Origin of the sequence: Clostridium sp. UBA4548, from assembly GCF_002387895.1 — a bacterium.
Taxonomy (GTDB): Bacteria; Bacillota; Clostridia; order Clostridiales; family Clostridiaceae; genus Clostridium_J.
Map to the genome: position 1 here is coordinate 1 of NZ_DGLI01000001.1, position 57671 is coordinate 57671.

Below are 57671 nucleotides of genomic sequence, written 5' to 3' on the forward strand. Positions count from 1 at the left end.
TTCGCCAAGGAACCCTATATATAGACGAAAGTACACACAAATACCAAGGGCTTATATCAATGAATTATAGTGCTGGTAATAGTGTTTATTATCAGGATAATACTATTGATATATTTACTAAAGGTACAGATAAGTTCAATTCCTTACTTAAAGATATAGAAAATGCTAAGGACACCATACATATGCTCTATTATATTATTAATAATGATGGTATTGGCTGTGAGGTTGTAAGCCTATTAACCAAAAAGGCTAAAGAAGGTGTGGAAGTTCGTCTTCTCTATGATTATGTTGGTAGTATTCTTACTCCTCAAAAAATGTTTAGTGATTTAATAAAGGCTGGAGGAAGTGTTTGCAGATTTTTCCCTCTTAGTCTTGGAACTTATACCCGTGTAAATTATAGAAACCATCGTAAAATTGTTATTATTGATGGAATGATTGGATATATAGGTGGCATGAACATTGGAGATGAATATTTAGGTCTTCATAAGCAGCTTACCCCTTGGAGAGATACTCACTTAAGAATTACAGGTACTTCTGTGTATGCTCTTCAAGAGAGATTTCTAATGGATTGGTATTATGCTTCAAAAATTAAAGAAGATACCGATGCAGCTACTTTGAGTAAATTCTTCCCTCCAATGCAACCACAAGGGAAGATTGGATTGCAAGTACTCTCTAGCGGACCTGATGTTAGCGGAGAACAAATTAAACGGGGATACATAAAAATGATTAATTCTGCTAAGAAAAAATTATTTATCCAAACCCCTTACTTCATTCCAGATGAACCCTTCCTTGAGGCGTTACAAATTGCTGCCCTATCTGGAGTTGATGTTAGGATAATGCTGCCTTCAATTGCAGACCATACCATAGTACACCATGCAACCAACTCGTATCTAAATGATATTTTATCCTATGGGATAAAGGTGTATTTATATCAAGGGTTTATTCATTCAAAAATGATTGTGATAGATGGAGAGGTTACTTCCATAGGTACTGCAAATATGGATGTTAGAAGTTTTTCTTCTAACTTTGAGATTAACACCTTTATTTATAATACTGAATTCTCAAATAAGTGTAATGATATTTTTGAGAAGGATATAGATTCAAGCAAATTACTTACAAAAGAAGCTTATGACTTAAGAGGACGTAGAGCTAAAATTAAAGAAGGCTTATGTAGGCTTTTATCTCCATTATTATAAAATTTAAACTTTAAAGTAGGATCATAAGAGTTGAAAACTTAATGAAATTATAATAAATAAATAGTCTAATCCTATAGGGTTATAATTAAAAGCAAGTGGCTATCTCATAATTCATGAAAATGTACAGTGAGTATCCCCTTTATTTTTCTAAGCTTAGAGGGACATTGAAAACAACTTCATAAAAATTTGTTTTCAACGTCCCTTTAATTACTATTTCAATATTTTTATTCTAGAGTTTCTATTAATTTTGTCACTGCCTCTACTGCTGCCACTTCGTCTTCACCTTCAGCCTCAATAGCTATCACATCACCACACATAGCCCCAATGCTAAGAACCCCTAGAAGACTTTTCATATTAACTTCTTTATCGCCCTTTTTTATTCTCATATCACTTTTAAACTTATTGCCTTCTGCTACAACCTTTGCTGCTGGCCTAGCATGAAGTCCAATCTTATTTTTAACTATAACCTCTTGTTTAAACATAATATCCCCCCGTATTCTTATATTAAATTATAGGTAACCTAGATAATCTCTTACCTTATATCTGACCTTAACTTGTTTCCCTTAAATACTCCTCAATTTCCTCTGAGGTAGCCATTAGTACAACCTGTTCAGCTACATTTTTGCAACCTTCATAACTTACTTTCCTAATTAGTTCCTTAGCTTTAAGGATAGATGGGGCATTCATGCTAAATTCATCAAGTCCCATACCAATTAATATTGGTATAGCTTTTAAATCTCCAGCCATCTCTCCACACATTCCTACCCATTTTCCTGCTTTATGAGCATTATCGATTACTAGTTTAATTAGTCTCAAAACTGCTGGATGAAGAGGATTATAAAGATAAGAAACCTCCTCATTCATTCTATCTACAGCTATGGTATACTGTATTAAATCATTGGTCCCTATGCTGAAAAAATCCACTTCCTCAATAAGTAAATCTGAAATCATTGCAGCTGAAGGAATTTCAATCATTATTCCTATTTCTATAGATTCTTTATAACCTAACCCCTCTTTTTTTAGTTCCTTTTTAACTTCTTCTAAAACACTCTTAACCTGCCTTATCTCCTCAACACAAGAAACCATTGGAAACATTATTTTTAAGTTTCCAAAAACAGAAGCTCTTAAAAGTGCTCTTAACTGGGTTTTAAATATATCCTTCTCCTTAAGACACAATCTTAAAGCTCTATAGCCTAAGAAAGGATTTAACTCTTCTTTTAAGGGTAAGTAGGGTAATTTTTTATCACCACCAATATCCAGTGTTCTTATGATAACCCCTTTTCCCCCCATATTTTCTAAGGCTTCCTTATAAGCCTTAAATTGTTGTTCTTCAGTTGGGAGACTATTATTATCCATGTAAAGAAACTCTGTTCTGAAAAGTCCTACTCCCTGTCCACCAAGAGCTAAAACTTGTTTTGCATCTTCAGGATTTCCAATGTTTCCAGCTAATTCTACTTTTCTTCCATCTAAAGTTATGGTTTCTAAAGCTTTTAAAGTCATAAGATAAGTTTTTTCCTGTAAAATTTCCTCTTGTAGCTTCTTAACCTCTACTAAAACTTCTTCCTCTGGATTTATAATTACTTCTCCCTTATCTCCATGGACTACTAAAAGGTCTCCTTCTTTAATTTCCTCTATAGCTAAACCTACCCCCACTACAGCTGGGATGCCTAAAGTTCTTGCCATAATTGCAGAGTGAGAGGTTCTGCCTCCAACTCCTGTAACAAACCCTAAGACTTTTTCCTTATTCATTTGCGCAGTATCCGAAGGGGTCAAATCTTTTTTTACAATTATACACTGCTCCTTTATATCTCCTAGAGCTATGGTTTTAACTCCCAAAAGTAGATTCATTATTCTGCCGCCCACATCTTTTACATCTGCTGCTCTTTCTATCATATATTCATTGCCCATATCTTCAAAAATAGAAACAAACATATTAATGGTTTCTTCAAGTGCAAATTCTGCATTGACACCCTCAGAACTTATCTTCAACTCAACTGCTCCAAGGAACTCTGGGTCTTGAAGTATTAAAAGGTGAGCTTCAAAAATTTCAGCTTCTTCCTCTCCAAGGGTTTTATTTGTAAGCTCCACTATAGCTTTTATTTCCTCCTCAGCTGTAATTATTGCTGATTTAAATCTATCTATTTCTGAAGTTGTATTTTCAATTTTTCTTTTCTCAACTTTAGGTTTATCTTCCTTTATTATAAAGGCCTTTCCTATGGATACTCCACTTGATGCCCCAATCCCCTTAATCAAAACTGTTCCCCCTTACTTTACTCTCTTATTAACTCCCCAGCTTCCTTATCCACAATTAAAGTTACATCAGGATGAAGTTGTAAAATTGAAGCAGGTAAATCTGGAGTTATTGGTCCATTAAGCATTCTCTCAATAACCTTAGCTTTTTCACTTCCCGATGCAAGAAGAATAATTTTTTTTGCATGCATTATGGTTTTTATTCCCATACTAATAGCACTTCTAGGAACTTCTTCTATAGAAGTAAAAAATCTTGAGTTTGCTTCTATAGTCTCCTCATCAAGGTTTACTAAATGAGTTATAGCTTCAAATTTTATGTCTGGCTCATTAAAACCTATATGTCCATTTATGCCTATGCCAAGTAATTGCATATCAATTCCACCAGCATTTTTTATCTTAGCTTCATAACTTTTACACTCTGCTTCAATATCTTTCGCTGTTCCATCAGGAATATTTATATTATTTAAATCTATGTCAATGTGCTTAAATAAATTTTCCACCATATAGTAATGATAGCTTTGCAGGTTGTTTTTATCTAAACCATAATACTCATCTAAATTAAAGGTTTTTACCTGTTTAAAACTAAACTTTCCCTGGTTGTGCAAACTAACTAGCTCCTTATAAAAACCTATGGGTGTTCCACCTGTAGCCAATCCAATGACACTTTCTGGCTTTAATATAATTTGACTTGCCATCATGTCTGCAGCTACTCTACTCATATCCCTATAATTTTCCCCTATTATAATTCTCACTTTTCATATCACCTACCTCTAAATGGCCTTTTGGAAGGATTATTCTTTCCTCCCCTTTAGATAGAATCTTAAGTTTTGCATGGCAAAGGCAACTTCTTTATGTTAAATTCTCTTCTAAAATGCCTGAAGAAAATCAGATGTTCCCTATTGAACCCTTCACAGTTTTAACTCTCTACCATTAATTATAGTTTTTGAAACCTCAAAAGCATTATCAAAAATTATAATATCGCTATGTTTTCCAATGGTTAAACTACCCTTATCCTTGTGAATACCAATAACTTTAGCTGGGTTTAAAGAAGCCATATTAACTGCTTCGTATAGTTCTATGTTGCTGTGCTCATAGAAATTTTTCACTGCCTTATTTAAGGTAAGAACGCTCCCTGCTAAGGTTCCATCTTTTAACCTAGCTGAATTATCTTTAACGGTTACTTCCTGTCCTCCCAAATCATAAATCCCCTCTTTCATGCACCCTGCTCTCATGGAATCCGTTATAAGCACCAGTTTATCTGTTCCTTTTACTGCTTTTAACATAGGAAAAACCCCTGGATGTACATGAATTGTATCTGCTATAATCTCACAGGTTATATTACTGCCTAATACCGCTCCAACAACCCCTGGTTCCCTGTGATTTAAAGGAGTCATTGCGTTAAAAAGATGGGTAGCATGACCTATTCCACTTTCAATGCTTTTCATAGCTTCCTCATAAGTTGCATTTGTATGACCTATGGAAAGCACAATCTCCTTATACTTACTAACCTTATTAAGAAAATTATGATTTTCATCTTTTTCTGGAGCAAGGGTTATAATTTTTATAATGTCTAAGTAATCCTTAATAAAATTAAAGTCTGGTCTCATTATATGGTTAGGATTCTGAGCCCCTTTATACTTTTTATTGATAAAAGGCCCTTCCACATGACAACCTAACACAGTTGCTCCATCCATCTCACTGTTCATGGCAGTTCTAATAACCTCAAAAGCTTTATAAATATGTTCTTTATCCATCGTCATAGTGGTAGGTAAAAATCCTGTTATTCCATTTTTAGCTATGGTTTTACTAATTACCTTAAGGGCTTCTATTTCTCCATCCATAGTATCTCGTCCTCCAGAACCATGGATGTGAATGTCAATAAGTCCTGGACCAACATATTGTCCCTTTGCATCAATAATCTCTAGTTTCTTGTACTTATGTTCTTCATAGTTATTATTAAAAGAAGTCACCATAAAGTAATTCCCATTGGAATCCATAGTTATTTTATCCTCATCAAGGATATCTATGATTTTTTCTTCATAAATAAGAGCTTTATTTTTAAGCACAGCATTTTCTGTTATGATGTTTCCATTTATTATTGCTTTCATATACTCACCTTCCCTAAAGCTCTTTTATACTCTCAGTAAACCCAAACTTTTGCCAAGGCTCTATAAAATCTAAGAGAAATAGCTCATCCTTATTTATTCTTCCCACCACATTAGTTTTTCCTGAATTCTTCATATCCTTAAGTGCAACTTGAAGTTCCCCAGAATAATGTCCATATAAGGATGTATCAATAAGTAAATCCCCTCTTTTTATATCTGCACAATTAAAGGGAATAAATTCGTGACCTTTATACTTCACTCTACTTTGGGTTGATCTAATCATATACTCTGAAACATCTCCCCTATTAAAATGAAACTCTTCCAAAACTATTTTTCTCTCAATGGATGGAATATTATCCACCAATTCTACATCAAAAGTTATAATATTGCGATTTAAGGCCCCTAAAGCTTTAAGCTCCTCCTCTGATGCAAAACAATTAGCTACTATCACATCATCTACTAAATTAGTTGCAAATAAATGTTTAGCTTGAGGCGTGATTGGAAGCTTTCTATGTTGCTCTAGGGTGCAAAGTCCCTCATTTACTGGCCAAGGACCAAAACTTGCATTCCTCGAAGACACAAAAGCTGCAGTTCTAATACCAAAATCCTTAAACTGCTTACTGCATTTTATAAAATGGTCATAACTTAAACCTGAATATCTATGTGGGTAAAAATTATGACAACCAATTAAATTTTCAACATTTGGTTTATAGCTCATTATATTCTCTAAATACCTTGTTCCATTACTCATATTTATTTCTATTTTTAATCCATAGGGGTTAAAGGTCATTATGGATTCCTCTATACCACTAAAACCCAAGTCCAGCCTGATACCATAAGCGTTAAGCTCCTTGAAAAAACTTAAGTCCTTATAACTTATTCCAAGCTGTCCAAACACATTTGGACTAACATCTGCAATAACTTCCATGCCTAATTTGTTAGCTTCATTAATTATTTCCTTAAACTCACCAATGATTTTTTCTTTGTCTCCCTGAACCGATAACAAACAAGTAAAAACTCTTGAAAAACCATAGCTATGAGCCAGGTTCAAATAAGCTAAATTCTCCTCCAAAGTTGCTTTTTCTGGGTATATTGAAACACCTAACTTCCTCATGTAAATCCCTCCTAAATTAATGTTTTTAAAGCTAAGTAATAAGCTCCTAAAGTTGGTGATACTTCTTTATCAACTATTGCTACAGATCTTATATTCTCCTTTAAGGCCTTCTCAAACTCACTTTTCACAATTGGTACCTTAGTTAAAATACTTCCTTTTATTCCAACGGTTACAGACTCCTTAAAGCCAAGACTTTTATAAACCCTCAAGGTAGTATCAGCTAGATCCCTTCCGCTTCTTTTAAGTATTTCTATAGCGGACTCTTCTCCATTTTCTGCACATTTAACTATTGCTGGAACTAAGGCTGCAATTTGACCCTTTGTTGATCCATAAACAAAGGATATTACTTCTTTTCTATTTTCTATGCTCATTTCCTTCAATAAAACTCTTGAAAGATTACTTTTTTTCAGTTCCAAGTCCTCCTCTAAGGTCATAAGTTTTAAAGCCTCTATGGCAATGAAATATCCACTACCTTCATCCCCAAGTAAATGTCCCCAGCCTCCAGCCCTCTTGGCTTTTCCCTGATTAACTCCATAACTTATTGAACCGGTTCCAGAAATAGTGAGAATTCCATCTTCACCCTTTAAAAGAGCAGCAAGGGCTATTACTGCATCATTAACCACCTTAACCTTAACCTTATACCTATTTATCAAAGTATCTGTAATAAAAGTACTTGAATCTTCACTTTCAGCTCCAGCCATCCCCAAATATATGGCTTTGCATTCCTTATTCTCCATGGATTTAGGAAGCTTTGAACTGCACTGTTCTATGGAAGTAATAATATTTTCCATTGCCTGCTTTTTATTTATAAGGATATTACTAAAACCTGTGTTTGACCTGCTCAGTTCTTCCCCCTCCAAGGTATATGCCACAGCCTCAGTCTTTGTACCTCCACCATCTATACCTATAATATAATCCAACAAAATCACCTACCCTATATGGTTATTAATATGTAGCTATTAATATATCTATGGTGTTACCCATTACTTTATTAATTAAATAAATTTTAAAACTGTCCTTGTGTTTGTAAAAAACTCTAACAGTTTCCTGTTAGAGTTTTTAGACCTTTTATATTTTACAGATTACTATAGATTCATAGAATTTGAATTACCTTTAAATTCTAATTCCTTAGCATGTTTTTCAGCAACCATAACAAATGGCATATAAACTAAAATACCTATACAAATATTTACTAATTGAAGAATTATCCCCATTACTGATCCTGTTGCTAAGAATCCACTTATGATTGGTGGCATTGTCCAGTGAACTATAGCTATGGTTTTTGGAACAAGGCCTATAGCTATGGCACCATAACTTATAATTGTAAGCAATACAGGTAGGAAAATAAAAGGAATAGCATAAATTGGGTTTAGTACTAAAGGCATACCAAATAATACTGGCTCATTAATATTGAAAGCTGCAGGAGCTATTCCAAGCTTTGCCTTTGCCTTATTCTCTTGTCTTTTTCCTATTATTAATATAGCTATTAGAAGACAAATAGAACTACCTGCACCACCCATGTATACAAAGGTGTCAAAGAATGAGGAAGTTACTATATTCTCTGCTGCTTGACCTGCTTGGAAAGCCTTAACGTTAGCTTCCATTAATGGTAAGAATAAAGCACTTGTAATTGGTAGAAGTATATTTGTTCCATGAAGTCCAAAGAACCAAAGCAAGTGAACTAAGAAAACTACTAACAAGGCTGCTGGTAAACTACTTGCAAGTCCTAGTAGTGGCTCTTGAATTAACTTAAAGATAAACTGATGTATATCTGGAATTCCAACTAAATCTAAAAGTATCTTTAAGGCACCAAAGATTGCTAAAACAATTAAAGATGGAAGTAAAGCTGCAAAGGATCTGCCAACAGCTGGTGGAACCCCATCAGGCATTTTAATAACCAACCTTTTATTCCCCATAAGCTTAACAAAAAGCTCTGTTGCCACAAGTGAAACAAACAAGGCAACAAATAATCCCTGTGCTCCAAGGTATCCATAAGGAAGTGCCCAATCCTTAGCAGATCCTGCATAGAGCATCAATAAAGAACCAAAAGATACAACCCCTGCTGTTAAACCATCTTTTTCATAGGATTTGGCAAGATTGTAACTTATAGTAAATACAACTAATAAGGACATAATTGCAAAGGTTCCATTCCATAAGGTACCTCCAAAAGAGTTCCACTTCTCACCAAAGATTCCCTTCATAAAGTCTCCCCAGCCTGGTATTGGAAAATTGTTAAAAAGTACTGCTAAAGAGCCTACTAAGATTAAAGGCATAATAGCAACGAATCCATCACGTATAGCCACTAGATGTCTTTGTGAACCAATTTTACCTGCAAAAGGTACAAAATACTTTTCCAGAAAATCCATGACTCTTTTCATTAAAATTCCCCCCGTGATTAATATTTATAAATTCCTTAGCCAATGGCTAAATAATTACTGACTTAAAAGAGTTAAGGCATGTTGTAAAACTTTCTCCCCGTTCATTAATCCATAGTCCATGCTGTTTATAACATCAACTTTTATCCCCTTTGGTTCATAAGCACCTTTGTATTTGCTCAGTAAAAATCTTACTTGTGGTCCAAGAAGCAGCACATCTGTATCTTCAATATGATGTTTTAACTCTGCTTCAGCCACAGCTATTATCTTAGCTTCTATATCAAGTTTTTTAGCTGCTTCAACCATCTTAACCACAAGAAGACTTGTAGACATTCCTGCTCCACATACTAGAGTAATCCTTTTCATCTAATCCCTCCCTTTCCTATTTTTTATTGGCTACCAAAATCAAACTATTAACTTTACAGGAGCTTACTTTGTTTTCCTTAAATATCCACAAAGTCAATAAATTAAAATTCACTAAAAAACCTTTAAAGACTTAATAATAAATAAGATTAAATTAATTCCCTAAACTCCTTTATAAATTCATGTATTGAATTCAACTTGGAAACCTTTATCTATAAATATTAAATAGCAATTTCTGTGCCAACACACTAAAGAAGAATAATTTTTCAATTTGTATGCTAGTATCCCTTATTGTTAACTGAATAATCTTGAAATTTTATTTAGTGTTTTAAAATTCACCTAGTGTTTTTCTTTTTATTTAGTGTTTTCGTAAATTCACTAGTGTTTTATTTTATTTTTCTTTAGTGTTTTACTGTTTCGAAAATCTTTCATACATATCTACAAATTCCTGTGCAAGATCCTTTACAGTAATAGCATTCATAAGATGATCCTGTGCATGAACCATAAGAAGAGTAATCTCTATGGTATTTCCTGAAGCCTCATCTTGAATAAGCTTTGTTTGTGCTATATGTGCCTTAGCTAACTCTTCACCAGCTTTTACTAATACCTCTCTTGCTTCTTTTACCTTATCAGCTTTGGCAAGCTGAATTGCCTCCATAGAATAACTTCTAGCATTTCCCCCATTAATAATAATTTGCAGCATTACCTCCTGGTAATTCATGTCCATCATCCTCTCTCAAATTGTTTATTAAATAAACTCAAATTATTTCCTACTTATACTAATAATTATAGCAATATCTATGCCAAAACAGAAAGTGTACTATTAAGTGGGTATAAATATAATTTAAATAAAAAAAATCAGATGCTATAACCTTCATCTGATTTTTTAATATTTCATATATTCTTTGTAACTTATCTCATCTTTACCTAACACTAAAGTATTAATCCTACCTTTTTACTAGGATAACTATATACTTTCACTTGAACCTTCTAAGGGGTAGTATGGTTCAAGGTGAACAATAAGCTGAGTGTTTTCACAGACTTCTCTTCTCACTTCATCCTCAATATTGTGCATGAGGTTATGAGATTGTTCAACTGTATTATTTGAGTCAATCTTGATATGAAGATCTATGAAGATTTCATCATTTCTTCCTCTGCTTCTAATTCGATGAATATCCTTAACCTCAGGAAACTTAAGCACTATTTTTTTAATTGTCTCTGAGTCAACAACAGCCCTATCTACTAAAACTGCACTATTTTCCTTAAATATCTCATAAGCGGCATGAAATATAAATATAGCTACTATTATTGATGCAATAGGATCAATCACTGCTGGCAATCCAAGTCGTATGCTTAAAAGAGTTATCAGTACTCCAATAGAAACATATATATCAGACCTTGTATGCAAGGAATCACATATTAATATTGAGCTATTTAATTTCTTTCCCTCTCTGTATTCAAACACACTTACAAATACATTCACTGCTAAGGTTAAAATTAGAGCTAATATGCTCTCTAAAGTTATATCTGGAGTTCTTGGAGTAAAAAATCTTTGAACTGCACTAATTAAAACACTAATTCCAACAAAAGTAAGCATTCCTCCAATAAAAAGACTTGCTAATGTTTCAAATTTCCTATGACCGTATGGATGGTCCTCATCAATAGGTTTTGCTGCATACCATATACCAATAAGCCCAACTATATTAGAAGAACCATCTGAAAGCGAATGGAAGCCATCGGCTGAAAGGCTTGTGCTTTTTATCATGCTACCAATAAGTATTTTTAATATTGCTACAAAAATATTTGCAAACAGTATAATAATTAGCACTTTTTTAACTCTTTCTAGATTATTATATGACATAATTTAACCCCTCTTTTTTTGATTACTAAAGTATTGTTGTTTTTAACCATATATACTATTAATATGCAACATTCAAAAATATGTTCTCAATTAATAATATATTATAAATATATTATACCTACAATCCTAGTATTGTCAACACATTGGTTTCAATATCTATTCTCAATTGATATTGAATTCCCATGAATATTGACACTCATTACCATGGTTGTTTTGCTCTATTTATTCTATACTTAAGAAATCCCCTAGCTTTCAGTTAAACTTTAGCAGTAAATTCATAATAATAAACTTCTTGGTATTTCACTATTAACACAATAACTTAGGTTGCAACGAAAAATCCTTAAAGGGAACATAGCACTTTAAAGATTAGTGTAATTTTCTAAATAGGCATTAAATATCTTTAATGCTAATTAATCAAATTAAGCTCATCAGGATTACNNGTAATCCTGATGAGCTTAATTAAAATTTTTCAATAAACCTAGAATTAATTAAGCGGTAAACCTATAACCTACACCCCAAATAGTTTCAATATATTCAGGGTTAGAGGGATCAAACTCAATTTTTTCTCTCAATTTTCTTATGTGTACAGTTACTGTGGCAACACCACCAAAGGAGTCTAAGCCCCATATTCTTTCAAATAGCTCTTCCTTAGTAAACACTCTGTTAGGATTACTAACTAGAAGAAGTAGTAGGTCAAATTCCTTTAAAGTAAATTCAGTTTCATCACCATTTACGTATACTTTTCTTGCGATTTTATCTATGGCAATGCCTTTAATCTCCACTAGATTTTTATTTGTTGACTTATTTCTATCCATAAGCCTTTCATACCTAGCAATATGAGCTTTAACCCTTGCCACAAGTTCATTAGGACTAAAGGGCTTTGTTATGTAATCATCTGCTCCCAGCCCAAGACCTCTCATTTTGTCTACATCTTCTTTTTTTGCTGAAACAATAATTATTGGAATTTCAACTTCACTTCTCAACTTTTTGCAGATTTCGAAGCCATTCATATTGGGTAGCATTAAATCCAATAAAATCAAATCATAAGCTCCACTTTTTGCTTTAAGTAACCCAGTGTCTCCACTATTTTCAATATCCACAGAAAAACCATTGATTTCGAGATAATCCATTTCTAATTCTGCTATGCTTATATCATCTTCAACTATTAAAATCTTTTTCATAATTTAATCCACCTTGTCAATTAATACTTTTCAAGGAAAAGAAAATTGAAGTTCCTTCACCTAACTCACTTTCAGCCCAAATCTTCCCCTTATGTTCTTCTATAATTTTCTTAGCTATAGCAAGCCCCAGTCCTGTTCCTCCCACAGTTGTTCCTCTGGATACATCACTTCTATAAAATCTTTCAAAAATATAGGATAGTGATTCCGCTGGTATACCTTTACCATTATCTTTTATTTCAACTGTAATATAATCCTTGCTTTCACTTAGAACTATATCTACCTTTAACTTTTCATCTTTTTTATACTTTATAGAGTTTCCAACAATATTCATTATGGTTCTTTTTATTTGCTGGACATCAATTTCTGCATATATTAATTTTTCAGGCAAAATTGAGGCTAGCTCAACCTCTGATGTATCTATATCAAAGCTAATTTCATCTACACAATCCTTTATATAGCTTACCATATCAACTTTTTGATATTTAAAGTTTTCCTTATTTAAATCCAGCTTTGAGAATAAAAATAAGTCATTAATCAAATTATCCATGTAAATAGCTTTAGTGTATATAGTGGTAACATACTTATCCATCTTCTCTGGTGTATCTGCTACACCATCCTTTATACCTTCCACATACCCTTTAATAGATGTAATAGGGGTTTTTAAATCATGAGATATATTTGAAATTAATTCTCTTCTATTTTCTTCATATTGCTGTTGGAGTTCTAAGGATTCCTTTAGTCTTAATCTCATTTCTTCAAAGGTCTGACTGAGTTGTGCTATCTCATCCTTTGAATTAATCTTAATATTATAATCTAAGTTTCCTTGTTTTATTTCATTTGCTGCCTTTTCTAACTCTTTCAAAGGTTTCACTAAAGTTCTTGAAGTCCAATAACTTAACATCATATTGGTAAGTATTAGTATAATTAAAGAAAAAATTAAAATTATAAGGGAACTTTCTCTATAAATTCTTTTAAAAGTCTCTAAATTAACAATATAAAAAATACTACTTTCGCTACCATCCTTTAAGTAAAAGTCTTGTTGTCCTAAAATGTATAAACCTTCTCCTGGTGGACCTTTTTTCTCTGAATTAAAGGGCGGCAAAGTTTCCACCTTAATATAATCTTTAACAAGTTCTGACTCATAAATTATTTTATTATTTACTACTAGCACAATTCCTGTGTTACTAACTGTTGAGGTTTTTTCTAATTCAAGTAAGTATTCACTTTCAACAATTTTGTCAGGATCCTGTAATATTTGTCTATTTACCTTTTTTTGAAACTTATTGTTTGAGGTTATAACTTCTGTAAAAAGTTTATAAGTATTTTTTTCAAATTTACTAGCGTTACCCTCCTCTACTTTTCCTACCACATGATTAAGAAAAATATTGCTTATTACTGCTATTAGAATAAATGGAATTATTATCATAGCTATATATGTGAGCCTTAACCTTGATTTTATAGTCATGTATAATTATTTCCTTTCTATTTTAACTAAAACCATTTTACTATTCATATCTTAGAGCTTCTATTGGATCTAGATTAGCGGCCTTTCTCGCTGGATAAATCCCAAAGAATATTCCCACTGCTGAGGAGAATAATATAGCTCCCACAATAACTTCAGTAGAAAGCCTTGGAGTTATATTTGCGAAACTTCCTAGTATATAAGCTCCCGAAATACCAATTATCATCCCAATAATTCCCCCAATTAGAGATATTATAACAGATTCAGTTAAAAATTGAAGTAAGATTGCATTAGTTGTTGCACCAATTGACTTTCTAATTCCTATTTCCCTGGTTCTTTCAGTTACAGAAACAAGCATAATATTCATTACTCCAATTCCACCCACTAGTAATGAAATAGCTGCTACAGCACTTATGAAAGCTGTGAAAATTCCTAATATGTTATTAATTTGATCTAATTGATTTAAGGCATTTTGTGCCTTATATACATCCTTACCCCTATTATTATGCCTACTTTCAAGGATATTTATTGCTCCACTGCCTGCATTCTCTGAAGTGGATTTATCTGTAGCCATAACACTTATTTTATCTAAGGAAAACTCACTAGAGTACATATTTTGGAGTAAGGTCGCTGGTACATACATTAGAGCAGGTCTTTGGCTCATATCAACCCCAAAGTCTCCCATAATAGATTTTGTAACTCCAACAACTGTTACTTTAATTGGAGATGCATTTGAACCTATCTTTAAACTTTTCCCTACAGCATCTTCATATCCAAAGAGAAGCTTTGCTGATACTTCATCTAAAATTACTATGTTTTTTCCCTCAAGATACTCCCTTTCATTGAAAGGTCTCCCATATACAAACTCCATATTTTGTATTATTAAGCCATCAGTATTAGTACCTGTGATACTAGCTCTTTTACTAAGAGCCTCAGATACTGCTACCCCTTGTTTTGATATACTAGGTGCAATATATTTAACAGTTTCCACGTTACTCTTAATTTGTTTAATATCTTCAAAAGTAATAGAATCACTTTTAGAAGCTTTGGTTCCATCAACAGAAATATTTATTGTAGATGAACCAATCTTTTCAAACTCACCTGTAATGGTACTTTGTCCTCCTTGCCCCAATGCCACAATAGCAATTACTGAGCTTATACCTATAATTATACCTAACATAGTTAAAAAGGAGCGCATCTTATTTGAAATAATGCTATCTACAGCCATTTTAAAGTTTTCTGACAGGTTACTTAGAAAATTCATAATCCACACTCCTTCTATAATAAAATTCTATCCTTAACTGAGTAATCTTCTACTATTTCCCCATCTTTGAATCTAACCACTCTTTTGGTATGCTGTGCAATATCTGGTTCATGGGTAACCATTATTATAGTAGCTCCTTCATTATTTAAATCCTGAAATATCTTCATTATTTCAACTGATGATTTAGTATCTAAATTTCCTGTAGGTTCATCAGCCATTATTACAGCTGGGTTATTCACTATAGCCCTAGCTATAGCAACCCTTTGTTTTTGTCCCCCTGAAATTTCGTTTGGTCTATGCTTAACTCTATCACTTAATCCCACCCTATCTAGAGCTATTAAAGCCTTTTCTCGTCGCACACCTTTTGGTACTCCAGCATATGCCATTGGCAGCTCTACATTTTCAAGAATTGTCATTCTAGGAAGTAGATTGAAAGCTTGAAATACAAATCCTATTTCCTTATTTCTAATTAAAGCCAGTTCATTATCACTAAGATTAGAAACATTTTTTCCATTTAATATATAGGTTCCATTATCCATTTTGTCAAGACAACCTAAGATATTCATCATTGTAGATTTTCCTGACCCCGAAGGTCCCATTATAGAAGTAAATTCTCCCTTTTCTATTTTTAAATTAATATTTTTCAGAGCAGTAAAATTAATTTCTCCAGTAACATATTTTTTTACTATATTTTTAACTTCTAACATTATTTCTCCTCTCCCCCAGCTTCTTTAACAACCTCCCCAGACTTCATATTAGTACTTGGGTTTAAAATTACTTTCTCTCCTGGGGTTATTCCTTCTACTACCTCTGCTTCCATATCAGACTGAAGCCCTAGCACAACCTTCTTTTCTACAACTTTATTTCCTTCAATTGAGAAAACATAGGCCTTTCCTTCCTTATCACTTCTGATACTTTCTGCTGGAATCCTTAACACACTTTTTACCTCTCCAAGTAATAAATCCACATCTGCATCAAAATCAACCTTTAACCCTTCAGCCTTATCAACAATATCAATTTCTACTGAAAGCGTTGTTTCTGTTCCTGCTGCTGATGGAGCTTTTTTAGCTATTGGATCTATAAAGGATACCGCTCCCTTATACTCCTTGCCATCATATTTAATCACTGCCTCTTGTCCTAATTTAATTTTTGACGCATCATACTTACCAGCAGATAATACGACTTTAAGATTGTCCACATCTTGAACTGTTATAGCTGGCTGAGTTGCTACAGTAGTTGTGGCACCTTCAACAAGGTTTACTGCAGTTACAACTCCATTAAAGTCCGCAACTAAAGTACTCTGACTTTTTGAAAGGTTGCTTTTTGCATTATCTAAATTTAGCTTTTGTAGTGCTATATTATTATCTGATTGTTTAAGCTGCTCACTTGAGAAGGGTTCTTTTAAAGAATCCTTTTTTGTAATAAGAGGAGCCTTTTGACTTTCTAACTGAGCAACCTTTGCTGCTTCAGCTGGATTTTTCTTAGCTTCCTCAATTTGAGCCTCTAAATCTGATATTTGTTTCTTTAAATCTGCAATAGTGCTTTTAACCTCATTATTGCTTTTTACTTGGTTTTGTTTAGTTAGAACAGCATTATCATAGCTAAGCTGGGCTTGCTTCACGGCAATATTAGGATCAGTTACCTCAAATTCAGCTAGCACTTCTCCCTTTTCAACTCTATCTCCAACTTTCACATTTACTTTTTTCACTTTACCCTGAATTGCAAAATAATCTTTGCTATTTTTTGATTTAATTGTAGCAGTAGTTGATAGATACGCCTTCACATCTCCTTGTGTTACCTCTGAAGTTTTTACAGTTGCGCCTACCTCTTTACCTTCTCTCCTAGTCGCTATAAATATTCCACCTGTGATTACAGTTGCAATTAATATAAAAGTTATTACTTTCTTTTTCATAATTTGGGCCTCCATTAATTTTTATTTAATTATCATAATGTAATTGTACAAGGTGACTATAAAGCGTCCTTAAAGTAATTCTTAAATATTTCTAAAGTAACTTTAAAATATTTATAAAGTCATATTACTTCCTGAAGAAATTTTCATATGATAGCTCTCTAATCTTAAAGTAGATTCCTAATAAAAAATACAGATATAACTTTAATACAAGTTCATATCTGCATTTTAATTTTATAAATTTGAAATCTTAACTCTTTTATACTTTCCCCTCTGACTTAAACATTAATTTCCATGTTAAAATCATTTTTTCTTTTCCGAAGAATATAAGTAACAAAAAAACCTCTTTCATCTTGATTTTCATTATACTCAATCAACTCAAAGAACTTTAATATATCTTCAAAATCAGTTGGTTGGATTAAATCTTCCTTTCTAATTTTAGAATCAGCTTTATGCTTATATCCAAAACCAGAAACAAATAGAATACCTTCCTCAGTTATATGATTTTGAATGTCTTTAAGTTGCTGTTTACTTAGTCTATAATGATTAACTAAAATATTATCGAAAATCCCCATATGATTTAAAGCATTTTTTATAGTTAAATCAATTTGTATTGTATTTACTGTATAACTATTTCTTTCAGCAAACATGTTCAAACGTTGAAGTGCTTTATTACTAAAATCTACGCCTGTAACTTTAAAGCCTTTCTCAATTAGGAATAAGGCATTTCTACCGTCACCACATGCTATATCAAGAACAGTGCCTTTCTTAAAATATCCAATACTTTGTATTAAAGTATTTTCTGGACTTAGTGAATTAGCACCTCTATTAACAAACTTTTCATCCCAATATTCTTTGTTTCCCATATACTCCATTTAAAAACCCCCATGCTAGATAGCTTTATAAAACTCTTATATTTTCTCTTAAGCTACCAGGAGCCAATATAAGAATAAAACTAAGAATATTTATTCCAGCTTTTCATTTAATAAAACCATATGTATATGGTCTTCCCATTTACCATTTATTTTTAAATATTTGTAGGCTAACCCTTCATTATAAAACCCTAATTTTTCAACTACTCTCATAGAGCGGTTATTTTTCGGCATAATGTTTGCTTCAATTCTATGCAATCCAAATTCGTTAAACATAACTTCAATTCCCTTTTGAATTGCTTCGGTTATATAACCTTTATTAATTTCATCCTTATCTAATTTATAACCAAGTGTACAGGATAGAAATACACCCCTAACAATGTTACTAAAGCCAACAGTTCCTATTATTCTGTTTTCATCTTCCTTTTTGAAAATCCATAATCTTAAAGCATTATTATTTTCAATATTGGATAACTCTTTATCCAATTGTTCTTCCTGATACTGCTTAGTGTAAAATTCCTTCTTCTTCACTGGTTCCCACTGTTCTAAAAAACACTTATTGTTTAAATAGTAGTCAATAACCAACTCTGCATAGGATTTGTCTATCACTTTTAGCACTAGTCTTTCCGTTTCATAAACTTTTTGCATTAAAATCACTCCCCAAAGGTATCTATGATTAGTATAAAGACGTCTCTATCCAGAAATATTATATCATTGCCGCAAGTAATACTAAATCTTACATAAACAGGTATAGCTCTCACTAATGTACTACTATTTATTATTACAAATAAATACTCCCCTTTGCTTATTATATCTTGTACATTTGTTGATTTTAGGTTAGAATAATATTGTTGGGTAAAGAGTGGTGGTGTAAAAACTTTTAACTTTTTATTATAAAACAACATTCACATATTGTAAATGCAAATTTTAAATTTATACATAAAAAAAGGAAGTTTTAAAAACTTCCTTTTTATTTTGCAATAAATCTTGTAAAGAATGCTATATTTGCTTAATTTACTTTGACAAATCAAAATTCCTATCTCATTTTTATAATTAATTCTATTTATCTTCTATCTGTGTATGTAGTTTTAAAATAGCGCAAAATAGAATGACTAAATTAAGAATAATAAATACTACTTGAGCTAAGAAACCAAAGGATATTATCGATTGAGATTGCATAGCATCACCAATTTTAATTCTACTATTTATTAATGTTGCTATGGGTCCTTCTACATATTCTTTCAAATATATTATGCTTAATATCCCTACAGTTACACTTAATATCTTACTATTACTTATTTTAAATAACCATAATACTGCTAACATAAATATTATATAAACTATGAAAAACTTAGTTGCACTTAGTACCTCAATATCAAAAATCATAAACTCAAGCTTATACCATAATGTAAACATATAAGACAAAATAATATATGCTATTATGCAACTTGTATTAAAAACTTTTTCATTTTTAAAACCTACCATAACAATTCCCCCTCTTGATTGTTCGCTTTCTTAAAACAAACATAAAAGTATACTATAGGTTTATTTTACCATATAATTAATGTAGCAATATATCTTCCACTTTTTTTGCAAAATCTAAACCTCAAAAGGAATTCTTCATCAACATTTGAAAAGATAAAAGTTTTATTTAAATAAATCCTCTACGAATTATTTTATTTTAAATTTATTATAAATAAAAAGCCACTAAGAAAAAATTCCTAGCAGCTTCAATTACTCGGATATTCCTTCTTAGTGACCATTTAACCTTATTACTTCCCGTAACACCCTAGTATTTAAGTATTTAAAGTTAAGTCAATTTTTTATTAAACTACGTACTTACTGTAAAGTTAAAATAACCATCATAACTTATAACATGAATTATATATACTTCTTTTTCTCAACTGGGATCCATATTTCACAAAAACAATCTGCCTTAGTTTCTTGAGAATACAATTCAAAATCAGTATCATCAATCATATTATATTCTGAGCTTGGCAGAAATTCTGAAAAGATTTTCCCCCATGTTTCACCTATACAATCTCCATTTTCACCAATACACTTAAATACAGCCCATAAAGTAGGTTTTACCTCCCATACTCTATAGCCATCTGGTATGTTATCGCCACTAAACTCCATGCCAATACCATATTCAAAATGTGTATTTTCTTTTGAAATAGGTGCACAAGCTCCATAGATATCATGTTTATTAGTATTTTGCTTTAGTACTTTAAATATGCCCTTAGCACCACACTCTTTCCAAAAATCTGGTATTTCTGTGTTCCCATCTTCAGAGATAGATTCATTCCTGAATTTTTCAACCTTAGCAAGTAATTTAAATGGTTCCCTTTTTTCAATTCTATAGTCCATAACAGTACCACCTTCTAATTTTATTTTGATGAGAAGGCGATTAAATGATTTTAATTTCATACCTGTACGCCTAGCTACATTTGGTGTAATTCCATGAAATCTAGTAAATGCCTTTGTAAAGCTTTCTGGTGAATCATAGCCATATTTTAAAGCAAGATCAATTACTTTAAGATCAGATATTGAGATTTCCTGACCTGCCATAGATAATTTCCTATTCCTAATATACTCATTTGCTGTAATACCAACCACTAAACTAAATGTCCTATGAAAATGGTAGCTTGACATGAAAACATATTTTGCAACATCTTCATAAGTAATTGAATCTAATATATGCTCTTCCATGTAATCAATGGCTCTTTGCAAGTTTTGAATAAAATCCATTTCCTCACCTCCATGATTAAATTTTACTAAAGTATATCTGTTATTTCCTATCTTACCTTGCTTTGATTTGTCTAAATAAAAATTAACTATCTTTATATTTCAGTGAATTACTATTGTCCTTTAATCTCATGTTTCTAATTTAGCAGTAATCTAAAAAATTTATATGCCAATCCTAACTTTTTTATATCAAAATCTTTGTTTCTTCATTTCAAATCAAACTTTAGAACTAAAGGTAATGATTAATTTAATGATATTATTCTTTTGAAACAATGTGTTCAATAGAATCTATATTGATTAACAGTTTAGTTGTAAAAAATTCTGGAATTATATCAGTTTCAGCCAAACTTTCTACTGGTAACCAGTGCAGACTTTCTTTGGTTCCTTGGTCAGTAAATTTCCTATAAGGTAAATGTATGTTGGAGTTATCTTTCATTAAGTAATAAAAGATAATTTCATGATATGCTTGTCCTGTTACCTCAAAAAATCTTTCCTGAATAAAACATATTTTATCAATTTGAAATTCAATGCCTGTTTCCTCATAGACCTCACGAACAATAGCTTCCTCAGAAGTTTCATTCATTCTAACCTTTCCACCAATAGTATAATAACATGGATAATCCTCATGTTTTGCCATAAGCAAGTTATTGTCTTTGAGAATAATAGCCGCAACTCTGTAAGTAAAGCACCCTTGATGATTTTTAAATACTATATTTTCCTCTTTCACAGACACCCTCCACTTTACTATATGAATATCTTTTTTTATATAATTAATCCCTTTATAACACCTAAAATTGTTACCAATATACCAGTATTCAACAGTATTATATTAATAGTAACTTTTTATAAAATATACCCTCCAAGTAAATATCCTAATGGAATTGCTATGTAAGAGATAGTCATGGATGTAGCTGTTGATTTACCTAATATGTCTTAGGCACCTCTAGTTGATATATTGTTCTTAGCGCTATTCCAACAATAGTTAAAGAACATCCAAATATAAACATAGCTATAGATAAGAATAGAATGAATTAATCAAGATAATTTGAATCGTTAAAGTATATTTGATTACTATAAGTAAGTCCTATGCCAATCAATCTTTCATCAATATCTTCGATAACAAATTCATAACTACCATAATCTGTTTTATGCGGCTTAGATACAATATGAACACCTTTAGAGGCAAACTCTTCATAAATAATATCAATTCCACTAACTGTATCAGTGTCAATATAAGCGTCATACCCCGCGCCATATCTTTTAGTGTTTGATTGTATTTTCCCAAACTTAGATTGAACAATTACAAATTCAATAGAATCCCTATATATTGTTGCAAAGTTATCAATCTTATCATAATGTGTTGCAAATTTAAATCCCAGTTTTTCAACGTAGAAATCTACAATTTTTTTTACATCTTCAGATATAAAAATTGGGCATGCATTTGTTAGTTTAACCTTATTATTTTGTATGATATATCACTCCAATCTATCTTTAATTAATCTTAATGAAATTCATCTGAAATTACTAGTAAGACTTAAGCTATCACTATAAATCCAGTGATGATATTTACCAACGTCCAAAATTATTATACTCACCGTTAACATACTCTTCTATCCTTCTTGTGCCATGCGAAATATTTGTATTACAACATAAAAAACACCGCATATTCATGTTGAATAATACGGTATTTAAAACTGATTTATTTTAATAGTTGTATAAATTATTTTTCATTTAACTGCTTTACAGGTCTTGCTTCAATATATCCTCTGTACCCCATAGGTGCTAATTGAAATCTTGGTCCACCTTCATCGGCCCATTTAAAGCCATAAACTTCAGGATTGTAATTTTTCATTGTCTCCCAAAGTTGATTTATCTCGTCATCAAATTTTTCATCCTCATATGGTTGACCTTGAAAAACCATCATCTTACAGGGCTTAAGCTCAATTAAGTCAAATCCTTCTGGGATTTTTCCTTCATAATTCACTGGAACTTCTACCCCTTGGACATATACTGATGTGCCAGGTTTTATTAAGTTTGTAGGCATCCACATTCCAATAGGTTCATACAGAGCTTCTTTAATGCTAGAAAGTACTCCCCATACATCACACCCTACCTCTTCGCAATATTCAAAGTAATGTGTGGCTTTGATGCCACGTTTTAAGATTAACTTTCTTGCTGGACGGTCTACCACTTGCACAAAAACTGTTTTTACTTCAGAGTTTTTAGTCATATTATCCTCTCCTTTTTGAATCATAAGGTAATAATTACGAATATGACTGGGCATAAAAAGTTTTAGCGGAGGAGTATTTTTACAGTAATGTTGAGGAGTCATACCAAATTGCTTGGAAAACGCTCTTGTAAAACCTTCATGTGAGTCAAAAACGAAATCCAGTGCTACATCAATTATCTTAACATCCTCATCTCGCAATTTAATAGCTGCTCGAGACAAACGAAGTGCTCGAATATATTCAAAGGGTGTTTTATCTGTTAATTCCTTAAAAATCCTTGTTGAGTGCCACGGTGAATATCCCGCTGCATTTGCAAGCATGTAAAGAGTTATTGACTCATTTATATGATTCTCAATATAAATTTGCATACGCTGTACCGCATTTATCTTCTCCCAATTTTCCATATTATCACCTCTTGAATAAAGGATATCATAGATTTATTTAATTCTACTTGACCTACTTTGCTAAGGTTTTCTTGAAAATCAAATTTAACTTCATGATATACTGCTTAGCCCTAACTATTCAAAAAAACATCACATATTTGATATGTACTCATAACGCTACTTATGACTTAGTTTTAATACCGTATCATTCAGTTTTCAAAGAACAGCATTACTATTATAAAATTCATTAGTGACTTAATAGGAAGAAATGCCTTTCAACTCAATGTCTACTATGCTTGTACTTTAAATTGACTACAAGAAATCTTAGAAACCATCTTATCTATGAAATCAAGCATATCTGTAGGTGTTACTACTTTAAACTCATGATTTGGATTTGACTTGCGGTTATAGTATATATTATTTATCATTTCATCTATTAATATTGATAAGTCATTATCATTAAACAAATTTTGTAAACAGTAATTTTTAGAATTCTTTATCTCTGACCATAATATTTCTTTATTTTCAAGGCTTCCGAATAATCGTGAATCAATTTCACCAATATCTTTTAAATAATCATCTATATACTCTTTGTCTCCAGTAATTCTAGTTGGAGTCCAGAACCTACTGAACCTACTGGTATAAGCAATATCAGTTAGTATATGAGCATAATATCCAAATAAAAAATCAGAATTTACCATATCAACATAATTTACAATATTTAAGTTTAAATTATTTTCCCACTGTTCATAGTTAGTGTAATACCCCCAACCTTCATCTCCAATACAAAAGTGAGTTGTTGATTTATCAGAACGTAAACATCCTTCTCTAAACATAATTGCATCTGGGGCAAGAGACCCTTTATAAAATGCAGTAGTATCTTTTATATTAATATTATTTTTTAATAAGTTTTCAGCAATTTTTAAATGTACCATAAAATATCCCATTTATTTCTCCCCTTTGCTTAAGTATATAAAATATAACCAATTATTGCTCGACTCTTAATTATAATTATGCCTTACCTTTTTTTGAATCAGAACATAAGAGATATCCCATATTCTCGTTGAATAATAAGGTATTATAAATAATTCATTTAATTGTAATATTGATCTCATCATTTAAGAATGTTATATCTCATTATTTTTTGTCCTTGTTTTCGATTTCAATAATAGTCATGATAGAATAATTGGCTAAATCTAATAGGGTATCTATAATACTCTCGTCTTTTACTTCAGCATCCTGTTTAATTAATTGCTTGTATCTTCGCATCTTATCTTCTAATCTAATTGCAGGCATTATAAGTCCATATTCTTGAAATCCTTCGCTAAAACTATCACCATAGTCTTTATTTTTTGCAGTATATACCTTATTTAATTTTTCACATATTTCTCTATGTTGGTCAATTTTTGTCATATATAATGCTCCTTTCTTTTCTTTTTAGTTTCTTTCATTTATGTCTTAACTTCTTTGAATTGCGACGTAAAAAAATACCGCATATTCATTTTGAATAGTACGGTATTATCAATAAATTATTAAATTGTATATTGGTTTTGTCATTTAAGAATATTGTATCACAATACGATGTTTATCTTACTTAGTTGTATTTTTAAATCCCAATCTTTTGGCTTTGACTTAGGATTAAACCACTCTCCACCTGAAGCAATCCATTCCAATCTATATTTTTCATTATCATCATAACCAAATTCACATCCACAGCAGTCACAAATATCACGAGATGGCATCTTTCCGTTTTTCAAATAAGGTTCTTCATCTAAGCCATCAAAACCACATACATGACAAATATATTTCTTCATCATTTCACCTCAACTATTACGTAATAAATTACTAAGACGTCCTTTAATAAGATTTAGAACTATTTATATCTATAAAAATGGTTATTTTGATTATATGTAAATCCAAACTTTTTATAGAACTTATCAAGTTCACTAATAGCAATCAAACCAATAATAGCACCTTCTGTACAGTTATTGCTAATATAATCCATAATTTTTTCCATAATCAATGTACCAATTTTCTGTTTTTGATATGATGGATTTACCATTATATCCTGTATATAAAAGACAGTACCTCCATCTCCAATAATTCTTCCAATCCCAACTATACTTCCTTTTTCTTCTACACAAACACAATAAATTGAATTATCTAACCCCTTTTCAATTTTATCATGTTGTAATATGTTCCAACCAATAGAATTTCTTAATTGAATATACTCCTCAACTGTTGGCTTTTTTTCTATTATAGTAAGGTTCTTCATACTATAACACCCCTCATTTAAAATTACTAATATGCATAATTTAATACAATCATGAGTTAATTATAACATATTTTGTAAATACCATACTATTCAATTTTCAAAGAACATTTATGTCACACTTTTATCAAAATACGACTATCTTCTAAGGTTTCGCACTGGAGACGTTCCTTTACCAAGCCAAGTATGGCTAGGTAAAGGAATATACTTTGGCTACTCTGAAAACTTGAACAAAACTTGCTAAAGCTGACTTCAGTACATTATTAGGTGAAGCGCTTATACTATTTTGTATATGAAATATCTCATTTTATAATTAATCTTCTACAGTCTTGAGCTTGTACAACTTTAAATCCTATATTTTTATATAACTTAAGGGCTTTCTCATTACTTGCTAATGCATTTAAGTTCACACCTGCTGCATTTTGCTCTAAACCTCTATTTATTGTAAATTCTAATATTTTTTTACCGTAGCCTTTTCCCTGATATTTGATATTAACAAACAATAAATCTATCTCAGCATTTTTTACCATTGAGGCACCCACAATCTCATTGTTTTCTAAAAAAATATATATGTATTCTTTTTCCTCAAGTGTTGCCTTTCTATTATTTTCAATAGCCTCTTTGCTTGCACTCAAATACCAATTATATGGCTTAATATCATTTTCTCTTCTTAATACTGAGAAAGCTTCACTTTCAAGCCTTATTTTATCCTCGTAATACTTATCTTCATATTTTACTGCGCGAATATTATGTTCATTAAATTTAGCTCCCTCATATGAAAAGCGATATACAGAATACCAATATTCAAATCCAATTTCATTAAATAGCTGTTGCCAGGTGAGATTATCTTTAACATGAGAAACTTCAATAAAATTTATAGACCTCTCTATAAAAAGTTTTTTAGCTTCTTCCCAAAGTTTCAAACCTACTGGTATTATTAGTTCGTCAGTTGCAGCTCCCATTTCAACATAACAATGGCCGCCACCCATTACTAAATGAATAAATCCTTCAATTCCATTATCATCGTATACCAAAATTTTAGATGCAGACTTCAAATTTTCAATTTCTGCTGGCATCGCCTTGTATTCTAATGTATATATTTTTACAATTTCATCAATATCAGATTGTTTATAATCTCTAATCATATTTATTCTCCTTTTTCTTTTATTAAAACACTTCAAATTATGCATAAACATTTCACCTAACACCATAATTACAAATTAAATAACCAAATTATTTAAATGCTCTATATTATTAGAATCAATTATTTTCCACTCACCCAATATGTACTCAATGCTATGAATACCAGTATTTGATGATTTGCATAATTTAGCACTTTTATTTGTCCAGTCTAAGCCATTTATCATGTAATAGATAACCTTAATTACTCCACCATGTGTAACGAGCATTACATTTGGACCAATTTCACCATTAAGTATTTCATCACAAAGCTTTTCATAAGCGTTTTTTATTCTATAATAAAACTCTATTGGACTTTCTCCACCTGGATATCGTTCATCCATCTGTAGTGTATTAAAATAAAGACCTGGGTATTTATGAAGTGCTTCAGTATTCAGCATACCTGCTAATAACCCATTATTAATTTCTCTCCACTCTTCACAGAATTTTACAGGCATATTAAGCTTTGCAGATATTTCATTTACCGTTTCAACTGTTCGGCTTAAATCACTACTAGCTAGTGTATTAATATTATATTTATCTTTATTGTTATATAAATGCTCTGCTAACTTCTTTGATTGATTTACTCCCTCTTTAATTAACCCCAGATTACTCCATCCTCCACGATACTCCTCATAATCCTTACCATGCCTAACCAAATATATAATCATATTTTATGCCTCCTTATGTGGATTTCTGTTTTCACGATATGTTACATCTATGACTTAACTCATAAGAAAAGTGCACCATACTTACCACTTCATTCCACGAATTTCTAGTGTACTTCCTTTAACTTTTATTTTTAATACCGCGTTATTCAATTTTCAAAGAACATTACTCGTTTTATCAATTTCTATAGTTACGTCACGTTTTTATCAAACAGCAAAATTTAACCCTTTATTTAATACTTAAATGTTAACTAAATTTCAACTTCCCGAGTCATATAAGCCTTTTCAGGTAAACCCAAAAACCCTAACTTATTGTAAAATATTTCTGCATTATTCCCTACTGTAACATTCAACCTTATTGCAGGATAGTTTCTATATAATAAATTTAATGTTCTTTGAATCATCTTTGCCCCTAGACCTCTTCTTTGAAATTCAGGATGCACAACAAAATCAAGTATATAGGGTAACTCATTAATAAATCCAACCATACATGCACCAATTAACTTGTTTGTTTTGGTATCTAAAATTAATGTAGACCATTCATTTGTGACATCCATCGCTTGCGCGTGCTTAAAATAACCTTGAACGTTTGAAACTTGAAAATCATAGGATTGGGATGCAATATATTGCAGTTCATTAGTACCATATGTATCAAAATAAAGTTTTGCCATGGCTTCGGTATACTCAATTTTAGGAGCTATAATTTTATATCGCTCCTCCCATATAACGTTAAACTCGCTAGTAGCACATACCATAAGCCTCTCTGTTCTCTGCATTTGATAACCATTAATTGTATAATACTCCATTAACCTTGAATCAGAATCAGGAATTACAATATCTTTGCTTTTGTCTGACATTGAACTAACATACAAAGTTAATACCTCAATTAGTTCCTTATTATCATTAAAAGGTGGTATAGTAAATATACACTTTAGCATATTCGGTTTGATGAGTGCTCCACCTACTCTTTTACCATCTCTTTCTACCCAATAACAAAAATCTAAATTCTTGTAACGTTCTATATCGCTTTGAAAGCTTAATGACATCCATTCATTAAAATTGCTTAATCTATAAATGGCATGATATTTTGACCATTCTTCTGGGTTAGCCCGATTAATTTTATAGCTATCTAAGTGCCCCAAACTCTCTCCCCCTCTCAATTATTAGCCCCCCTATTTAGTTCATTTCTAATTAATCCCATTCTACCATATAATTACTGTAATAATATACCTGATAACTCTATTTATTGGAAAAAAACAAAAATAAAGACAATTTATGGCGAATGCTTTAATATTATTAAAGCTTTACCTATAAATTGTCTTCTTATGATTATATAACTGAACTAGTTAAAAGCCTCTCTTAACTTTTATACAGCTAATAAAATTTCTTTTAAATTATTTTCTGTTTTAAGATTTTTCTTAATAGTGGTAAATTTGAAAAATCTTATTTATTATTTACCCTTTAAGACCCTTGGCTTGTCGCTCCATATTTTCTATGACAACATCATGAATATCCCCTAATGAAGCACAATATTCAAGAACTTCCCATGGAGTATTAGTGTGGAAATGTATTTTTATCAGCTCTTCATCCCCAACTACAAGCAAACAATCACCTTCAAAATTTTTCGAAATATAATCATTTATTGCATCTTCTGAAAGATTTTCACCTTCAATTAATAGCTGTGTATCAAATTTGTACTCAATCATAGCTAGACTCCTTTTCTATCTTCCAAATTTCTATATATATTTGTTAAGTAAAGTATAATTTATAGTAATTTATAACTTTCTCTTAATTTATAAAAAGTATAACATATTTACTTCTTTATTATAGTATTCCTCAAATATAATAAAGATAACTCTTACTCTCTAATAGCATACATTCAAACTATTTACTGCTTGAAAATTTATATTCAATAATTTTTCCACAATACTCATAACCAATACTTTTATATACTTTATTTGGAGCTGCTTTTCTACAATCAGCGTACAATACTGGCGTAAAGCCTTCCCTCAGCAAATCCTCTGTAATTCTATACATTAGAAATTTTGCATATCCTTTATTACGATGATTTCTGTCAGTAAAAACACCATCTGTCATGGCAATGCTCCCATATTTATGTACAGATGCCATGGCAACGAGGTTTTCCTCTTCATTTCTCCAAACATGAAAATCAGGTTTAGTGAGCTTTCGTTGTGCTGACTTTTTAGCTTGTTCAGGTGTAAGAAGTCCAAAGCCAAGATCTTCCCAATTGCTTCTAGAAAACATAGTGAGAGATTCTAAGTCCTTCTCACTGGCTTTTGATAAACAACCAGAAACCAATTCAGGCTTTATAAGCTTATGACAAACATATGAATTTTTAGGAACACTTGTCTTAAAAGGAACTCCTGAAATTCTTGAAACCTCTTCAAGTATTGACTCAAGATATTTTTCTTCTCCGTCTATATTAGGATTAGGATTAAGTACAAGTTTCTCACATATAATTTTCACAACCGCATCCTTTTCATCACCAGATAAATTATCTTTAATATAAATCCATAAAGGTGATGTTAGACGTTGTTGCCCAATAACTATATTTTTATCATTTGTTACAATAAAGGAATCCTTAATTGTACCTATGGCATATAACATGCTAAAACGGATTAATTCCTGTTCAGTCATTAACTGCTTAAAATAGTTTTCTTGAGTTACTATATTTCTCATTCCAAAATCCCCTAACTAGATTTTTTTAAAACTCTATCATCTTCTTATTTCTTACATCACAAGGAATTACTTTTGACTCTATGATATCCCAATATCCATTCATTCTTAGCTTTTTGTAATGCCATTAAATTTGAATTAATGCTAATTACTAACTTACCCTACTCATTTAATAAACATAAGCTGCTTTCCTACTGGATCTTGCTGATATTATTTTCTTTACAAACATGCCATTAAAACAATTATCATAAAAAGCTACTTAGGGTTTCAATTAATTTATGCTATTATATTTAAATTATATTTTTATCTCATAACAATCATTAGCTGTTAATGTTGTGAATCCTGAATGCTCATATAACAATAGAGCATTTTTATTTTCTGTTTCGACACTAAGACTAATTTTATCAATTCCACAACTTAATAAATAATCAATTGTTTTTGTTAATATTGCTCTTCCAATACCTTTTTTTCTATGGCTCTTAAGAACCGCCAAATCAGCAATACTTCCTTCATTATTATGTATCTTTGCAGATACAATTCCTACAATAATATTGTTAACTTTACAAACAAAGTTATTACATTTAGGATTCTTTAAATTTGACTCATTATATGATTTTTCTTCTTCTTCTGTTGTCCCAAAAGCTTCCATACCTATTAAAACAATATCATTTAAATCATTAAGTGAAGCCCTACTTAAGACAATATCAGTATATTCTGAAGAGTCTCCTTTATAGTATTGTTTGTTAAAATTCATTATATATGTTGAATATTGCTCCTTTCCACCTACACACTTAACAAATTCACTAATGCTATATGCTCCTCTTTCATTAATAAATTTTAAACTACCTATATTTAACTCCTTACATTTACATTTTACGCTCTGAAAAAGCTCTGCAAAATTTTCTTTACTTCTATGCTCTGGATGAATTGTACCCCATGCATAGTAAGTTCCTGTATTATACCCTGGAGTTATGCCGAAATATGCAATTACATTTTCTTCATTATAAAATAAAAATTTAGTAATATCTTTTCTTTCTCCATCAAAATAAAATTTTAAATCTGTATTATCTTTTTTATTGCATATGTCAACTAGCTTCTTAATATCATTAAAGTTATTTTCACTTAATCCTTTTTCTGTAACTATTTGGTTTTTGCAATTTATCTTTAACAAACAATATTCCTCCAGTGTTCATTCATCAAATTCACCGACTTCTGGATGATAGTCACCAGTAACCTCTATAATATTTCCATCAGGATCCGTTAATTGAAAGTAATAGTATGGACTAACATTACAAACATACTTAATTTTTGTTATATTACCAGTAATATCTAATTCCTTGACACGATTATATTCTTCTCTTAAATTTTCATCCCAGAAATTTAATACGACCTTACGGGAATTGAGTAAAGTAGAAATTGTCTTCAAATCATCAAAGTACTCTAAATACTCTCCCTTATGTATTACTTTATCTGGATTTTCTGAATCAAAATATCCATTCATAAGAGCTATACATTTTCCCTCAAAATCAAACATTGCAAATCTATCCATGTTTTTCTTGGTAACAGGCATCTGAAGTAACTTCTCATAAAATATAATTGACTTCTGAAAGTCCCTAACTATTAAATAAATAGAACCTAAATGCATTTAATTCCTCCTATTAGTAGAATATTCTAGATTAACTTTCCTTCGTAAAATAATTTTCTTTTGCCATTATATATCTCACCCTAAAGTTCTATAATCATATCTCTTTTAAAAACTCTAATGTTTTCTTATGTAAAAATGGCTGAATCAAAGGATAAGTTAAATTATCTGGCATATGATGAAATAATTTAACTTCACTTACTTCATAATGAAGTTCACTATCTAATGCTTGTACTTCTGCGTAGAATAGCTGTCCAAATGAATCAGTATAATGAATATTTTCATCTGTTTCTACAGAGTAGATGCATATTGGAGTTAATTTAAAATTCGTTGCTCCTGTTTCCTCAAATAATTCCCTTGATGCAGCATCATTAATAGTTTCATTTCCCTCCCTATGTCCCCCTGGGATTTCCCAAGTATTCCTGTCCTTATGCCTTACATAAAGCCATTGTCCATTGAATTTTGTCATTATTACTGCAAATTTTAATTTACTATCTTCTATAGTATTTAATTCATAAAAGTTTACTTTTAACATACACTACATCTCCCATTGCTAAATCAACATATAATCACGCTCTGACATTACTGAACTTTAAATCTAATCATTTAATCAATTATGCAACTTGGAATTTGTCTATTTTACTGGGGGTTTCCATAGCGGTGTATCTATAAATGTAGTCTCTTTTACATTTGGAAGAATATCATATATAGAACAATTTATTTGCTTTTCTATATACTCTTTCATTTCAAATGTTGCATTCCAGCGTTCTACAGTAAATGGAAATGTTCCATAGCGTCTTGTTGTATTAACAAACCGCTTTTCCAACATACAAAAACCTTGAGCATCTGCAATTGAATCACAAACAATCAACAATTTATCGTAGTCATCGTAAGATATATTATTTAAATACTTTCTTACAAATTCACTTTCTTCCTCACTCATATCATTCCCCCCTATTTCCTTATCAAAATCAGTAACTGGAAATGAATGTGTCAAACAAATTCTAGCTGCCTCATCCCAACCCTTTTCCATCATAAATTTATATCCGTCAAAACTATGTCTTCTTGCACTTATTCCATATCTTCTACCTATATCATGAAGAAGTCCTAACACATATGCTTTATCTGGGTTAAGATTACTACATTTTCCAGCAATGATTTGAGCTGCTAATCCTACATTAATGGAATGGTCTACCCATGGTCCTTGGTTTAACTGCCCTGCTATTACTAATTCTCTCTCAGCCATTTCTCTACTTGGAAACATATTACCCTCCTATATTTATAGTCTAATTTATTACTTGTAAGTCTGATGTCTAGTTACTAAAATATATTTATTTTATTTAGATAATCTACTTTCTAGATACCTGTCTTTTGTTAATCCAAAATATATCTCGTCATAATATCTACCATTTGTATAAATATTCTGTTTTAGAATTCCTTCTTGTTCGCACCCAAGTTTTTTATGCATTTTTATAGAGGCTTCATTCCCCTCTAAAACACTTATAGAATACTTATTTAACCGTCTTTCCATAAATGCATATTTCAAAAGCAGTTCTACAGCACTTGTTCCGTAGCCATTTCCACTATATTCCCTAGCAATTTTAAGTCCAATTCCAAAAGTCCCATTTCTGTCATCATCTAATAATATGTTTATCCTTCCAACATGTACTCCTTCTAAGTTTTCGATAGCAAAGAATGTTCTACCATTGCTATTTGAAAAATCTGCAATTCTTTCAGAAGACTTCTTCGAATCAGAGATTACTGGAGGAAGTTCAATCATATAATCTGCTAATCGCCCTGCTATACTGTCAAAATTAGTATAATAATCCCATTCCCAATCATCCTCTTTCCAAGCCCTAAGTCTAATTAAATCATTTTGCCAGTAATAATTATCGTATACTATTTCTCTCATAAAATATCTCCCTCTATCTCTTCTATTTCTTCTATTTTAAAAACTCTAATGTCCTCTTTTGTAAAAATGGCTTAGTTGCTATATTCATAAGTTCACATATATTATTAATAATATACTTTGGCATATATTCATTTATATCCCACCCTTGTCCATTACTTAACCAAACAGAGCTTAGCCCAACATCAATTGCTCCTTTTATATCACACAGTGGGTTGTCTCCAACAAACAATGTGGTTTTACTATTTGAGTTGGCTCTAGATAAAGCAAGATGGAATATTTCAGGGTTAGGCTTTCTAACATTAACTTCTTCAGAAATAATGATAGTTTTCATATACTTTCTTAAATCCAATTTATCAATTTTTCTATTTTGAAAATCGGAATGACCATTTGTTACAATCCCCATTTTTATATTCTCATTCTTAAAAAAATCTAAAACTTTATATACATTAGTCATAGGTTCAGCACATTTTGGAAACTCCTCATTCCAAAAATCAACTAATTCTTTTAAATTAGGTTTATATTTCCACGAAATTCTGCTTTGTAATTCCGTGAACATTTCATCTCGTTGTCTATACCCTTGCCAATCAATTTCAAAAAAAACTTCTTTTATAATTAAATTACTATCATAGTTCAATACATGAGAATATTCCAATTTAAAAAGGTCAACAAACTTACACAATGACTTATTTCTATCGTGTAATGTATCATCTAAGTCAAAAAGTATGGTATCAAAAATCATATGTTTTACACCAATCTTTCTTATCTCTTTTTATTGATTTCCCCCAATTAGGATGCCAAACCTCAACATCAAGATGAACCAGTGGCAAAATTGCTTAAACTACTATTTAGCCTTTTTCTGTGTATTTTTAAGAAAATACATAGCAGGAATTAATCTAAATATGAACTTCATAGTAGTAAAGCCAATAACTAACCATAACTGTAAACTTGAAGGCCATGGCCAGATGATTTGAATTATAACTCTGGACAACCATAAGCATCATGGAACAGAACACTATATCATAATAACTATCACTAATACCATGGCTTTTTAAATATTCAACCACTTATGGTAAAATAAACCTTTAGCTTTATCTAACGTATCAATAATACCCACCTTAAATGCCACTAATGAGTAGATACTACTCGTCATTCATTATTATTCTGATTCCCATTATTCCATTTTGCCCTTGTCCTCATTTTTTTCAAATCAACTAATGCTGAGTATTGATACTTTTTACACCAATTACAAAATATCGACTTAGGTGATAGTATTAGTTTTGTAATCACTGAATTTGGAACACTTACCCATCCCTTATTCGGTATTAAAGAAATGTCCACAAAATCGCCCTTTTGTTTCACCTGATATATTCCTTTAATATGTCCCATTTCTTCAGATGGACTTATAGAAAACTCACCAGCCTGATCTCTCATTACAAATACTGGGTTAAAACTTATTACAACCTTTTTATCTTGTAATAATTCTATTATGGACAAACCTATGCCATTATCTGTTTCAACAAATTTATATTTAATCCCCTGGTCAATATATTGCATCTGTTCATCTAACTCTATTTCTTTCACCTGCATATTAATTGGAATGAATTCTATGATCTGACTTTCCATGGTATATCTAGAATAGTAGCGCATCTGTCCATTCATAGGAATTGGAAATGGAAAAGCATCTAATTTCAAGGTTGTGTCATCAATGCGAACCTCTGCAATAGTATTTTTTCTTCTAATAAAATCAAAGTTATATAGGAAAAATATAGGAAGGCATGATGGTGTTTTACTTCCTAAGCCAATGGGTGCTAATATATTCATGGGAGTACTTTTCTTCTTAGTCTTTTCCTTTATGTATACATGAATCCTTCGTTTTTCTAAATCCTCAAAATCAAAGGAAATTTCTACACATCCATCCACTTTTTCAAAAACAGTATTTTGCATATCCGTTTGTATATGCTTATTTAATCCCTTTTCTGCAACGTCACACTGCTCATTTGGATCAAATTTTAGTGAAATATCGTCATACATATCTACATATCCATCATTTCGATATGCCAATACCCGAAATCCCGTTCCTACTTCATTGCCATTTAGATATTGTAACTCAAGTCCTCTATATATCGAATCTGGATTTTTCTCAAAGTTTATTAAAGCTAATTTTTCCATTGGTGTATACTTTATCCCAAAGGGTAGTATTGTTTTCACTTTCATTCCACACCTACTAAATATTTTAATATTACCTAATCCCATTGCCCTGGAAATCTTAGTTTTTTTAGCTTAGGAAACTTTTGGCTATATTCTTCCACTTCTTCCTTTGGAAGATTTTCAAAAACTTCAGATTCATAGAATTTTCCTTTTATACCTTTCATACTTCCTTCCCATAACTCAATACCCATAAAGGCGTCAAAGTTCCGCCCCTCAGCAGATGTGATATTAAAGTGATCACAGGTTTTAAATCCTATTCGAGGGTAATAGTCTGGTTCTCCAAAAATTATAATACCTTTATAGCCTTTATTTTTAGCTAGGTTCATGGTTTCCCTTAATAGTAGTTCTCCAACCCCACAGCCTTGCCATTTAGGCTCTACGCAAAGAGGTCCAAAAGTTACAACTTCATGTGTATCTTCACCATCAACAACTCTTGCCTTAGAATACATTATATATCCAATTATCTCTCCATCCTTTACTGCTATTCTACTTAACTCTGGTAGAAAATCTTTATCTTGTCTCATTTTATGCACAAGGTAATGCTCGTCACATCCAAGATGATGATTGTTCCAAAATGCATGCTGAGTCATAAGTTCTACCTTGTAACAATCATCCTCAGTTTCCATTCTAATTTCTACTTCTTCACGGCTTAACCTTTTCTTTTTCTTTGGAAACCATCCAAATTCTAATCTTACTTCTTTTCTTTGTAAATCATTGTTTTTGTAGCAGCAAGTGTCCATACCAATAAGTGTAAAACCTTCATGCTGATAAAAGTCTATGGCATTAACATTACAAGATTGTGTTTCTAGTATAATAGCTCTGCGGCGCTGTCTTCTTGCTTGTTCCTTTGCCATCTCAATTAAAGCATGTCCTATTCCTTGCTTTTGATAGTTTTCCGCTACCCAAAGCTCTGTAATTCTTAGCCTATTAGACCATAACTCTTGGTCTGTCTCCATAGCTGCAACTACCTCATCATTTACTAACACTCCCCAAGCATATGCATTTTCCCAATGATCTTCATATAACTTATCTGGATAATTATATTCTTCTGGGGTATGAGTTACTGGCTCTGCAAAGTCTTTCTTTTCTATGTCAATAGCAAAACCTTTGCCTGTTTTATTTACTATAACATCATAATACTTATCTGTAGTGTACCCTATAGGAATTATAGTTCCCTTCCATTTTTCCTTTGGTAAATGTATAATTTCGTACTCCATGATCTTAATCCCCTCATTTCTATATTACTTATTTCTTATTAACATTATTTATCATTTCAACAACTTCAATTGGAAGTTGAATAATTTTTGAAGTTTCCTCTATGGAATAACCCTCAACAAGATAACGCTTTGCTATAACACTCATTGATTCTCCTATTTCTATAATGTGATGGTCAGGGTCATAAATACGGACAACTCGTTGTTGCCATTCATATTTCTTAGGCTCATGTACATATTCTATATTCTTATAAGCCTTCACATTATCTATGAATTTTTCAAAATCATCTACTTCAAAATACAGTTCCATATTATTAGACTTCTCTATAACTGAATTAACAGGCACATTTGTAAGCCATGCAAAATCCTCTTGTATTGCAAATCCACCGCTAAATGTTACATTTCTCCCTAAGTCAAGAACAACTTCTTGATTAAAAAGCTCCTTATAAAATTGCTTAGAAACATTAACATCTTTTACAGATAATAATGCTAATTTAAATTCCATATAAATACCCCCATAATAGAATAGATTAACAAATTGCTCAATTACTTAACTCTTTAATTTTGTAGCTTTTTAGAATTTCATAAGGTTAGTCCACATAATACCATAGTAAATAAATTCCTTATAAATTATATTTTACCATATGGTTAATGTAAAAATACACCTTAAATCTTTTATTATTTGCACAAATCAAAAAATAAAGACAATTCACTTCTAACACTTTAATTTGATTAAAGCTTAGGTGGAAATTGTCTACCCTTAATAAGCAAATTATGAATTAGCTATTTATAATCTCATTTATTATAGGAATTTGTTGTTCAATTCTAGATTTACTTTGCAAAATGTAATTTTTCATCCACTCATTCAAATTTGACAAATCAAAGCTACGATGTATCCCTATATAAACAATGATTTCTCTGAGCTGAAGAAATATAGGTATTTGTTTTAACCAGTACTCATCTATAGAATTTTCTTTAGAATAACCTTTCATAAAGCTTTCCATAAACCGTTGTGCCTGAGCTTGCCTCTCATCTATGCTATCATCTAAGAAGATATAGATAATGTAAAATAATTGGATAGCTATATCTTCTACAAACCAACTATATTGACACTCATCAAAATCAAAAATATTAATCCCTTCATCACTTACTATAAAGTTTCCAACATTAATATCTCCATGAATAATTCCAAATGAATTTGAATCTTTACTGAATTGATTAATTCTATTTACTATAGCCTCATAACTTTCATAGACTTTATATTGATCAACAGGAATAAATTTCTTTATATTTTGTAAATAGTAGTTTTCTGTCCATTCTGGTCTTTGAATTTCTTTTATTGAAGGTATATACCTCTTAGCTAAAAAATGTATTTTCCCTGTTACTCTGCCACATTGCTCAAATAATTCATCATTGCTAATACATTCAGGATATCCAATTTTCTTGCCAATAGCTTTCTCAAATGATGTAACAATAAAGTATGAATCTTTTACATAAATTCTTTCTGTTAATCTATCATGTATAGAACGGATAGGCTTTGAAGCTAATACTCCATTGTTAACTAAGTATAAAATCCAATCTAGTTCACCTCTCACCATTTCCTCTTTTCGATGTGAGCTATGAGTTAATCTTAAAATGTATGATATACCTTGTTTTTTATATTCATAAATAAAATTTTGAAAATCTCCAATTAAGTTTATAGCTAAAATATCTACTCCAAACCTCTTTGCAGCTTCCTTTAACATATCTTCACTTAATAATTCCTTTACTTCCTTCTTCAATTTTTCCACCCCCTGCTGAAATAATTTATACTTACGATATTTATAAATTGATTCATAAATCCTTTAGTAAATAATTTCCTTATAGCTTATACTTTACCATGTGGTTAATGTGAAAAATTGCAACTTACTTATTTAACTAATGTTTAATGTTTTTTCTATCTTAGTTTATCTTTGTCTTTTCTTATATAATTTAGAAATGTAAGAACCAATTATGCCTACAGCTACTCCAATAATAAAACTCTCCATATTAACCCCTCCACATATTACTTTGCCCTATATTATAATCTTGCTTTAACATACTCTTACTTCTAATTATTTGTTTCACTTTCATATTAATTAGAATGATTTCTATACTTTAGTTCTTAAATAAGAAGATTCAGGACTAAAGTAAAATTGTAACAGCACTAAATTTGGATATTGCTTATTAATTTTCCCAATGCAATTAAATTATGTTCCCATGTCAAGTATTCTTTAGCTTCATCATAAGAGCACCATTTATACTCCTCATGTTCCTCAGATAATTTTACTTCAGGTATATTTTCAACTTCAGCTGCAAAACAAAAATCTTGCATATCCATTAATACACTGTTTTTGGGTTCTTTATACTTAAATGTGTACTCTAAATCTCTAATTAACTTGATATTACTTATTCCTGTCTCTTCCCAAACCTCTCTCAGTACAGTTTCTATGGAGTTTTCCCCAGTTTCAACACCACCACATACTGGTTGCCAGTAACTGCTCCTTTCAGGAGTACGTTTTAAAATAAGTACTTTAAAACATGGATTTTTACAAAAGACAAATACTTGCACATTAACTCTTTGAACCACTAAATCATCACCTCAACATTAGAAAATATATTAATTATTTCTTAAAACTTTTTTCTTCTTCAACACTAACTTTTACTTTTTCAAATAAACTTCTCCTCACCAACTTACTATTTTGTATGATTTAAATAAAGTTTAAAAACTTCAATTACGCTAATTTACAAAATTTGTAGCAAGTACTTTCCTTACTAGCTATATTTTACCATGAGGTTAATGTAAAAATATACCTGAAATCTTATACTATTTGCACAAATGAAAAAATAAAGACAATTCACATCTAAGCTTAGATGTGAATTGTCTATAAATTTATTTTAGTCGTTAAATTAGAAAATTCCGAACAAATCACTATATTTATTAATCACTTTTCTTTTTTTCAAATACCAAACTACCAAAAGTAGAACCAAAGGAAATAGCTATAGAACTAAAAAGCTTATCCGCTATCCTTAATTCACCTTTGGTTAGATATATAAGCAAAACAGTCAAACTCCAAATAACAATAAAGCTAATGCTAAATCTCAATATCATTTTTCTTATTATAATCCATTTTAATTTTATAATTTTATAAAATATAGTGATTATAAAGTCAACAACCAATACCAGTAGAATTACTAAGTAACCCTTTCCAAACTTAAAAGCAAAAGGAATTTCTATATTTTTATAAATAATAAATAGCAAAATTGCAGTATATATAACAAATGCAACTGATAAAGCTTTTCTTATGTTATCCCACATAGTTTTTACATTCTCTCCTTAACTGTGATATTCATAATAAACTAATTATGCTCTGTTTTATCATAGATAATCCACTAAAAGTTATAGGTATAAATGTTAGTTTGTAACAAGTAAAAAACTTAACCTATCACTACTTAAGAATATTAATTAGTTCGCTTAATATAACAAGTATGCCTTAATTAATTAGTTGACTTTAAATATAAATTCCTATGATAATTTAGTCATTGCTTCAAAGCTTCTTTTCCATAAGATAAAATTTTCCTTTTCTCCAAATTGCCTGTCCTACTTTCGAGTAACCATTTTTATAATACATTTTTAAGGCAAATGGATTTAGTGAAAAAGCATCCAATCTTATAGTCTCTACACCTTCATTTTTTAACTTCTTTTCAATATGATTTAAAGTTACTGCTCCTATACCCTGATTTTCAAACTTGGGATTTACGCACATTCTATGAATTACTGCATAAGTTGCATTTGGATATTTCCAATTTCCATTAGTATACTCTTCATCACATTCATCATTCACAACATATACACAAGCTAGCTCACTATGAATCTTACCAACATAAAGCTCTTTATTTCTGATGTCATTTTCAATGGTGTATTTATCTGGATATACTTCGTCCCATTGGAATATATTATGTTTGTTCATCTCTTCAATTGCATCATAAAATATGTTAATTATTTCTTGCAAATCTTTTTCTTCCGCAACACTAAATTCTACTTTCACTAATGATTTTCGCCTCTACAAACTCCTGTTCTCAATAACTTAAATAAAGTTAAAATATTAATGTTTTTAAATTATTAATTACTATATCTGGTCTTTCCAAATAGATCTCATGTTCACTATTTTCAGCAATTACTAATCTTCCTTGCTCTGAAAGTCGTGATAACTCAATTTGTAGTTTGCGCCACTGACTTTCATATAAAATTGCCTCTTTCTCTGGAACATTGTATTTTATCCATTCTTTTTCTGCTACCTTATTATCTCTTGCTATTACTATTAAAGGTATATTAGGGAATTCAGTAATACTCCTAATTTCATTACTATCTACATTCCAATTTTGAAATTCCTCTGCAATAGTTTTATGAAGCATGGAACTAGTGAAAAATTCTTCTACAGCTTTCATATCTTCATCACTTATACGATTTTCATAAGCTGAAATTATACCTCTATTCTGTTGCCCTAATTCTTCTTTTGATTTCTTTGAAGAATCAATATTATTCTCTATCATTTTATCTATTGCAATAAGAGAATTCATCACTGGTGTATGAAGCATGTACAATTGTTCGAAATTGAAGGAAGTAGAGTCAAGTAATACAACACCTTTTAATTTATAAGGATACATTTTGGCATAGTGTTGTACACACAGCCCTTCAAAAGAATGTCCCATTAAGATAAATTTATCTCTTATGCCTATGTTTTCTAAAAGACAATTTAATTCTTCTGCAATATTTTTAGTAGTTCTAGGAGTTTTAGGGGCCTGGCTGTTCCCATATCCACATCTATGGTATAAAACAACAGTAAAATCCTCTTTTAAATCTTCCACAATAGAATACCAATCATAAAATGAGCTCCCTATGCCTGTTTCTATAACAAGCATTTTTTTACCATTACCCAAAATTTTATATTCTAAATCTACTTCATTCCGCTCTTTCTTATGAAGTTTTTTCCATATTAGTTCCATATCAATCGATTCCCCCCCCCCTATTTATTACAACACAATTAATTCTTTCATCTACCACCAAATTTATTTAATCATCTCTTTTATTGCATCAATTACTACATGTGGCTTGTCCTTCTGAATATAATGACCACAATCCTCTACAATAATGTGTTTGCTATAATTTGATAAGGTTGCTAAGTCCCTTTGATAGTTTCGCCAAGTTTCTTCTGTAATCACAGAAGATTCTTGCCCCTTATGGTCTGCTGTAAGGACAATTATTGGAATACTCCTCAATGTATCCTTTTTTCTTGTATCTTTCACTTGCTTGCCACTAATTAATAGTCCATCAAAACTTTGTTCTTCATCAATCAATTGTCTTTTAAACAATTCTATTTCTTTTGAAGTACAGCGTTTCACCCTATCCTCAAACTGATTTTCGTGTGAACTATCAACGAATATAATACCTGCCACTTCTTTAGGGTATGTAGCTGCAAATAGCCTTGCATTATACCCTCCAATTGAATGAGCCACTAAGATATAAGGGCCTCTAACCTTGGCTTTATTTAAAACAATGTGTAACTCATGTGCTTGATCTAAGCTAGTTCTTGGCAAGTCATCTGCATCACTATTTCCAAGGCCTAGCCTATCGTAGGAAAATGTACTTGTATGTTTTGAAATTTGATTTTGCACCACCTTCCAATCATCCTGTGTACAACCTAGCCCTGACTCAAATACAACAGTTGGATCCCCAGTTCCACAACAATTCACGCATATATTCAATGGTTTCATTTTATTTATTTCTATAAACATAAAATCCCCCTAACTTCCTTATCCCTGCATCTCTATATTATAATTTTGCTTTTTCTACACAGCTAATCCAATTCAATTAAAACACTTTTATATACCCCTTCGCCAAAACCATAGTTAACTTCAATAGAGCTATTATTTAACCAGTTTAAGCCATAAGCATTACTTGAGAATGGTCTATAATTATCATCAGTAGATTCAACAACCTTTAAATCCTTTACTAGTATTAATCCTTTTCTTTCATAAAAGCTAATAATTCCGCTATTAAAAAAAGTTCCCTCTTTTACGATTAGAGTTTTTGAAGAATTAGGTGAAGGAAAATAAAAGTATCTAGGCTGAGTATTGGTAATTAATGAAAATAATAAACTCATTGTGATAAATGTAATTGCAATAAAATTCATTAGGCTCTTTAAAGTCCTATTTAATCTTGGGTTTATTAACCTCAAGATAGATATGATAATCAAAGCATTTAATATTAAATTAATTGGATTTTGATTAATACTAAAAATTAAAATATATAGAGAAAAAACCTTATTCAAGAATAATAAAGCTCCTTTAATTATTAGTAAAATTAATAAGTTAATCCTTAATCTTTTGTTATTTAAAGACTTCTCCATACTTTTTAGCCTCTCACTTTCCTAGTTTGCTTTACTACTTACATAGAACTTCTTGCTGCTATTACCAATTGAAACAAACTAATCTCTTATCTTCATTCTTTTATTCCTAAGCCTTTGAATCACAGTTATTATCCCTATGACCAATATATATATTAGACTTATCCACCATAGCATTATTATAAATGAATGAAATTTTTGCCACATATGCCCCATTTCATCTGCATATAAAAATTTAAACCCATAATCATCATACCAATTATAGGATAGATTGCTATTAGTGATTTTATAGATGTTGCTTAATAATTGAATATCCTTTGTTCTTACAATAGCCACTGTTGGGTCATTATTAAAAGAAACTTGGATAGTATAAAATTTAAAATATGATAACATAGTAAAAATAATAACAAAAATAGTCGTTATTATTTTTTTTGAATTTACATGCTTTTTACTCATCCTAAGCTCCACCCCTTCAATATTATGCTTTGTACCAAAGTTAAGTATCATTGTTACTGAAATTTTACTTATTAAATATAAACAATTGAAGCCTTGTATGTAACTATTTATACATCCTCTGAATCAATTACTTTATAGCCATTTTGAATCAATGTTTCATCAAATAAGCCTCTACCTTTAATTAGTTTTCCTGAAAAGCTACCATCATAAATTTGATTAACTCCACAAGTTGGACTTCTTGATTGCAGAATTGCTAAATCAATATTCTCATCTTTTATTTTATCTAATGCCACTTTAATACCGTGTTCATACTCTTTATGAACAACTCTACCATTACATTCAGTAACACATCCATTTACTATTTCCGAAGAAGCTCTTGGAATGCTCATTCCTCCTAATATTTCTGGGCAAATTTCAATTATTTCTTTACCCTTTAAGAATTCTACAACTCTTGGATTTAAGTTATTTCCACCATTATACTTACAGTTACATCCTATAATGCATGCACTAACTAATACTTTCATATTTAATACCTCTCCAAATTCCTGTTATCTTCCACTCTGCAAATTGGAACTTTATTTAATTATTTCTAGCAATTCGCTTAGGGATTTAATCTCAATAAAATTCTTCTTATTAATATCACTATTATATTTACGATTTATAAAAACTGGTGTGAATCCAAAATTTTCAGCCCCTAGAACATCTGCTTCAAAGTTATCCCCAACGAAGTATACTTGTCCCTTTTCCACTGTGGTATCAGCTTCTTTAATATCATCAAATACAACTTTAAATAAATCTTTATGTGGCTTCCTTAATTTATAATCTGCGCTAAAATGTATATTAACAAAATACTTTTCTAAATCATATTGATTAATGAACTTTTTCATTACATTCTTTTTAAATATGGTGTTACTTAGTAAATAAATTGGAATTCCTAACAAATTAAGTTGCTCTAAAGTAGAAATAGTGTCATTAAACAGTTCAGTAGCATTCATTTCAATTGCACAATTAAATAAAATTTCTTCTACTGAAAAATTCACTTTAAAACCATATTTATTCTTAAAATCTAAAAGTTCGTCCTCAAATGCCAGTTCTGAATTATCCTCACTTCTTTTATCATAAAGCCCTTTCCAATATGTAGAAGCATAATGTAGAAATTCAACCTTATCAGTATCTTTTGATAAGATATTTTCATGTAAATACAATAAACCCGAATTAAAATCAAATTTAATATCATGAAGTATTGTCTCAAATAAATCAAAGACAATAACTTTTGTTTTTGCCATAAAACCCCTCCTAACCATCAGGTTCTTTTGATAACCATGTTTTATAATTGCCCAATCTCCACCAGTATCATTTTACCATATAATTACTGTAATAATATACCTTAACTTCTAACTACTTATATCTCAAGTGAAAGTATTATGCTCTATATCTAAATATTCTAGGAAAAACTCACAGATATATAACCCCTCTTCCCAGCCCCCTTTGATTTGAAGCTTTTTATAATTCATTAGTACAAATAAGTTATTGATTTTAGGCTTTATAAAACTGTTATCTTAATAATAAAATCTTAGTTGGATAATCTTACCCTTATTATGAAACTCTTGGACAGGGGTTGTTTTAGCTTTTCTCCCATGTTAAGATATGTTCATCAGCAAGGCACCGAAGAAATAAAAGCTACTGATTGCCACAAGGAGTTACACATACCCCCAAGGAAATAAGCAGCAAAATAAAAAATAAGGAGTTGTTGATATATGATAACTAATAAAATATTAGCTTTAATTCTTTCATTATGTACTGCAGGAGGTCCAGCAACAGGCGCAGTTCTTGGAAACGCAGCTGGAACAGTTCCTAATAATGTAGAGTTACCTAAATTCCCAACTACAGCAGTAGTTCAAAAGCAGATTTCTAATCCACAAAATGGTGGACAAACTATAAATTTACCTTTAAATCTTAAAAATTCTTGTGACAGTATAGCACCAATAGAAGTTCAATTACCAAATGAAAATTGTGTAGTTGCTGATGAGGACAATTCAGTAGAAGAAACACCGGTAGCAAATGAAGATGCAGTAGTTGAAACACCAAAAGCAGAAGTACCTGAAGTTGAAGTTCCAGTAATAGAGAATCCTAAAATTGAAACTCCAGTTGTAGAAGAGCCTAAAGTTGAGGCACCAAAGGTAGAAACCCCTGTTAAGGAAGAACCAAAAACAGAAGCTCCAAAGGTTGAAACACCAGCTACAACACCAAGTACTACAGTGCCAAGCGGTGTGCCAGCAAACCCAAATAATAAGAGCTTTAAATACATGGAAGCAGTAGAAAAAGAAATTCTAACTTATGTTAATGAAGAAAGATCAAAAGCAGGTCTTAATCCATTAACTTGGGAAGAGCAAATGAGACCAATTGCTAGATATAAATCTAACAACATGCTTCAATATAACTACTTTGAGCACAATACACCATCACTAAATAATGCTAGCCCAATGGACTTAGCAACTAAATACTTCAAGTATAATACTAATAGTTATGGTGAAAACTTATTCTACAGCCAAGGTTATGCAGAGTCTACAACCACTGCTAAGTACCTTGTAGATCAATGGATGAACTCTCCAGGTCACAGAGCTAACATTTTAAATGGTAGCTGGACAAAGATGTCTGCAGGAGTAGTGTTTAGCAGCCAAGGTAACTGGGTTTATGCTACACAACACTTCTCAACAAAATAATTCCTAGTTGTTTAAACAAATCAAATTTAATAATTAATAAAATTTGATAGGTGAAACCTTCTAATTTTATTATAATAAATAGGAGACAACCAATATTGGTGGTCTCTTTTGTTGTTAATATATAATAAATAATAATAGATGATTAACATAAATTTTTATGAAATACTATCTATCACAATAAAAATTTAATTGTAATCTAAATGTAGTTTATTCAAGTTGCAACTGTCATGTATCCAATTTTGCTTACACCTCTATTTTTATTATATCATATAGTTTCTTAAAGTAAACCCATATTTTTACATAACTTAATTTATAATAAGTTTAAGATTAATGGATCTAATAAGAAGATTGTTCTTCTAATATTGATAACATTTCATTATAATCCTCTAAGGTTAGTAGCACAAAAGTTATTCATTAAACTGTTTTAGCACCCAAGGTAATACCTCATCCAAATTGCTTATTAGTCCATAATGATCTAGATTATTAAATATTTTTAAATTTATATTATTCTTATTTAGCTCTTCTTTTTGAAAATTTAGTTGTTCTAACAATTCACTATTATCATTTGTCCCAGAATAAATAGCTAACTTAGTACGAATATCCACTGGCATAATGCAGGGCCAATTTTCCCATGCTTTATATTGAGCTATCAATATTTCCAAATTTGATTCCTTAATCCACAACTTATCCTCATATGTTAAATCTAGTTCATCTAAGGAATTTGTTCTCTTATGATAATTAAATTTTTCAAACTTATTTATCATCATTGGTGCAACAAATTTAAAAAAATAATCCCCCAAACAACTACCTGCACATACAGCTTTCTTTATTTTACTGCTGTTTTTTAACACCTGATAACCTATTGTTGCCCCATATGACCACCCAAAATAATAGTAGGACTCTATATTGCAATCTTTTAATATATTGTTAAAATCTTCCATTATATTTTCTATTGAATAAAAGCTAGGATCTTCTGATTTATCACTATCACCATATCCTCTTATATCTGGCATTATCAAGAAAAACTTTTCACTTAAATTTTTAACCCAATTAGTGTCATTCCATAACTTCCTATTATAACGGCCTGCACCTCCATGTGCCAATAACAATGCAGGTCCTTTGCCAGCTACACTATAAGCAATCTTTGCTCCGTCACTTGAAATAATATATCTTGTATCCATCTTAGCTTCCCCCTTCATCTATGGAAAATAATCGTTATTCTCTTGATAGAACCATAAAGTGTGGACTCATTCCCCTAATTTGATCCGTTTCATCTCACCAACTTACTCCTTTTAACTTGTAATTTTACTTATATAGTTTACTGTACACCCTGCACATAATTAAATTGGTACTTCTTTATTTAATCCTAGCAACTCTTGAATCCCCATTTTAAGCATTTCAGAATCATTACGTTCATATCCTAAAATAATCTGTTGTATAGGCCAATATGAGTCATTAATTTCTGCTTTCTTTTCCGCGAGCAAAGGCTGTGGATGTCCATAAAATTTTAATACTTTTCTCCCAAACTCCTTGCCAAAATCATCTGTACTACTGTCAAGCAAACATAAAAAGTCATTGTCAGGGTCCCCTATTAAAAAGTCTCCGAAATCAATAACTCCAACTAATCTATTGTTATTAAAAACCATATTTCGAGAACTAAAATCATTGTGCACTAAGCATGGCAAATAATTAAATAAGAAATCACAGCTAAATAATTTTGAATATATACTACTTATTAATTCTTTCACCTTATCATTTAATAAATTCATTTCTCTTAATATATTAGTAAGTTTTTCTTTATCTTTTAGATATTCTTGTTTTTTATCCTGAACTCTATCCTTAAATAATGGATTCCATGAATCAATTCTGATAGCATGCAATGCTTTAAGAAAATTTGCCTCATCTATAGCTAATAAATCCTTTTCTTCTTCACTTAAGCATTGGTAATCATCATAAGATAAGTGCTGTCCCTTAATGTATGTAATCATCTTGAAATTCTCATCATTTAATATTGGTTTAGGTGTTTCAAAGGGTAAATTAAAGTTTGATAAAAAATCATACAGCATAACTTCTTTTTCTTGTGCCCTCTTAACCTCTTCCCGTTTAGGTACTTTTATAATATATTCGTCATTACATAAGTAAACCTCACTATCATCACCAGCACCAATTCTATGTAAGCTATTAACTTTTAGGTTGTCTTCGGCTAGTTTTTTTGACAAAGTAAACTCACAAATCATAAAGACCCCCATTTTAAAATCTTTTTATATTTCTTAAACTATGTTATAATTCCACAACCTCCTATAGAGGATTACCTTCTAACATCAATAATTCAGTTAATCCGTATTTAGCTAATTCCAACATTCCGTTGAACTATCTTTTATCATTTTCCTGTTCTACCTACAAATAATAAATTATTCTCCTAATTTTATATTTCCATTGATAACAGCATGAATCACTTCAATCAAAAAAGAATGTTCTCTCTCTAAAACTCTGGCAGCTAATTCTTCTGGTGTATCATTAGGCATTACTGGTACTTCTGCTTGTGCAACAATTTCTCCACTATCATACTTTTCATTTACTCTATGGATAGTTACGCCAGATATTTTCTCCCTTGCTTCTATTACAGCCTTATGTACATTCATACCATACATTCCCTTTCCTCCATACTTTGGAAGCAACGCAGGATGAATATTGAATATTCTATTAGAGTATTTTTGTAAAACTGAAGTTCCCAACATTTTTAAATAACCAGCTAAAAAAATCATATCAATTTCATTTGCAACTAAAATACTTAATATTTTCTTATCTAATTCACCATTATCAGAAATTACCTTTTGGCTAATATGGTATCCTAATATTCCTTCATTTTTAGCCCTTTGTAGTGCCATAGAATTTGAATTATTGCTAATTACTAGCTTAACCTGTGAATTTATCTTTCCTGATTTGCAACCATCAATAATAGCTTGTAAATCAGAACCCCCATGAGATGCAAATACTGCTATATTCATAGCTAGTTCCCCCTTATTATTTAAAATTATATGTAACGCCTTAAATCTAAAGCTTTAAAACAAATAAAGTTAGTTCCAAAACAATCTTGCCTTTATAGCTTGGTAAATATCATCCACTTCCATGCCATATCTGCCGGATGAGACATTCCTTCTTCGTAAAGTATTACATTTTTACCCTCTGATATTAACCTTTCCTTTATTATTCTTGCTGTGGTAGTCTTACCTGCTCCTGGTATGCCTTCTACTAAAATAAGCTTATTTTCCATAATGCCCTCCAAGTCAATTATTTAAAATCTAAAGGTTATATTGTTTTATAGGAAAACCGCTAATACAAATCACATTCTGAATACCAAATGATAAAATATACTGCATTCATTTATAGCTTTCTAAATACAATAACTTGAATGTGCCCTTCCCTCTTAAAATCCACTTTCTCAAAGCCATATTCTTCAAAATTACTTTGAATTTCTTCTGGAGAATAAAACTTTACATCACCAGCCTTTGACAATAGTACAAATGGATTAACAATTGCTCTAATAATTAATGGATAGTATATCTCCGATATATAAAGCAACCCTTTTGGTTTTAATATTCGGCTTACTTCTTTAGCAAAGGCTTTTATATCTGGAAAGTGATGATATGAAGCACAAACAGTCACCACATGAAACATTTGATTTCTAAAGGGTGTATACTCACAACCGCTTACTTCAAATGTCATACGTGGGCACCTTTTTTTTGCATTTTCAATCATCTTTTCTGAAATATCAATCCCATACCCTTCAATATTATAATTATTTGCCAACATTTTAAGAAATGTTCCATTCCCACAACCAACATCTAAAATGCTACTATTATTCTCTATTGTAATTTCCCTTAATAAAAGTTCTTTAAATTTTACTGTAAACTTTCCATCAAAGGTTTTATCATAGTCATCAGCTTTTTCATTGTAACTTTTTCTTGATTTATCTTCAAAATTTTTCACAACTTACCTCCCCCATGGTATAAATCATTGTACAACAATCTATTTTTCACTTCTGTAATTAATAAATCTATCAATAATATTGCATTTTTAACATTATAAGCTCTCAGCTTCTCTGTTTTATAAAAAGATAAGCTATATTTACCTCCCAAAACTATTGTGGCATCTTCACAATTTTCTATCTAAAATACCTATTTTAATAATTCTTTGAAATTATGGTTCTCTCAACCAAGACTATTTTACCATATAATAACTGTAATAATATACCTTAACTTCTAATTACTTATATCTAAAGTGAAAGTATTATGCTGTATAGCTAAATGTTCTAGGAATAACTCACAGGTGTATGATCCCTCTTCCCAGCCCCCTTTGATTTGAAGATTTTTATAAGGCATCTTCAAAAAATAAGTAGGTCAGTATCGTCTATTTTGTATTATACTGCGTCAACAGAACCCTTAGATAGCTCTGCTATCTGTGGAACCTGTTTCCTTATCTGCACAAGCTTGCTTGTGAACTGAAAATATCCTTCAACTCCTTAACTTATTATTTATTTTCAGATACCTAATTCATTTATGGAAGTATGTTGCTTATCTTTAGCTTTTTATAGTTTATAAAAAAACAGAAAAAGCTTAATTGGATAATCTTACCCTTGTTATGAAACTCTTGGACAGGGGTTGTTTTAGCTTTTGTCCCATGTTAAGATATGTTCATCAGCAAGGTACTGAAGCAATAAAAGCTACTGATTGCCACAAGGAGTTACACATACCCCCAAGGAAATAAGCAGCAAAATAAAAAATAAGGAGTTGTTGATATATGATAACAAATAAAATATTAGCTTTAATTCTTTCATTATGTACTGCAGGAAGTCCAGCAACAGGAGCAGTTCTTGGAAACGCAGCTGGAACAGTTGCTAATAATGTAGAGTTACCTAAATTCCCAACTACAGCAGTAGTTGAAAAACAGATTTCTAATCCACAAAATGGTGGACAAACTATAAATTTACCTTTAAATCTTAAAAATTCTTGTGACAGTATAGCACCAATAGAAGTTCAATTACCAAATGAAAATTGTGTAGTTGCTGATGAGGACAATTCAGTAGAAGAAACACCGGTAGCAAATGAAGATGCAGTAGTTGAAACACCAAAAGCAGAAGTACCTGAAGTTGAAGTTCCAGTAATAGAGAATCCTAAAATTGAAACTCCAGTTGTAGAAGAGCCTAAAGTTGAGGCACCAAAGGTAGAAACCCCTGTTAAGGAAGAACCAAAAACAGAAGCTCCAAAGGTTGAAACACCAGCTACAACACCAAGTACTACAGTGCCAAGCGGTGTGCCAGCAAACCCAAATAACAAGAGCTTTAAATACATGGAAGCAGTAGAAAAAGAAATTCTAACTTATGTTAATGAAGAAAGATCAAAAGCAGGTCTTAACCCATTAACTTGGGAAGAGCAAATGAGACCAATTGCTAGATATAAATCTAATAACATGCTTCAATACAACTACTTTGAGCATAATACACCATCACTAAATAATGCTAACCCAATGGACTTAGCAATTAAATACTTCAAGTACAGTACTAATAGTTATGGTGAAAACTTATTCTACAGCCAAGGTTATGCAGAGTCTACTACCACAGCTAAGTACCTTGTAGATCAATGGATGAACTCTCCAGGTCACAGAGCTAACATATTAAATGGTAGCTGGACAAAGATGTCTGCTGGAGTAGTGTTTAGCAGCCAAGGTAACTGGGTTTATGCTACACAACACTTCTCAACAAAATAATTTCTAGTTGTTTAAATAAGTTAGGTTTAGTAATTAACAAAATTAGATAGGTGAACCTTCCAATTTAGTTACAATAAAAAAGAGGCAACCAACATTGGTTGTCTCTTTTGTTGTTACCATATAATAAATAGTGAAATCATGATTAATATGGATTTTTTTGGAGTATTAAAGATTGAAGAAATGACTAAAACTGAAACTTATTTATTCTTCTTACCACCCCATAATTAACGGTAAAAAACAATGAAGCTAAAATTAACAAATGTAACACAATATGATATAGGTCTGGAATATAAACAATATCTGAAGGTATCAATTTTATTGTTTCTTCAAAATATTTATTTTTTCCTTCCCAAGGACCAAATATCGTAAAATACCAATGTGAAAAAAATTGTGCTGAAAACCACATGAATAACCATATAGGAAGTACAAACTTCCCAACTTTATCACTTTTCATGAACCATAAAAGAACAATAAGAAAAATAATAAAGAACATCCAATCTTCTCTATAGGATCTAGTAACCAAGATATTATTCCCAAAGCTAACACCAATCATATCTAAAAAGAACCATGCCAAAAGAATAACATTTGAAATTAAAACTTTATTTCTTTTCTTTCCCATTTAAAATTACCCTCACCAATCTCTACGTATTTAAATATTCATGTACTATTATTTCAACATTCTTATTTAAATCTTCGTCTCCATTTAATCTAATCACTTTACAAGGTAAGGAATTAGCCCATTGTGCATGGGTGCTCATACAGGGAGACCCATCAGTATCATATCTTGCTGAGTTATCAAGAAAACGGCAATGCCCTTCATACATATCGCCACCTTCCATAATTCTCTCTCCATGTATTTCATATTCTCTCTTATTAATTCTGTCAATTCTAGTATCAACGGACGCAGTAATATGTACTGCTAAATCAAATAATGGAACAAAAGGTTTATTAAAACTATCCATAGAACCTGCCATGACAAAATTAGTTCCTTTTGATATGTCTGCCATGAGTCTATTAACTTTCTCCTCATAAGTATACATAAGAGTAAAAGGTTTATCTGTATCCTTTCTCCAAATATAATCATCTATATCAAAATAAGGAAAATCAAGTTTTTTTGCAACTAATCTCCCCAGGGTTGTTTTTCCAGAACCAGCTGAACCAAAAATAATAATTCCTCTTGCCATTTCTTTTAATCTCCTTAATAGAAATTTGCTATTAAACTTCTCTTTTACAAATAATAGCTACTCTAAACATATTTATATCCTCTTATATCTGGCATTATTGAAAACTCTTCACTCTAAATTCCATTAATTAAGTCACTTTTATCAGAAGAATTACTTTTTATAAAGCAATTCTTCTGAATAATCAGCCTCACTATATAACTTCTTTATTTCATTATAAACATTACTATCAACATATTTGCCACCATTTTTCACTTCATTTTCATAAATAAACATAGAATTTTTTGAGACACTTATAGAGTTTATATAATGCTTTGCTTTATCATTATTATCTATAAGTTCAATAATAAATTCAGTCTTTCTAATTTCCTTATTATATTCAGAAAGACTGATTGATTTTAAGTAATTCAATATCTTTTCTATATCCTGTGGTTTATCAATCATCTTGCTTCTGCCGCTCTCCTTTTTGTCACTTGTAATTGTTGCATTTATAAATTCAATCCTCTTAACTTGGTCTATATTAATTCCCTCAAAAGGCTTCGATATTTTACTGTTTTCCTCTTGAGAACACCCACCTAACACTGTCATGAGTACAAATAAACCCAATATAATTATTATAGTCCTTTTCATTATTCTCACTCCCAATTCATCAATAGTATGAATAAAAAGTTTTGTCATTCTCCTTGGTTCCTCTAGTCCTTCGCGATTAATTACCTCTATAACACTTAATAAGAATTTTGTGTGGTCTGCTTTACGTAGACTGTTCTTATTTTCTTCACTTTAAGGTTGCATTAACATAATAAAACTTTGACCTTCTATTGTTATTGGGGTTGAAGTCACCATAGAAATACTCTGTATGTTTTATGAGTTCTATGTTGAAGTTTGCTAAAAGTTCATGGGGATTTTAGGAGATTCTTAAATAAATTACCCTTATTTATTCACCTTAAAAACCCTCATATAAATGAAACTATTTATCTAATTTTATCTAAATACCCACTGATTCTCTCTTTATGCTTCTGTACATATTTATCCGATTCAATAAACTCAAAAAACTTCTCTTCTGTCATCCACAAATAGGATATTGTTTCACCCTGTTGAAGCTTAATAGAATCTTTATCACAACTAGTTTTGCATAAATAGCCATAATATATGGTATTCCTACTCATTGCTTTATATATATGTTCTAGTTCTGTGGTTTCAATTCCTGTCTCTTCTTTTAGTTCCCTGATTGCAGCATCATAAGGGGTCTCCCCTGCCAATGCACTACCACCTGCACTTGCTTCATATAATCCAGGATAATTTGGCTTTTTTAAATCTCTTTGCATTAAAAGAAACATGCCATCCTCATGTCTAACTATTATTTCACTTACCAAATGAAATAGCCCTTTAGGAATAGCTTGTCCTCGGATTAGATTACAACCTGCTAGTGTTCCATCTTCCCTATATGCATCCCATAGCTCCATTAGCTATCAGCTCCTAATTTCTAATTTATAGCACTTCTCACTTATTTACTTCTACCATGAAAACTTATCATAACCACTAGTTTTCCATTTTATCTTTGCAATTAGCTTAGTTACATATTTTCTCTCTTAACAAATAAAAAACTACCCCTTAAATGCTATAGCATCAAGTTGAACGTTCAGCCCATCTACCCCGCCATGATGAGCAAACTCTGTTTGTATAGATTTTCTTGCAGGGTACTTGCCATTAAATCTTTCTTTGATTACTTTTTCTAGCACAGGAATATTCCAAATATCTCTAAACAAACAGTCAATTTTTACTACTGATTCTAAAGTTAAGCCAATTGATTTCAGTCTTTCTTCTAAATGGTCCAATGCGCCATTAATTTGATTCTCAATAGGCTGTCCAATATTACCAACACAATAATTTATAAAAGCAAAATCACCAGCCTCAACTATCCCAGAGTGTGCCCATTCCTCGTTTACATCACTTCTTACAATCTCTCTCATTTGCTCTGCCTCCTTTTAAATATTAAAAGACAATTTATATTGTTTTTAGTGTTTTTGTATTATTTAACTCAAGTTTTTATTTACTAATTCTAATATATTTTATCATAGGATTCCTACCAAAATATACCTAACATACAAAATATTTCAACGAAATAAAAAAATATAGTTTTAAGAATACATCGTAGCTTATCTTTATAAACAAAAATAAAAGAGGCTAGTTCAAAATAGAAATTAATTTCTAAACTGACATAGTCTCTTTTATTTATCACATCAATGGGATCTTTAAGAAAAATCGAAGCCTTCACCATTCTATGAATTCTTTCCTTAATATAGCTTTATTAGAGCTCGCCTAAACAAACACTAAATCTAGTCCACGTAACCTGTTCCTATAACTTTATAATCTTCAATGGAAACAAATATGCCTATTGTATTTATTGTAGGATTATTCTCTTTTGTTGTAAAAGAAATAATATATATCTCCTTACCGATATAAGTTTCCTCACTTATATTCCCCATAGATGGAGACAATGTTACTTTTCTTACTTTGCCACTTCTCCAGCTGCCTTTAATAAAGTCCTTAGCTTCAGGGCCAAGTTGTTCCCATGCTGCTCTTTTCACATTAGATTGCTCCTTAAAATAGGAGCTACTTGAATAAAGTGCGAAAATTACTATTATGGAAAAAATAATTATAATGATTTTTTTCACAGATTACAACTCCTCAATTCTTCTATATTCCATTTCTTTGGATTTGAAGCACCTCATAACTACCACTCTTTAATAGTACTATTATTGGATGTTCCTTAGAGGTTTTAAAAGTCACCATAATTATTTCCTCTGGTGATTTTTCATGATTTAAATACCATCCTTTAGAATGATAGGTTACATAGGACTCCTCTAAGTTAACTATTGTTTTCCTCTCTTCCTCAGTTAAAGCACTATAAGCAGCTTCTTTAGCCTTTTCCTTTGAAAAGCCAACCTTTTCCTCCACAGCTTTTTTAATCTTACTTTCTAAGTCTACTAGCTTGTCACTACTATAAAGCTCCTTAAATTCTTCCTCATCCTCACAAATGGATTTATGGTTGTTAATTATGATGTTTTCACCCTTATATTTAAGAATTTTACCTCCAACATAATAACCATCTTCATCAACCTTATAAAAAGAGGGAACCTTATCTACAAATACTACTACATTATCTTCAGGGTAAAGTAGTCCACTGCCGTAATCACCATCCACCACCATTTTCTTTTTTGCTTCCTCTAACTCTTCCTTACTCATATTAAACTTTTCATCTATGCCATGGTTAATTATAAATTGGTAGTGAGTTATTACTCCCCCATGACTGTAAACAGTGATGATATCTCCTGGTTTGAACTTATTATCATAACTTTCCTTAACTAAAAACTTTGCCTTAGTTAAAGTAGTCTTATCACTTACAAAATAATTCACCCCTAAAACTTCACCCTTTAAAGTGTCCACTGCTCCAAAAACCCGATCTTTTAAGGTGATTGAATAAGCCTTACTTGCCATAATACCTGCCCCATCTGAATCTTGAGTTGGAACATTTTCTCTTTTTACTATATAGCCTTCCTCTGCTAACTTTTCTTTTTCCTTCATTATATCCGCTGTAGTGATAGGCTCTTTAACTACCTCTTCCTTGGTACTACTTATATCTTTTGAACTATCTGAAACCTTCCCTACATCTAAATTATTTGGAATAGCTTTATCTGAAGTAAATCCTTTTGTAATTCCAAGGATACTTCCCGACACTATTATAATTGCAAGGGATGCAACTAAAGCCTTGCTATGAAACCACTTTGGTTTCTTTTGGTTTTGAGCTATATCAATGGATTTTTTGATAACATCATCAATGTTTGCTTCTGTAGTTAAAACATCATCCCTAATTTCACTTTTTATTAATTCATCAAATTCTTTATTATCCATTATTTCACTCCTTTATATCCATCATAATTTTAAGTTCACTTCTTACTTTTGATAATCTAGATTTCACCGTGCCAACAGGCAAATCTAATATCTCTGCAATGTGCT

General features: G+C 31.0%; 66 protein-coding genes (1 of these 66 running past the window's edge). 3 read left to right on the top strand and 63 right to left on the bottom strand.

What is annotated here, in order from left to right:
- Positions 1 to 1196: cardiolipin synthase (gene cls, locus B3040_RS00005; protein WP_291569212.1), on the top strand; the 1196-nt coding region annotated here is incomplete at its 5' end.
- A gap of 224 nt (positions 1197 to 1420) precedes the next feature.
- Here the strand turns inward: cls and B3040_RS00010 are convergent.
- The 50 genes from B3040_RS00010 to B3040_RS00250 form a co-directional block, all read right to left on the bottom strand.
- The gene (locus B3040_RS00010) at positions 1421 to 1678 is read right to left on the bottom strand and encodes an HPr family phosphocarrier protein (RefSeq protein WP_291569214.1); all 258 of its coding nucleotides are present in this window, start codon (positions 1676 to 1678) and stop codon (positions 1421 to 1423) included.
- Between the two features lie 67 nt (positions 1679 to 1745).
- Positions 1746 to 3449, bottom strand: a complete 1704-nt coding sequence (gene ptsP, locus B3040_RS00015) for a phosphoenolpyruvate--protein phosphotransferase (RefSeq protein WP_291569215.1) — start codon at positions 3447 to 3449, stop codon at positions 1746 to 1748.
- A gap of 17 nt (positions 3450 to 3466) precedes the next feature.
- Positions 3467 to 4198 (bottom strand): glucosamine-6-phosphate deaminase, encoded by a 732-nt coding sequence (nagB, locus tag B3040_RS00020; protein WP_291569216.1) that lies wholly within the window; start codon positions 4196 to 4198, stop codon positions 3467 to 3469.
- 156 nt (positions 4199 to 4354) lie between these two features.
- Positions 4355 to 5554, bottom strand: coding sequence for an N-acetylglucosamine-6-phosphate deacetylase (nagA, locus tag B3040_RS00025; RefSeq protein ID WP_291569217.1), 1200 nt, complete (start codon positions 5552 to 5554; stop codon positions 4355 to 4357).
- A 13-nt stretch (positions 5555 to 5567) separates the two neighbouring features.
- Positions 5568 to 6665, bottom strand: a complete 1098-nt coding sequence (locus B3040_RS00030; protein ID WP_291569218.1) for a DUF871 domain-containing protein — start codon at positions 6663 to 6665, stop codon at positions 5568 to 5570.
- A gap of 11 nt (positions 6666 to 6676) precedes the next feature.
- Positions 6677 to 7585, bottom strand: coding sequence for an N-acetylglucosamine kinase (locus tag B3040_RS00035; RefSeq protein ID WP_291569219.1), 909 nt, complete (start codon positions 7583 to 7585; stop codon positions 6677 to 6679).
- A gap of 165 nt (positions 7586 to 7750) precedes the next feature.
- Positions 7751 to 9043 (bottom strand): PTS sugar transporter subunit IIC, encoded by a 1293-nt coding sequence (locus B3040_RS00040; RefSeq protein WP_291569220.1) that lies wholly within the window; start codon positions 9041 to 9043, stop codon positions 7751 to 7753.
- A 54-nt stretch (positions 9044 to 9097) separates the two neighbouring features.
- Entirely contained in the window at positions 9098 to 9406 is a 309-nt protein-coding gene (locus B3040_RS00045) for a PTS sugar transporter subunit IIB (protein ID WP_017415460.1), read from the bottom strand.
- Positions 9407 to 9812: 406 nt separating this feature from the next.
- On the bottom strand, positions 9813 to 10124 hold the full coding sequence (locus tag B3040_RS00050; protein ID WP_291569221.1) for a PTS lactose/cellobiose transporter subunit IIA: 312 nt from the start codon (positions 10122 to 10124) through the stop codon (positions 9813 to 9815).
- Positions 10125 to 10370: 246 nt separating this feature from the next.
- Positions 10371 to 11264, bottom strand: coding sequence for a cation diffusion facilitator family transporter (locus B3040_RS00055; RefSeq protein ID WP_291569222.1), 894 nt, complete (start codon positions 11262 to 11264; stop codon positions 10371 to 10373).
- A gap of 488 nt (positions 11265 to 11752) precedes the next feature.
- Positions 11753 to 12445 carry a response regulator transcription factor gene (locus tag B3040_RS00060; RefSeq protein WP_291569223.1) on the bottom strand — a complete coding sequence of 231 codons (693 nt, stop codon included), beginning with the start codon at positions 12443 to 12445 and terminating at the stop codon, positions 11753 to 11755.
- 16 nt (positions 12446 to 12461) lie between these two features.
- The gene (locus tag B3040_RS00065) at positions 12462 to 13871 is read right to left on the bottom strand and encodes a HAMP domain-containing sensor histidine kinase (RefSeq protein WP_291569224.1); all 1410 of its coding nucleotides are present in this window, start codon (positions 13869 to 13871) and stop codon (positions 12462 to 12464) included.
- 79 nt (positions 13872 to 13950) lie between these two features.
- A complete protein-coding gene (locus B3040_RS00070; RefSeq protein WP_291569225.1) occupies positions 13951 to 15171 on the bottom strand; it encodes an ABC transporter permease in 1221 nt (406 codons plus the stop codon).
- A 14-nt stretch (positions 15172 to 15185) separates the two neighbouring features.
- On the bottom strand, positions 15186 to 15878 hold the full coding sequence (locus B3040_RS00075; RefSeq protein WP_291569226.1) for an ABC transporter ATP-binding protein: 693 nt from the start codon (positions 15876 to 15878) through the stop codon (positions 15186 to 15188).
- Complete coding sequence (locus B3040_RS00080) at positions 15878 to 17083, bottom strand: efflux RND transporter periplasmic adaptor subunit (protein ID WP_291569227.1); 1206 nt, start codon at positions 17081 to 17083, stop codon at positions 15878 to 15880. Before B3040_RS00080 ends, B3040_RS00075 begins: the two co-directional genes overlap by 1 nt.
- 275 nt (positions 17084 to 17358) lie before the next feature.
- A complete protein-coding gene (locus B3040_RS00085) occupies positions 17359 to 17955 on the bottom strand; it encodes a methyltransferase domain-containing protein (RefSeq protein WP_291569228.1) in 597 nt (198 codons plus the stop codon).
- Between the two features lie 90 nt (positions 17956 to 18045).
- Positions 18046 to 18600 carry a GNAT family N-acetyltransferase gene (locus tag B3040_RS00090; RefSeq protein WP_291569229.1) on the bottom strand — a complete coding sequence of 185 codons (555 nt, stop codon included), beginning with the start codon at positions 18598 to 18600 and terminating at the stop codon, positions 18046 to 18048.
- Positions 18601 to 19011: 411 nt separating this feature from the next.
- Positions 19012 to 19437 (bottom strand): hypothetical protein, encoded by a 426-nt coding sequence (locus B3040_RS00095; protein WP_291569230.1) that lies wholly within the window; start codon positions 19435 to 19437, stop codon positions 19012 to 19014.
- 396 nt (positions 19438 to 19833) lie between these two features.
- The gene (locus B3040_RS00100; RefSeq protein WP_291569231.1) at positions 19834 to 20703 is read right to left on the bottom strand and encodes an AraC family transcriptional regulator; all 870 of its coding nucleotides are present in this window, start codon (positions 20701 to 20703) and stop codon (positions 19834 to 19836) included.
- A gap of 253 nt (positions 20704 to 20956) precedes the next feature.
- The gene (locus B3040_RS00105) at positions 20957 to 21427 is read right to left on the bottom strand and encodes an NUDIX hydrolase (RefSeq protein ID WP_291569232.1); all 471 of its coding nucleotides are present in this window, start codon (positions 21425 to 21427) and stop codon (positions 20957 to 20959) included.
- Positions 21428 to 21731: 304 nt separating this feature from the next.
- Positions 21732 to 22172, bottom strand: a complete 441-nt coding sequence (locus tag B3040_RS19510; RefSeq protein WP_414632512.1) for a VOC family protein — start codon at positions 22170 to 22172, stop codon at positions 21732 to 21734.
- 248 nt (positions 22173 to 22420) lie between these two features.
- Positions 22421 to 23332: a helix-turn-helix domain-containing protein gene (locus B3040_RS00110; RefSeq protein WP_291569233.1), complete on the bottom strand. Its 912-nt coding sequence runs from the start codon at positions 23330 to 23332 to the stop codon at positions 22421 to 22423.
- A 269-nt stretch (positions 23333 to 23601) separates the two neighbouring features.
- A complete protein-coding gene (locus B3040_RS00115; protein WP_291569234.1) occupies positions 23602 to 24258 on the bottom strand; it encodes a zinc dependent phospholipase C family protein in 657 nt (218 codons plus the stop codon).
- A gap of 190 nt (positions 24259 to 24448) precedes the next feature.
- Positions 24449 to 24724, bottom strand: coding sequence for a nucleotide modification associated domain-containing protein (locus tag B3040_RS00120; protein WP_291569236.1), 276 nt, complete (start codon positions 24722 to 24724; stop codon positions 24449 to 24451).
- 158 nt (positions 24725 to 24882) lie between these two features.
- Positions 24883 to 25125, bottom strand: coding sequence for a hypothetical protein (locus B3040_RS00125; RefSeq protein WP_291569237.1), 243 nt, complete (start codon positions 25123 to 25125; stop codon positions 24883 to 24885).
- A gap of 59 nt (positions 25126 to 25184) precedes the next feature.
- Positions 25185 to 25586 carry a GNAT family N-acetyltransferase gene (locus tag B3040_RS00130; protein WP_291569238.1) on the bottom strand — a complete coding sequence of 134 codons (402 nt, stop codon included), beginning with the start codon at positions 25584 to 25586 and terminating at the stop codon, positions 25185 to 25187.
- Between the two features lie 299 nt (positions 25587 to 25885).
- Positions 25886 to 26728 (bottom strand): GNAT family N-acetyltransferase, encoded by an 843-nt coding sequence (locus B3040_RS00135; RefSeq protein WP_291569239.1) that lies wholly within the window; start codon positions 26726 to 26728, stop codon positions 25886 to 25888.
- A 75-nt stretch (positions 26729 to 26803) separates the two neighbouring features.
- A complete protein-coding gene (locus tag B3040_RS00140; protein ID WP_291569240.1) occupies positions 26804 to 27433 on the bottom strand; it encodes a histidine phosphatase family protein in 630 nt (209 codons plus the stop codon).
- A 248-nt stretch (positions 27434 to 27681) separates the two neighbouring features.
- Complete coding sequence (locus B3040_RS00145) at positions 27682 to 28572, bottom strand: GNAT family N-acetyltransferase (RefSeq protein WP_291569241.1); 891 nt, start codon at positions 28570 to 28572, stop codon at positions 27682 to 27684.
- A gap of 312 nt (positions 28573 to 28884) precedes the next feature.
- Complete coding sequence (locus B3040_RS00150) at positions 28885 to 29136, bottom strand: kinase to dihydroxyacetone kinase (protein ID WP_291569242.1); 252 nt, start codon at positions 29134 to 29136, stop codon at positions 28885 to 28887.
- 178 nt (positions 29137 to 29314) lie between these two features.
- Positions 29315 to 30130: a GNAT family N-acetyltransferase gene (locus B3040_RS00155; protein ID WP_291569243.1), complete on the bottom strand. Its 816-nt coding sequence runs from the start codon at positions 30128 to 30130 to the stop codon at positions 29315 to 29317.
- Between the two features lie 292 nt (positions 30131 to 30422).
- Positions 30423 to 31298 carry a GNAT family N-acetyltransferase gene (locus tag B3040_RS00160; RefSeq protein ID WP_291569244.1) on the bottom strand — a complete coding sequence of 292 codons (876 nt, stop codon included), beginning with the start codon at positions 31296 to 31298 and terminating at the stop codon, positions 30423 to 30425.
- Between the two features lie 18 nt (positions 31299 to 31316).
- The gene (locus B3040_RS00165) at positions 31317 to 31772 is read right to left on the bottom strand and encodes a VOC family protein (protein WP_291569245.1); all 456 of its coding nucleotides are present in this window, start codon (positions 31770 to 31772) and stop codon (positions 31317 to 31319) included.
- 94 nt (positions 31773 to 31866) lie between these two features.
- Positions 31867 to 32304 carry an NUDIX hydrolase gene (locus tag B3040_RS00170; RefSeq protein ID WP_291569246.1) on the bottom strand — a complete coding sequence of 146 codons (438 nt, stop codon included), beginning with the start codon at positions 32302 to 32304 and terminating at the stop codon, positions 31867 to 31869.
- A gap of 99 nt (positions 32305 to 32403) precedes the next feature.
- Positions 32404 to 33033: an HD domain-containing protein gene (locus B3040_RS00175; protein WP_291569247.1), complete on the bottom strand. Its 630-nt coding sequence runs from the start codon at positions 33031 to 33033 to the stop codon at positions 32404 to 32406.
- A gap of 72 nt (positions 33034 to 33105) precedes the next feature.
- Positions 33106 to 33681 carry a GNAT family N-acetyltransferase gene (locus B3040_RS00180; protein ID WP_291569248.1) on the bottom strand — a complete coding sequence of 192 codons (576 nt, stop codon included), beginning with the start codon at positions 33679 to 33681 and terminating at the stop codon, positions 33106 to 33108.
- A 31-nt stretch (positions 33682 to 33712) separates the two neighbouring features.
- Entirely contained in the window at positions 33713 to 34420 is a 708-nt protein-coding gene (locus tag B3040_RS00185; protein ID WP_291569249.1) for an HAD family hydrolase, read from the bottom strand.
- A gap of 407 nt (positions 34421 to 34827) precedes the next feature.
- The gene (locus B3040_RS00190) at positions 34828 to 35895 is read right to left on the bottom strand and encodes a hypothetical protein (RefSeq protein WP_291569250.1); all 1068 of its coding nucleotides are present in this window, start codon (positions 35893 to 35895) and stop codon (positions 34828 to 34830) included.
- A gap of 29 nt (positions 35896 to 35924) precedes the next feature.
- Positions 35925 to 37106 (bottom strand): GNAT family N-acetyltransferase, encoded by a 1182-nt coding sequence (locus B3040_RS00195; RefSeq protein WP_291569251.1) that lies wholly within the window; start codon positions 37104 to 37106, stop codon positions 35925 to 35927.
- A 28-nt stretch (positions 37107 to 37134) separates the two neighbouring features.
- The gene (locus B3040_RS00200) at positions 37135 to 37608 is read right to left on the bottom strand and encodes a glyoxalase/bleomycin resistance/dioxygenase family protein (RefSeq protein WP_291569252.1); all 474 of its coding nucleotides are present in this window, start codon (positions 37606 to 37608) and stop codon (positions 37135 to 37137) included.
- A 274-nt stretch (positions 37609 to 37882) separates the two neighbouring features.
- Positions 37883 to 38893 carry a phosphotransferase enzyme family protein gene (locus B3040_RS00205; RefSeq protein ID WP_291569253.1) on the bottom strand — a complete coding sequence of 337 codons (1011 nt, stop codon included), beginning with the start codon at positions 38891 to 38893 and terminating at the stop codon, positions 37883 to 37885.
- Positions 38894 to 39288: 395 nt separating this feature from the next.
- Positions 39289 to 39711 (bottom strand): NUDIX hydrolase, encoded by a 423-nt coding sequence (locus B3040_RS00210; RefSeq protein ID WP_291569254.1) that lies wholly within the window; start codon positions 39709 to 39711, stop codon positions 39289 to 39291.
- Positions 39712 to 40062: 351 nt separating this feature from the next.
- The gene (locus B3040_RS00215) at positions 40063 to 40440 is read right to left on the bottom strand and encodes a hypothetical protein (protein ID WP_291569255.1); all 378 of its coding nucleotides are present in this window, start codon (positions 40438 to 40440) and stop codon (positions 40063 to 40065) included.
- Positions 40441 to 40669: 229 nt separating this feature from the next.
- Positions 40670 to 41170 (bottom strand): GNAT family N-acetyltransferase, encoded by a 501-nt coding sequence (locus tag B3040_RS00220; protein WP_291569256.1) that lies wholly within the window; start codon positions 41168 to 41170, stop codon positions 40670 to 40672.
- Between the two features lie 49 nt (positions 41171 to 41219).
- Positions 41220 to 42128 (bottom strand): alpha/beta hydrolase, encoded by a 909-nt coding sequence (locus B3040_RS00225; RefSeq protein ID WP_291569257.1) that lies wholly within the window; start codon positions 42126 to 42128, stop codon positions 41220 to 41222.
- 63 nt (positions 42129 to 42191) lie between these two features.
- Entirely contained in the window at positions 42192 to 42917 is a 726-nt protein-coding gene (locus B3040_RS00230) for an alpha/beta fold hydrolase (RefSeq protein WP_291569258.1), read from the bottom strand.
- 62 nt (positions 42918 to 42979) lie between these two features.
- Entirely contained in the window at positions 42980 to 43285 is a 306-nt protein-coding gene (locus tag B3040_RS00235) for a hypothetical protein (RefSeq protein ID WP_291569259.1), read from the bottom strand.
- Between the two features lie 324 nt (positions 43286 to 43609).
- A complete protein-coding gene (locus tag B3040_RS00240; RefSeq protein WP_291569260.1) occupies positions 43610 to 43984 on the bottom strand; it encodes a hypothetical protein in 375 nt (124 codons plus the stop codon).
- Between the two features lie 107 nt (positions 43985 to 44091).
- Positions 44092 to 44508 carry a DUF523 domain-containing protein gene (locus B3040_RS00245; protein WP_291569261.1) on the bottom strand — a complete coding sequence of 139 codons (417 nt, stop codon included), beginning with the start codon at positions 44506 to 44508 and terminating at the stop codon, positions 44092 to 44094.
- A gap of 51 nt (positions 44509 to 44559) precedes the next feature.
- On the bottom strand, positions 44560 to 45270 hold the full coding sequence (locus B3040_RS00250; RefSeq protein ID WP_291569262.1) for an HAD family hydrolase: 711 nt from the start codon (positions 45268 to 45270) through the stop codon (positions 44560 to 44562).
- Positions 45271 to 45741: 471 nt separating this feature from the next.
- On the opposite strand from B3040_RS00250, the gene B3040_RS00255 reads away from it, so the two are divergent.
- Positions 45742 to 46707 (top strand): CAP domain-containing protein, encoded by a 966-nt coding sequence (locus tag B3040_RS00255; protein WP_291569263.1) that lies wholly within the window; start codon positions 45742 to 45744, stop codon positions 46705 to 46707.
- Between the two features lie 407 nt (positions 46708 to 47114).
- Here B3040_RS00255 and B3040_RS00260 read toward each other — a convergent pair whose 3' ends face one another.
- The 5 genes from B3040_RS00260 to B3040_RS00280 all read right to left on the bottom strand — a co-directional run bounded on the left by B3040_RS00260 (position 47115) and on the right by B3040_RS00280 (position 50697).
- On the bottom strand, positions 47115 to 47888 hold the full coding sequence (locus B3040_RS00260; RefSeq protein WP_291569264.1) for an alpha/beta fold hydrolase: 774 nt from the start codon (positions 47886 to 47888) through the stop codon (positions 47115 to 47117).
- A 159-nt stretch (positions 47889 to 48047) separates the two neighbouring features.
- On the bottom strand, positions 48048 to 48944 hold the full coding sequence (locus tag B3040_RS00265; protein ID WP_291569265.1) for an aminoglycoside phosphotransferase family protein: 897 nt from the start codon (positions 48942 to 48944) through the stop codon (positions 48048 to 48050).
- A gap of 174 nt (positions 48945 to 49118) precedes the next feature.
- Complete coding sequence (gene purN / locus B3040_RS00270; RefSeq protein ID WP_291569266.1) at positions 49119 to 49715, bottom strand: phosphoribosylglycinamide formyltransferase; 597 nt, start codon at positions 49713 to 49715, stop codon at positions 49119 to 49121.
- A gap of 92 nt (positions 49716 to 49807) precedes the next feature.
- Complete coding sequence (locus B3040_RS00275) at positions 49808 to 49981, bottom strand: zeta toxin family protein (protein WP_291569267.1); 174 nt, start codon at positions 49979 to 49981, stop codon at positions 49808 to 49810.
- Between the two features lie 110 nt (positions 49982 to 50091).
- Positions 50092 to 50697: a class I SAM-dependent methyltransferase gene (locus B3040_RS00280; protein ID WP_291569268.1), complete on the bottom strand. Its 606-nt coding sequence runs from the start codon at positions 50695 to 50697 to the stop codon at positions 50092 to 50094.
- An 810-nt stretch (positions 50698 to 51507) separates the two neighbouring features.
- Here B3040_RS00280 and B3040_RS00285 point away from each other — a divergent pair.
- Positions 51508 to 52473 (top strand): CAP domain-containing protein, encoded by a 966-nt coding sequence (locus B3040_RS00285; protein WP_291569269.1) that lies wholly within the window; start codon positions 51508 to 51510, stop codon positions 52471 to 52473.
- Positions 52474 to 52657: 184 nt separating this feature from the next.
- On the opposite strand, the gene B3040_RS00290 is transcribed toward B3040_RS00285, so the two are convergent.
- From B3040_RS00290 to B3040_RS00325, 8 genes are all read right to left on the bottom strand, one after another.
- Positions 52658 to 53092, bottom strand: a complete 435-nt coding sequence (locus B3040_RS00290) for a hypothetical protein (protein ID WP_291569270.1) — start codon at positions 53090 to 53092, stop codon at positions 52658 to 52660.
- Between the two features lie 22 nt (positions 53093 to 53114).
- Entirely contained in the window at positions 53115 to 53657 is a 543-nt protein-coding gene (locus tag B3040_RS00295; protein ID WP_291569271.1) for an AAA family ATPase, read from the bottom strand.
- A 150-nt stretch (positions 53658 to 53807) separates the two neighbouring features.
- Positions 53808 to 54284: a hypothetical protein gene (locus B3040_RS00300; RefSeq protein WP_291569272.1), complete on the bottom strand. Its 477-nt coding sequence runs from the start codon at positions 54282 to 54284 to the stop codon at positions 53808 to 53810.
- Positions 54285 to 54625: 341 nt separating this feature from the next.
- The gene (locus B3040_RS00305) at positions 54626 to 55117 is read right to left on the bottom strand and encodes an NUDIX hydrolase (RefSeq protein ID WP_291569273.1); all 492 of its coding nucleotides are present in this window, start codon (positions 55115 to 55117) and stop codon (positions 54626 to 54628) included.
- A gap of 141 nt (positions 55118 to 55258) precedes the next feature.
- Positions 55259 to 55624, bottom strand: coding sequence for a RidA family protein (locus B3040_RS00310; protein ID WP_291569274.1), 366 nt, complete (start codon positions 55622 to 55624; stop codon positions 55259 to 55261).
- 366 nt (positions 55625 to 55990) lie between these two features.
- The gene (locus B3040_RS00315) at positions 55991 to 56329 is read right to left on the bottom strand and encodes a hypothetical protein (RefSeq protein ID WP_291569275.1); all 339 of its coding nucleotides are present in this window, start codon (positions 56327 to 56329) and stop codon (positions 55991 to 55993) included.
- Between the two features lie 22 nt (positions 56330 to 56351).
- Complete coding sequence (locus B3040_RS00320; RefSeq protein ID WP_291569276.1) at positions 56352 to 57566, bottom strand: hypothetical protein; 1215 nt, start codon at positions 57564 to 57566, stop codon at positions 56352 to 56354.
- A gap of 4 nt (positions 57567 to 57570) precedes the next feature.
- A protein-coding gene (locus tag B3040_RS00325; RefSeq protein WP_291569277.1) for an RNA polymerase sigma factor crosses the window boundary here: on the bottom strand, positions 57571 to 57671 show its 3' end. The gene runs 385 nt beyond the window's last position; only the last 101 of its 486 coding nucleotides appear in the window; its start codon lies beyond the right edge, outside the window — the gene reads right to left on this strand; its stop codon occupies positions 57571 to 57573.

What these genes read in the sequence shown, in the direction of transcription:
- B3040_RS00010 (WP_291569214.1), bottom strand. Translation starts at nt 1,678, where the DNA reads ATGTTTAAACAAGAGGTTATAGTTAAAAATAAGATTGGACTTCATGCT.
- nagA (WP_291569217.1), bottom strand. Translation starts at nt 5,554, where the DNA reads ATGAAAGCAATAATAAATGGAAACATCATAACAGAAAATGCTGTGCTT.
- B3040_RS00030 (WP_291569218.1), bottom strand. Translation starts at nt 6,665, where the DNA reads ATGAGGAAGTTAGGTGTTTCAATATACCCAGAAAAAGCAACTTTGGAG.
- B3040_RS00040 (WP_291569220.1), bottom strand. Translation starts at nt 9,043, where the DNA reads ATGAAAAGAGTCATGGATTTTCTGGAAAAGTATTTTGTACCTTTTGCA.
- B3040_RS00045 (WP_017415460.1), bottom strand. Translation starts at nt 9,406, where the DNA reads ATGAAAAGGATTACTCTAGTATGTGGAGCAGGAATGTCTACAAGTCTT.
- B3040_RS00050 (WP_291569221.1), bottom strand. Translation starts at nt 10,124, where the DNA reads ATGAATTACCAGGAGGTAATGCTGCAAATTATTATTAATGGGGGAAAT.
- B3040_RS00055 (WP_291569222.1), bottom strand. Translation starts at nt 11,264, where the DNA reads ATGTCATATAATAATCTAGAAAGAGTTAAAAAAGTGCTAATTATTATA.
- B3040_RS00060 (WP_291569223.1), bottom strand. Translation starts at nt 12,445, where the DNA reads ATGAAAAAGATTTTAATAGTTGAAGATGATATAAGCATAGCAGAATTA.
- B3040_RS00065 (WP_291569224.1), bottom strand. Translation starts at nt 13,871, where the DNA reads ATGATAATAATTCCATTTATTCTAATAGCAGTAATAAGCAATATTTTT.
- B3040_RS00070 (WP_291569225.1), bottom strand. Translation starts at nt 15,171, where the DNA reads ATGAATTTTCTAAGTAACCTGTCAGAAAACTTTAAAATGGCTGTAGAT.
- B3040_RS00075 (WP_291569226.1), bottom strand. Translation starts at nt 15,878, where the DNA reads ATGTTAGAAGTTAAAAATATAGTAAAAAAATATGTTACTGGAGAAATT.
- B3040_RS00080 (WP_291569227.1), bottom strand. Translation starts at nt 17,083, where the DNA reads ATGAAAAAGAAAGTAATAACTTTTATATTAATTGCAACTGTAATCACA.
- B3040_RS00085 (WP_291569228.1), bottom strand. Translation starts at nt 17,955, where the DNA reads ATGGAGTATATGGGAAACAAAGAATATTGGGATGAAAAGTTTGTTAAT.
- B3040_RS00090 (WP_291569229.1), bottom strand. Translation starts at nt 18,600, where the DNA reads ATGCAAAAAGTTTATGAAACGGAAAGACTAGTGCTAAAAGTGATAGAC.
- B3040_RS00095 (WP_291569230.1), bottom strand. Translation starts at nt 19,437, where the DNA reads ATGGTAGGTTTTAAAAATGAAAAAGTTTTTAATACAAGTTGCATAATA.
- B3040_RS00100 (WP_291569231.1), bottom strand. Translation starts at nt 20,703, where the DNA reads ATGGATTTTATTCAAAACTTGCAAAGAGCCATTGATTACATGGAAGAG.
- B3040_RS00110 (WP_291569233.1), bottom strand. Translation starts at nt 23,332, where the DNA reads ATGGAAAATTGGGAGAAGATAAATGCGGTACAGCGTATGCAAATTTAT.
- B3040_RS00115 (WP_291569234.1), bottom strand. Translation starts at nt 24,258, where the DNA reads ATGGGATATTTTATGGTACATTTAAAAATTGCTGAAAACTTATTAAAA.
- B3040_RS00120 (WP_291569236.1), bottom strand. Translation starts at nt 24,724, where the DNA reads ATGACAAAAATTGACCAACATAGAGAAATATGTGAAAAATTAAATAAG.
- B3040_RS00125 (WP_291569237.1), bottom strand. Translation starts at nt 25,125, where the DNA reads ATGAAGAAATATATTTGTCATGTATGTGGTTTTGATGGCTTAGATGAA.
- B3040_RS00130 (WP_291569238.1), bottom strand. Translation starts at nt 25,586, where the DNA reads ATGAAGAACCTTACTATAATAGAAAAAAAGCCAACAGTTGAGGAGTAT.
- B3040_RS00135 (WP_291569239.1), bottom strand. Translation starts at nt 26,728, where the DNA reads ATGATTAGAGATTATAAACAATCTGATATTGATGAAATTGTAAAAATA.
- B3040_RS00140 (WP_291569240.1), bottom strand. Translation starts at nt 27,433, where the DNA reads ATGATTATATATTTGGTTAGGCATGGTAAGGATTATGAGGAGTATCGT.
- B3040_RS00150 (WP_291569242.1), bottom strand. Translation starts at nt 29,136, where the DNA reads ATGATTGAGTACAAATTTGATACACAGCTATTAATTGAAGGTGAAAAT.
- B3040_RS00155 (WP_291569243.1), bottom strand. Translation starts at nt 30,130, where the DNA reads ATGAGAAATATAGTAACTCAAGAAAACTATTTTAAGCAGTTAATGACT.
- B3040_RS00165 (WP_291569245.1), bottom strand. Translation starts at nt 31,772, where the DNA reads ATGCATTTAGGTTCTATTTATTTAATAGTTAGGGACTTTCAGAAGTCA.
- B3040_RS00170 (WP_291569246.1), bottom strand. Translation starts at nt 32,304, where the DNA reads ATGTTAAAAGTAAACTTTTATGAATTAAATACTATAGAAGATAGTAAA.
- B3040_RS00175 (WP_291569247.1), bottom strand. Translation starts at nt 33,033, where the DNA reads ATGTTTCCAAGTAGAGAAATGGCTGAGAGAGAATTAGTAATAGCAGGG.
- B3040_RS00180 (WP_291569248.1), bottom strand. Translation starts at nt 33,681, where the DNA reads ATGAGAGAAATAGTATACGATAATTATTACTGGCAAAATGATTTAATT.
- B3040_RS00185 (WP_291569249.1), bottom strand. Translation starts at nt 34,420, where the DNA reads ATGATTTTTGATACCATACTTTTTGACTTAGATGATACATTACACGAT.
- B3040_RS00190 (WP_291569250.1), bottom strand. Translation starts at nt 35,895, where the DNA reads ATGAAAGTGAAAACAATACTACCCTTTGGGATAAAGTATACACCAATG.
- B3040_RS00195 (WP_291569251.1), bottom strand. Translation starts at nt 37,106, where the DNA reads ATGGAGTACGAAATTATACATTTACCAAAGGAAAAATGGAAGGGAACT.
- B3040_RS00200 (WP_291569252.1), bottom strand. Translation starts at nt 37,608, where the DNA reads ATGGAATTTAAATTAGCATTATTATCTGTAAAAGATGTTAATGTTTCT.
- B3040_RS00215 (WP_291569255.1), bottom strand. Translation starts at nt 40,440, where the DNA reads ATGTGGGATAACATAAGAAAAGCTTTATCAGTTGCATTTGTTATATAT.
- B3040_RS00225 (WP_291569257.1), bottom strand. Translation starts at nt 42,128, where the DNA reads ATGGAACTAATATGGAAAAAACTTCATAAGAAAGAGCGGAATGAAGTA.
- B3040_RS00230 (WP_291569258.1), bottom strand. Translation starts at nt 42,917, where the DNA reads ATGTTTATAGAAATAAATAAAATGAAACCATTGAATATATGCGTGAAT.
- B3040_RS00235 (WP_291569259.1), bottom strand. Translation starts at nt 43,285, where the DNA reads ATGAGTTTATTATTTTCATTAATTACCAATACTCAGCCTAGATACTTT.
- B3040_RS00240 (WP_291569260.1), bottom strand. Translation starts at nt 43,984, where the DNA reads ATGAGTAAAAAGCATGTAAATTCAAAAAAAATAATAACGACTATTTTT.
- B3040_RS00245 (WP_291569261.1), bottom strand. Translation starts at nt 44,508, where the DNA reads ATGAAAGTATTAGTTAGTGCATGCATTATAGGATGTAACTGTAAGTAT.
- B3040_RS00250 (WP_291569262.1), bottom strand. Translation starts at nt 45,270, where the DNA reads ATGGCAAAAACAAAAGTTATTGTCTTTGATTTATTTGAGACAATACTT.
- B3040_RS00255 (WP_291569263.1), top strand. Translation starts at nt 45,742, where the DNA reads ATGATAACTAATAAAATATTAGCTTTAATTCTTTCATTATGTACTGCA.
- B3040_RS00260 (WP_291569264.1), bottom strand. Translation starts at nt 47,888, where the DNA reads ATGGATACAAGATATATTATTTCAAGTGACGGAGCAAAGATTGCTTAT.
- B3040_RS00265 (WP_291569265.1), bottom strand. Translation starts at nt 48,944, where the DNA reads ATGATTTGTGAGTTTACTTTGTCAAAAAAACTAGCCGAAGACAACCTA.
- purN (WP_291569266.1), bottom strand. Translation starts at nt 49,715, where the DNA reads ATGAATATAGCAGTATTTGCATCTCATGGGGGTTCTGATTTACAAGCT.
- B3040_RS00275 (WP_291569267.1), bottom strand. Translation starts at nt 49,981, where the DNA reads ATGGAAAATAAGCTTATTTTAGTAGAAGGCATACCAGGAGCAGGTAAG.
- B3040_RS00285 (WP_291569269.1), top strand. Translation starts at nt 51,508, where the DNA reads ATGATAACAAATAAAATATTAGCTTTAATTCTTTCATTATGTACTGCA.
- B3040_RS00290 (WP_291569270.1), bottom strand. Translation starts at nt 53,092, where the DNA reads ATGGGAAAGAAAAGAAATAAAGTTTTAATTTCAAATGTTATTCTTTTG.
- B3040_RS00295 (WP_291569271.1), bottom strand. Translation starts at nt 53,657, where the DNA reads ATGGCAAGAGGAATTATTATTTTTGGTTCAGCTGGTTCTGGAAAAACA.
- B3040_RS00300 (WP_291569272.1), bottom strand. Translation starts at nt 54,284, where the DNA reads ATGAAAAGGACTATAATAATTATATTGGGTTTATTTGTACTCATGACA.
- B3040_RS00305 (WP_291569273.1), bottom strand. Translation starts at nt 55,117, where the DNA reads ATGGAGCTATGGGATGCATATAGGGAAGATGGAACACTAGCAGGTTGT.
- B3040_RS00310 (WP_291569274.1), bottom strand. Translation starts at nt 55,624, where the DNA reads ATGAGAGAGATTGTAAGAAGTGATGTAAACGAGGAATGGGCACACTCT.
- B3040_RS00320 (WP_291569276.1), bottom strand. Translation starts at nt 57,566, where the DNA reads ATGGATAATAAAGAATTTGATGAATTAATAAAAAGTGAAATTAGGGAT.